Raw genomic sequence first — 56012 nt, forward strand, 5'->3', positions numbered from 1 at the left:
TGTCCAGGAACGGCGAGGCGATCGCGGTGATGATCATCAGCATGACCATCAGCCGGTAGGGCCGGCCCCTGGACTTCTTGGCCGCCCAGATGGCGAGGTAGTCGAAGACTCCCGTGTGCTTGACGACGCCGACGATGATCATCATGCCGAACAACAGGAAGATGACGTTCCAGTCGATTCCGGCTGTTTCGGAGAAGAACACCTCGTCGCCGGGGATGAGCCCGAGGACGGCCATCGCTCCGGCGGCGACGAGGACCACCTTGACCTTGTGCACCTTCTCCGCCGCGATGAAGGCGAAGGCCACCACGAAGATCGCGAAGGAGACGGCCGCGCTCACGTGCGGCGCCCCGGTGGCCCGGCGGTGAGCGCACGGCGGACGGGGTTCCGGCACGGTGTCCCGGCAGGCGGGCGCCGTGACGACGACGGCATGGCGAAGCGGTGAATGATCGGAACCTCCGGATCGTGGAAACGCCGCACGGCGCGACGCGTACGGACGCGAGACGGTGAGTCTGCGACCGGAAAGGGCGCGGGGCGGCCCGCCGCCGGCACTGGGGAGATCACTCAGCCGGTGGCACGAGCGCCAGGCTGGTGAGCAGCCGCTCCAGGGTGATCGCGCCGGCCAGGGTGCCGTCGGAGTCGACGACCGCGGTGATGGGGCTGCGCATCCGCGTCATGAGGGCGGCCACTTCGAGCAGGGTCGCGTCGAGGGGCACCGTGACCGGCCTGGGCGGCTGGGGCGGCAGGCACTCGCCCACCGTGATGCCGTCCAGCTCCTGCCAGAAGCGGTCGGCGTGGGCCTCGTCGATCGCCCGGGCGAGCGCCGGGTCCTCCTGATAGGCCCCGGGCACCGTGAGACGCAGGACCTGCGTGCCGGGAAGCACCCATCCCGGCCGTCCCCTGCCGTCCACCACGATCAACCCGGGCATCCGGTTCAGCACCATGATCCGTACGGCCCGGGCGACAGGGTCGTGGACGGTCACCGTCGGCAGGTTCACAACGACATCGCGTGCTTGCATCAGGCCATCACATCGATCGGAGAGGCGGACGGTTCCGGGCGTGGTCATCGGGCCGCCTCCACGAACTCGGCGAAGCGGCGTTCCAGATGGGCGAGCCGATCGAGGACCGGCCTGCTGTGCAGGATGTCGGCGAGCTGGTCGGCCTCGCGCTGGTCCAGGGTGATCACCTGGAACGGCGTGTCGGGCTCCCCGGAGCCGTAGAGGAGAAGCCTCCGGCCGCCGGCCTTGTCCACGAGCACGCCGAAGCGCTGTCCGTCGCGGGTGACGCACTGGTGCACCACGGTCGCGACGCCGGGCAGGGTGGCGCGGGTCACGTCCATCTCGGCTACCTCCCATCGGTGGCGGATCCTCACCACGGGGCCGGGGTCGGGACCCTCTCTCGCCCGCACGGGCCGCTCGACCGGTGCCGGGCCGCGACCGCCCCCGCGGTGCCCGGACGTGCGGTGCCCGGACACTCGGCCTGCCGGCGGCGTCGCGTCTCCCTCTCCGCCCGTCGGCACCAGTCTTCGAGACGGCGCGGGCGACCACCATCGGGTGCGTCACCCATATCGGGAGAGGTATGACATGTAGGAAGGCCGCACGATGGGGGGCAGCCCGCATGGACACCGGCGCACGCGTACGAGCAGGCTGTGAGCCGTGAACGAGCGCACCGAGCCGAGCATCGAGCCGCGCATCGACCCCCGCTCCGGCCCGGGGAGCGACACGGGGACCGGCACAGGGAGCCACGCGGGGAGCGGCGGAGCGGCGGCGACCCGGTCGCGGCCGCGGCACCCTGCCCGCGCCCTGTTCTGGCGGCTGTTCGCGATCAACGGGCTGGTCTTCACCGCCGGGACGTTCGTGCTCGCGCTCTCCCCCGCCACGGTGTCCTCACCGGTCCTGCTCACCGAGATACCGGTCCTGATCGTGGGGCTGGCCCTGATCATCACGGCCAACGCGCTGCTGATCCGCAAGAGCCTCGCCCCGCTGGACGCGCTCACGACGCTCATGCGGCGGGTCGACCTGCTGAGGGCGGGCGACCGGCTCACCGACAGCGGCAACGGCGATCTCGCCCAGCTGATCGGCACGTTCAACGAGATGCTCGACCGGCTCGAAGCCGAGCGCAGCGCCAGCAGCGCGCACGCGCTGGCCGCGCAGGAGGGGGAACGGCAGCGGATCGCGCGCGAGCTGCACGACGAGATCGGCCAGAGCCTCACGGTGGCGCTGCTGTCGCTCAAGCGCGTCGCCGACCGGGCGCCCGAGGAGCTCCGGGAGGAGCTGAGATCCGTCCAGGAGACGGTCCGAGCCAGCCTGGACGAGGTGCGGCGGGTCGCCAGACGGCTGCGGCCCGGGGTCTTGGAGGACCTCGGGCTGCACAGTGCGCTGAGCGCGCTGGGCAGCGATTTCGCGCAGGCGAGCGGGATCGCGATCACGCGTGAGATCGACCCCGGCCTGCCCCCGCTCAGCGGCGAGGTCGAACTCGTCCTCTATCGGATCGCGCAGGAGGGGCTGACGAACGTCGCCAGGCACTCCCGCGCCCGCCACGTGGAGCTGTCGCTCAGGCAGGAGCAGGGACGGCTCACGCTGCGCATCGCCGACGACGGGCGCGGGGGCGTCGACAAGGAAGGCGCCGGGATCCGCGGCATGCGCGAGCGCGCCCTTCTCATCGGCGCCCGGCTGACCGTCGGCTCCCCGCCCGGCGGCGGCACGGACGTGCGTCTGGTCGTCCCCCCGCACGCGGTTCAGGGGGTTCCCCCGGTTCTGGGGGATCACGACAGTTCTCGCGGATCAGGCGGTTCAGACGGTTCACCCGGTTCAGGCTGATGGCGAGGATCACGCGGTTCACCCGGTGAAGGAGAGCTGATCGGTGGAGAGCGCCAAGACCCGCATCCTGCTGGCCGACGACCACGCGCTGGTCCGGCGCGGACTGCGGCTGATCCTCGACGCGGAGCCCGATCTCGTGGTGGTCGCCGAAGCCGCCGACGGCGCCGAGGCGGTCGAGGCCGCCCGATCCGAGGAGATCGACCTCGCCATCCTCGACATCGCGATGCCCCGCATGACGGGGATCCAGGCGGCGCGCGAGATCTCACGGCAGGCGCCCCACGTCCGGATCCTGATCCTGTCGATGTACGACAACGAGCAGTATTTCTTCGAGGCGCTCAAGGCCGGCGCCTCGGGCTACGTGCTCAAGTCGGTCGCCGACCAGGACCTTCTGGAGGCGTGCCGGGCGGCGATGCGAGGGGAGCCCTTCCTCTATCCGGGCGCGGTCACCGCCCTCATCCGCGACTACCTGCGGCGCGCCCGGCAGGGCGAGCGCGTGCCGGACAGCATCCTGACGCCCCGGGAGGAGGAGATCGTCAAGCTGATCGCCGAGGGCAACTCGGCCAAGGAGATCGCGGAGACGCTCTTCATCAGCGTGAAGACCGTTGACCGGCACCGCGCGAACATCCTGCAGAAGCTCGGCATGCGCGACCGGCTCGAACTGACCCGTTACGCCATCCGCGCCGGCCTCGTCGAACCCTGACCGCGGCCTCCCGCGACGTCAGAGGTTGACCACGACCGTGCCGCTCGCGCGGTCGTGCAGGCCGCGCCGGTCGCGGTCCCAGATGAGCGCGGGCACGGCGAGGCACAGCAGCAGCGTGCGCACCAGCACGCCGGGGAATTGCGGCCGTCCGCCGTCGAGCCGGGCCACGCGGATGCCGAACAGCCGCATCCCCAGCGTCATGCCGATCGTGCTGACCAGCAGGACGTACTCCGCGGCGAAGACGCCGAGGCCGACCACGCCGACGTCGTTGCCCTGGACACGCAGCAGGCCTCCGGCGATGGCCCAGGTGCACAGCAGCCAGTCGACGGCGACGGCGCCGATCCTGCGTCCCCACCCCGCGACCGCCCCGGGGCCCTGCTCGGGCAGGCCGAGGCGCTCCCCCGGATAGCCCAGGTTCGCCCCGGCGGCCCGCGGGCCGTCCATCCAGGTCTGCGTCCAACGCGGCTGCCGGTCACTCATGGTTTCCCAGCGTATAGGGGACCGGCGCCGGTCCGGTGTCCGGGCGCGAAGCCGTCCATCATGGGCGGGCTTTTCCCATTAAATGCCGGTATCGTGAATCGTTTCCGACCTCAGCGCTTGGAGGGAACCGTGCGACCGGCGGACCCCGATGACATCGACGCGCGCTTCGAGGCGCTGGTCGCGCAGTTCGACGAGGACGAGATCCGGCGGATGACCGCGGCGGCCGAGACGGACGTGTTTCCGCCGGAACGACGGCGCCGCCCGGCCGCGCTGCTGGTGATCGCGGGCCTGGTCGTGCTCGTGGGGCTCATCGTCGTCCTGCGGCCGGACGTCCTGGAGCGGCTCGGCATCGTCCGCCCGGCCGCCGGCGGCGAGGAACTGATGATCTCCGGTCCGGTGGTCGCCCGGCCCGGGCCCGTGCTGACGCCGCTTCCCGACGGCGAGGAGGGCCTGTTCGACCACGGCCCCGTCCCGGCGCCGTCCGACGCCCCGTTCGCCGGCACTCCTGCCGTCGACTACGCCGACGGCGAGCAGGGGCTGGTCATGCCCGCGGCACGCGCGCTCGGCGGGCTCACCGAGCAGGAGGTCGGCCAGGCCCTGCGGCGCGTACGGCGACTGCTGTCGGCCGCGCACCTCGACCCGGCGACCGTACGGGGCGGGCGCCCGGAGGAGCTCATCGGCCTGCTGCATCCCCGGCAGCGCGAGGCGTTCCTCCGCCACCTGGACGACAAGGGCCCTTCCGGCACCCGATCATGGCTGTTCAGTCTCGCGCCGGACGCCGCCGAGCCGGTCGGGAACGTCGTGAAGGTCTCCGGCGAGGCGACGATCTCCGAAAGGGCCGGCGGAGGCGTCGAAATCAAGACGGACTATCTGTTCGTCCACCCGGTCAGCCGTCCCGGCGCGCCCCTGATCGTGACGAGGGTCGTCGAACATCACAGAAGCGAATTCTCCGCCTACCGCGAGGACGGGAAGCTCGTCGTCTGGTGGAACACGGACGGATCCGCCCTCTTTGGCGTGAATTGCGCACTGGACGATGGATTCATCCGTCCGAGATTCCCCGGTGATCCGCAGGGAGCACGGCCCTCGGGCGAGCCCGTCGACCCCTACGACCGCGTGCCCGGCGTTTCCGGCAAGCCGCGCTGCCCGGCCGCGTTGGGCACCTGACCTGCGGAAAGGTCGTACGATGGAACCCGGGGAACGGCGGGCCGACGTTATCGCCGCGGCCTCCCGGGCAGCGCATTCCCTTAACACGCGCGAAACAATCGAGACATGGGGCGGAAACGGCATCGGCCTATTTTCGGGTTGCTAGCCCATGCCCCTGGGAGGTTCGAGAGTGTTCAACTCCGCCGATGACGTCCTCAAGTTCATCCGGGACGAGGGTGTGCAGTTCGTCGACGTCAGGTTCACGGACCTGCCGGGGACGACGCACCACTTCACCTTCCCGGCCGAGAACTTCGGGGCGAACGTCTTCACCGACGGCCTCATGTTCGACGGCTCGTCGATTCGCGGGTTCCAGGCCATCCACGAGTCGGACATGCTCCTGCTGCCCGACCCCTCCACGGCCGTGCTCGACCCGTTCCGTCAGCACAAGACGCTGAACATCAACTTCTTCGTGCACGACCCGCTGACCGGTGAGGCCTACAGCCGCGACCCCCGCAACGTCGCGCGCAAGGCCGAGGAGTACCTCAAGGGCACCGGCATCGCGGACACCGTTTACTTCGGCCCGGAGGCCGAGTTCTACATCTTCGACGACGTCCGCTTCGAGACGAAGCAGAACGCCGGCTACTACTACATCGACTCCATCGAGGGCGCCTGGAACACCGGCAAGGCCTCCGAGGGCGGCAACCTGGGTTACAAGCCCCGCTACAAGGGCGGCTACTTCCCGGTCCCGCCGATGGACCACTTCACCGACCTGCGCTCGCAGATGGTGCGCAACCTCATCGACGCCGGCATCGAGACCGAGATGCAGCACCACGAGGTGGGCACCGCCGGCCAGGCCGAGATCGACTTCAGGTTCGGCACGCTGCTCGAGACGGCCGACAAGCTGATGCTGTACAAGTACATCATCAAGAGCACGGCCATCCAGGCGGGCCGTACGGTCACGTTCATGCCCAAGCCGATCTTCGGTGACAACGGCTCCGGCATGCACTGCCACCAGTCCCTCTGGAAGGACGGCGAGCCGCTGTTCTACGACGAGGTCGGCTACGCCGGTCTGTCGGACACCGCGCGCTACTACATCGGCGGCCTGCTCAAGCACGCCCCGTCGCTGCTGGCCTTCACCAACCCGACGGTGAACTCCTACCACCGCCTGGTGCCCGGTTATGAGGCCCCGGTCAACCTGGTCTACTCGCAGCGCAACCGCTCGGCCTGCGTCCGCATCCCGATCACGGGCTCGAACCCGAAGGCCAAGCGCATCGAGTTCCGCGTGCCGGACCCGTCCTGCAACCCGTACTTCGCCTTCGCCGCCATGCTCATGGCCGGCATCGACGGCATCCGCAACAAGATCGAGCCGCCGGAGCCGGTCGACAAGGACCTGTACGAGCTGCCGCCGGAGGAGGCCCGCAACATCCCGCAGGTGCCGGGCTCTCTGGAGAAGGTGCTCGACGCGCTCGAGGCCGACCACGACTACCTGCTGGAGGGCGGCGTGTTCACGCCGGACCTCATCGAGACGTGGATCTCCTACAAGCGCGAGAACGAGGTCGACCCGATCCGTCTCCGCCCGCACCCGCACGAGTTCGAGCTCTACTACGACGTGTGACCGGTGACCGCGCGGTGACGTGCATGGTCATCGCGCGGTGATCCGGCCGGTTCTGCCTCGGTTCCGTCCGAGCGGCGAGCACCACATCGAGGGCGGCGTTCGGCGCCCGAAGAGGTCAGGAGCGACGCGAGGCAGTGCCGCGAGTCGTGGAGTCGGAAAGCCCGTGACAAGGTCCCGCACCGTGCCACGGGCTTTCCGCATTGCGCATAGCAAGGCGACACTCCCCCGGCTTGCGTGCGTTCATGATCGCCGGGACGACCGCCGAGAGCTCAGGTCCTTTGGGCCACGTCGAAGGGCGGCAGCTCCGCCAGGCCCAGAATGGCCGCCGGCGGGAAGTCCGGCCACGAGCCCGGGGGGTCCTGGTTCAGATTGCGCAGGTGCTTATCAATGAAGCGCTGCGTGTCGCGCAGCACCCTGACCGCGGTGGCGGCATCGATGGCACCGTCCTCCAGCGCGTCGGCGAACTCGTCGAGATCCAGCACCTCGTAGCGCCGGCCGAGCGGGGGCACGAGGATGTCCACGTAGAGGTCGTGGACAGCCAACTCCTTCGGGCCCGCTTCCTCCAGGTCGATGAGGTCGATATACCAGCCGCCTTCGAGCGCGTCGACGAAGGTGACCGGCTTTCTGATCTGTACTCCTTCGTCGGCGATGACGAAGCAGCGATCAGCCTGATCGCTCCCGGTTGCGCTCAAGGATCACGGCCAATGGGACGGCTGCCGCGGGGTAATGTCCTCTCGTGACAACTACGGACGACATCCGGCGCTGGGCCACGGCACTGCCCGAGGTCGAAGAGGTCGGTCACTTCCGGTTCCACGTTCCCGTGTTCAAGGTCCGGGGCCGGACCTTCCTCGGCATGGGCAGGGACGAGACGACGGCCGTGTTCTGCGTCGCCGAGCAGCAGGCCGTCGACGCGGCGCAGACCGACCCATCTGTCTACGAGGCCGTACGCCGCCCGGATGCGCGGAAGAGCTTCCTCGGGCTGCAGGTCGAGCTCGGCAGGGTCCCGGCGGAGCGCGTCAGGAGTCTCGTGGAAGAGGCATGGCGTCAGCAGGCGCCCAAGCGCCTGGTGACCGAGCACGACCGGCACAGACCGGCCTGAGATCACACGAAGACGGGCGAGGCGCAGGAAGGTGGGTGGAGGCGGAGTTCGTCTTCGAGACGGGACGCGTGATCGCGCAAGCCTTCGGGGGCGACCTGCGCCTATCTCACGCCTCCCGGTGACGACGGTCACTTCCCCAGGGCGGGGGTACGGCGCAGCAGGAGGGTGAGAGCTCCGGTGGCGGTGAGCAGGAGCACGGCGAGGACGACCACGCCCGGCCACCCGGCGTCCGTCCAGGCGCGGCCCGCGAGACTGCCGAAGACGGAGGACCCGAGGTAGTAGGTGAACAGGTAGAGCGAGGCGGCCTGGCCGGTGGACACCCCGCCGGCGTGCGCCCGGGCCGGGACCCAGCCACTGGCCACGCCGTGGACGGCGAAGAACCCCACGGTGAGGAGCGCGAGCCCGACGACCACGACCGGCAGCGAGGACGGCAGCGTGACCAGCGCCCCGCCGACGGCCAGCAGGCAGCCCAGCGGAGTCACGGTCCTGCGTCCGTAGCCGTCCGCCAGCCGGCCGAACACCGCGGAGCTGACCGAGCCGATGGGATAGACGAGGAACATCAGGCCGGCCGCTCCGACACCGAGGTGGAACGGCGCGCCCGCGAGCCGGAAGCCCAGGGTGTTGAACACCGCGACCAGGGCTCCCATCGAGCAGCCGCCGATGCCGTACAACGCGAGCAGCCCGCGGTCCGACACCGCGCGCAGGCTCCCGCGGAGCAGGGCGCGTACGCCCGCCGGGGCCGCGGTGAAGCGCCGGGAGGCCGGAAGCAGCACGCGTACCGTCAGGGCGCACAGCAGGCCGAGTGCGGCGACCGCGGCGAGGGCCCAGCGCCAGCCGCCGGCCTGGGCGACGGAGCCGGTCAGGAGGCGGCCGGCCATGCCGCCCAGGGCAGTGCCGCCGACGTACAGACCGGCGGCGCGGGCGTGCGTGGACGGGTGCAGTTCCTCGCGTAGGTAGGCGGTGGCCACCGCGGGGAGCCCGGCCAGCGTGATGCCCTGGAGCGACCGGAGGACCATGAGCGCCGGCCAGCCGGGGGCCAGCGCGCACGCGGCCGCGACGACGGCGGACGCCGTCAGCGACAGGTGGATCAGCCGCGTACGGCCGACGACGTCGGACAGGGGGCCGGCCACCAGCAGTGCGACGCCGAGCCCGAGCGTGGTGAGCGACACGCTCAGCGTGCTCTCCGCGGTGGACACCCCGAACTGCACGGCGAGCTCGGGCAGGATCGCCTGGGTGCTGTACAGCAGCGCGAAGGTGGCGACCCCGGCCGCGAACAGCGCGACGACGACCCTTCGATATCCGGCGGTCCCCGGCAGGTGTCCTGTCACGGCGGAGGTCTCGAGAACAGCGGTCACCCGAACGACTGTGCGCTTCCTGCCGCCATGCGTCCAATGCGATGAAAAGTGGCTTTCGATACGCGATGCGTATGATGGCGGCATGCTGCTCCGGGACCTGTCCTGGCTGGTCGCCCTCGCCGACCACCAGCACGTGACCGACACCGCCGCCATCCTCCGCACCAGCCAGCCGACGCTCTCACGCGCCCTCGCCCGCGTGGAGGCCGAACTCGGCACCCGTGTGTTCGAGCGCGCGCCGGACGGCGTCCACCTGACTCCCAGCGGGAGACTCGTGGTGGCGGCCGCGCGCGACCTCACCGCGCGCTACGAGCAGTTGCTGGCCGACCTGCGGACCCTGCTCGACCCCGACACCGGCGTGGTGCGCCTGGCCTTCCTCGACTCCATCGCCACCTCCCTCGTCCCGCGGCTGCTGCGCTCCTTCCACGAGCACGCTCCCCGGATGCGCATCCTGCTGCGCCAGGAACCGGCGCACGAGATCGTGCACGACCTGCGCACCGGGGCCGCCGACCTCGCGATCACCTCCCCACGCCCACCGGGAGACTTCGGCTGGCACCCCCTGCAGGAGGAGCGGCTGGTGCTCGTCGTGCCGCCGAGCCACCGGCTGCGCGACCGGGAGCAGGTGGCCCTCCGCGAGCTGGCGGACGAGGAGCTCGTCACGACGCCGGTCGGCTTCGGCTACCGGGCCCTGGTCGACGCGCTGCTGCGCGACGCCGGGGTGTCCCCCGCCGTCTCGTTCGAGAGCCAGGACCTCGCGACCATCGAGGGCCTGGTCGCGGCCGGGCTCGGCGTGGCCGTCGTCCCGGAGCCCTTCGCGGGCCTGTCGGGCACCGTCGGCGTCAGGATCGCGGCGGAGGCCGCCCGCCGGACCATCGGCCTCACCTGGCGGACCGACCACGCCCCGGCCGCCCCCGCCACCCGTTTCCGCGACTTCGTCATGACGCCCGCCGTACGATGACCCGATGCGCCAGGCCGACCCGGATCCGTACTGGAACACCAACGTCGCCCGGCACCCCGGCATCCTCCGCGCCGTCCCAGAAGGGTGCGGTGACGCGCTGGACGTCGGCTGCGGAGACGGGCTGCTCGCGCGGAAGCTGACCGGCCGGGCCAAGCGCGTGACCGGCGTCGACAGATCGGCGGGGATGATCACACGTGCCCGCGAGCTGGCGGCCGGCCGGCCCGGGCTCACCTTCGTCGAAGGTGACTTCCTCACCGCCGCCCTGCCCGCCGGGGAGTACGACTTCGTCTGCTCGGTGTCCGCGATCCACCACATGGACTTCGACGCCGCCCTCACCCGGATGCGCGAGCTGCTGCGCCCCGGCGGCACGCTGGTGGTGGTCGGCCTGGCCCGCGAGGCGTCCGTCGCGGAGTGGGCGGCGATGATCGCGGCCGCTCCCGTCGTGCGGGTCACGAAGGTGCTGCGCGGCGCACAGGAGCCCGAGGGGATGCCGGTGGCCGCGCCGCGGATGAGCTACGGGCAGGTGCGGGCCGCGGCGCGCCGCCTGCTGCCGGGCGTGCGCTATCGCCGGCACGTGCTCCGCCGATACTCCCTGACCTGGACGAAGCCCGGCCGCTAGCGCTCGGTGGTCAACGCCCCAGGGCCCGGCGGTAGCGGACCTCGGTCAGCGGGAAGCCGTCCGACTCGTCGTGCAGTGTGGCACCGTCGGGGCGCCAGCCGCCGCGCTCGTAGAACCGCCGCGCGCGGGTGTTCCCGTCGACGACCCAGAGGACGGCCTGCTCATATCCGGCGGCGGCGAGGCTGTCGAGCGCGGCGGCCATGAGCCGCCCGCCGACCCCGGCGCCCCACGCCTCGGGCATCAGGTAGATCGCCGAGATCTCCGCCAGCGAGGCGGGATCGACGTCGTCGTCCCGCCCGGGGCCGAACGAGGCGAACCCGGCGACGGAGCCGTCCGTCTCCGCCACGAGGACCTCCGTACGCGGCGGGGCGGACTCCCCCAGCAGCCGCTCCCAGACCGGCAGGCGCATGGCCGGGGTGAGCCCGTCGAGGTGGGCCTGGGGCATGAGCCCCGGATAGGCGGCCTGCCACGAACGGACGTGCACGACGGCGATCGCCTCCGCGTCCGCCGGTCCGGCGCGTCTGATGACCATGCCCGCTCCATATCCGCTCTCTGCCGCCGCCCCGTTATACACCTCGCTGCCGCGCGCGAAACAATCGGTTGATATCCATAAAAAGGCTGCCGAGAGTCTTTTGTGTGGCCTAATCTCGTCGTCCGTGAAACTCGCCAAGATCGCGCTCGTCGGCACGATGGCGCTGGGGCTCGTCCCGGCCGTCACCGGCACGGCCGCCGCCCACCCGGTCAAGAGCAGGACCCTCACCGACAACGGCCTGTACGGCGCGGGACCGCTGCCGGCCACCACGTGCCGGGAAAGGCGGGTGAAGAAGGGGGACGCGAGGTCCGCGAAGCTCTATCTGAACGAGGTGCTGCGGTGCCTCAGCCGCACCTGGGGCACCGAACTGCGCCGGGCGAATCTGAAGCCGTCGCCGGTGAAGCTCACGTACGCCACCGAGGTGCCGGCGAAGTATTGCGGCGACACGTGGCGCAAGGACGATTGGGACGGCTTCTACTGCGAGACCTCGCACACCATCCTGATCGTGCTCTCCAAGGAGCTCTTGCAGCAGCCGGGGGATCTCTACCTGTTCAACCTGGTGGCGACGTATTACGGGGAGCACCTGCAGAACGTCGCCGGCATGTATCGCGCCTGGTACAAGCTCGACTATCGAAACAAGGCCGAGCTCACCGAGCAGACCCGGCGATACAGCCTGCAGACCTACTGCTTCGCCGGAGTCTCCCTGCGAAGCGTCTGGAAGTCCTTCCGGCGTCCCCGCGAGGACTGGGACGATCTGCTCTTCTACCTGCGCGGCTGGGCGGGCAAGCACAGCGGAGGCCGGAAGTCGATCACCTACTGGGCCGGCGAGGGATTCAAGACCGGCGACCCCGCATCCTGCAACACCTGGACCGCCCCGTCCTCGAAGGTGGCCTGACGTCGCCGCGGCCCTGCGTACGGCGGCCGGGACGCAGGGCATCGAAGACCCGCCGACGAGCCGGCCGCGGGTGAGCGTGCCCGTCAGCCGGTCGTCCACGGGTGGAGCTTGTCGGGGTTGCGTACGGCCCAGATGCGCTTGATCCGGTCGCCCGCGATCTCGAACGCGAACACCGACACGGTGACACCGTCCTGCTGGGCGATCAGGCCGGGCTGGCCGTTGACCGTACGCTCCAGGAGCGTCAGGCCGGACGCCCTGGCGGCGAGGGCGGCGAAGTAGCGTGCGATCTGCTCGCCGCCCTCGATCGGGCGGAGCAGTGCGGGGGCGATGCCGCCGCCGTCGGCGATTCCCGTTGCGGCGGGGTCGAGGAGCCCGATGAGCGCGTTGATGTCCTGGGCCTCCCACGCCTGCTTGAACTCCCTGACGACCGCGGCCTGCCGGGATGCCGGCGCCGTGGCGGCCCGCGAATCGCGGATGCGGCGGCGGGCCGAGGAGGCGAGCTGGCGGCAGGCCGCCGGGGTCCGGCCGACGATCTCCGCCACTTCGGCGAAGGAGTAGCGGAAGACGTCGTGCAGGACGAACGCCACGCGCTCGGCCGGGGTCATCGCGTCGAGCACGACGAGGAACGCCATGCCGACCGACTCGTCCAGGGTGACCCGGTCGGCCGGGTCGGCGCCGATGCCGTCCGGCCGCCCGGTGGCCCAGTCCGCGGGGTCGGGCAGCGGCTCGGGGATCCACTCGCCCACGTAGGTCTCCCGCCGGGCCCGCGCCGAGGAGAGCAGGTTGAGGCAGATGCGCCCGGCGACCCTGGTCAGCCAGGCGCCGGGGGACGCGATGGCGTCCCGCTCCTGCGGTGACATGGCATACCAGCGGGCGTAGGTCTCCTGGACGACGTCCTCGGCCTCGGCCAGGGAGCCGAGCAGGCGGTAGCCGAGATTGATGAGCTGGCGCCGCTCGCTGATGATCGCGCGCAGGCCCGCGTCGGACCGGTCGTGTCCTGGTCCGGGGTGGTCGGTCATGGTTCCGGAAGCTCCCTGGGTCGTGTGCTGCCCTCACCGGTCCGACAAGACAGCGCGGTGAACTGTGAGGCCGGTCCGCCGCCTCACATTCCGGGGCGCCTCACATTCCGGGGCGCCTCACATTCCGGGGCGCCGCGTTGTCGTACTGCTCGAAGCATCGGCATCAGAAGCATCGGCATCAGCAGTGGAGCAGGAGAACGATGACGAAGATCGGGATCATACTCGGCAGCACCCGCCCCGGCCGCAGGGGCGAGCAGGTCGCCAGGTGGGTGCACGAGAGGGCCTCGCACCGCACCGACGCCGAGTTCGCGGTGGTCGACCTGCTCGACCACCCGTTGCCGCACCTCGACGAGCCGGCGTCGGCGATGCTGTCAGCGGGCCGGTATCAGCACGAGCACACCAGGGCCTGGGCGGACACCATCGCCTCGTTCGACGGGTTCGTCATCGTCACTCCCGAATACAACCATTCCGCCCCCGGCGTGCTCAAGGACGCCCTCGACTACCTGTACGCCGAGTGGAACAACAAGGCGGCCGGGTTCGTCTCGTACGGCATCGCGGGCGGCGCCCGAGCGGTCGAGCAGTTGCGGCTGGTCTGCGGGGCGTTGCAGATGGCGGACGTGGCCCCGCAGGTCGCACTGCCGCTGCAGACCGAGTTCGAGGACTACACCGTCTTCAGGCCGGGCCCCCACAGCGCCGGCGCACTCGACACGCTGCTGGACCATGTCGTCGCCTGGAGCACCGCCCTCGCGCCGCTGCGCGCCGCCACCCCGGTCACCGCCGCCGCGACCTGACGTTTCCCGGCGCTGTCCGGTCGTACCAGTGAGAACCGAATGAAGGGACGTACAGCGATGCCTACGCGACGCGAAGAAGACGAGGCCACGATCAGGCGGCACATCGGCAGGGTCGTCGAAGGGATCCGGGCCAAGGATCTCGACGCCCTGAGGCGGCTCTACGCGACGGACGTCGTGTCCTTCGACGTCGAGCCGCCACTGCAGCACGCCGGGATCGACGCGAAGCTGAAGAACTGGGCGAAGGTGTTCGCGGTCTTCCAGGAGGTCGATTACGAGGTGCGCGACCTGACCCTCGCGGTGGGCGACGACGTGGCGTTCGGTCACTGCTTCGGCCGGCTCAGCGGCACGCTGGGGAACGGGACGGCGACGAGCGGCATCTGGGTCCGGGGCACCTTCTGCTTCCGGAAGACCGGCGGCGACTGGCTGATCGCGCACGACCAGGCCTCCGTGCCGCTCGACATCGCCAGCGGGCGGGGAGTGACCGACCTCGAACCCTGATGTGGGCGGGACTGGAAGGTGACACCCCGGTCCGTAACGGCCGGGGCCGTCACCGGAGCCGAAGCCCCCTCGGCCGCCATCCGAAAGGGCAGCCCGCTCTGGCAGAGGAAGCGCAGTGCGCGCTCAGGAGGGGGTGGAGCCGGAGGTACGGCTGCGCAGGCCGCTCAAGCGGCGCAGGATGTCCCACCAGAACGGCGCGCCGAACAGCAGGGAGACCAGCGTGATGAGGAACCCCGGCCAGTGGCCCGGCGACGTGAGGCGCTGCCACCAGTCCCCGCCACGCCAGGCCCACGCCGGGCCGTCGGCCTCGTCCATCGTGACGCTCACCGGCGCGTACGTGAAGATCTTCACGAACGCCGGGGTGCTCAGCACGTCGGTGACGCACGCGTACGGGTCCTGGCCGGGCGCGCACTGCCCACGCAGCGGTTCGAGCGCCTGGGGGCCCGTCTCGCCGAAGGCCGTCACCGCGCTGCGGTAGGCGTTGTCGCGCAGCAGCGTCTTGCCGTACTCCAGGGAGTCCAGGCTGAACACCAGCGTCACGACGAGGCCGAGCGCGACGATGACCCAGCGGACGTAGCGGCGGTAGAGCAGGCTGAGACGCTCCATCTCGCCGTCGAACCAGTCCTCGATACCCCGCCGGAACGCCTCCAGGTCGTGGCTGGCCCTGTCCCACACGGCCTTCAGGGGGCGGGAGAAGGGGCTCTTCAGCGCCTCGAGGTCCCGCATGAGGGCGTCCACGCCGCCGTGCTCGGTGGCGATCTCCATCACGGCGACGGCGAAGCGCGCGGGCGGGATGTCGGCGATGCTCGTCTTTCCGCGCTTGGCGTGGTCGATCTCCTGCAGCCGCTCGTGCAGCAGCTCGGCCATCGACTTGCCCTGGCCCGGCGGCAGCACGCCGCCCGCCGCACCGGCTCCTGCCCCCGGCTCTGCGTCGGCACCTGCGTCGGCACCTGCGTCGACCGCTGCCCCGACCTGCGCGCCGCCCTCCCCACCGGCTCCCGCGCCGGCCGCCGCCGGCTCCACCGTGAGGACGGCGATCTCCTCGGGGTCGGCCTGCCCGGCGGTGTGCGCGGGGTCCACGCTCTCCCCGGCCGCCTGCGCGGTCGCCACCTGCGCGGTCGCCGCTTGCTCGGTCGCCGCCTGCACGGTCGCCGGCTGTCCGGCCGTCATCTGCGCGGTCGTCATCTGTTCCGCTGCCACGGAGCCGGCGGCGGCGGCGAGCGGCGGGCTCTGCACGGGGGCCGGCTGCCGGCTGAACGCGGGCCGCGGGTCCCGGCCGAACGGCAGCCGCGCGAACACGCCCAGCACGCTGGCGGGCAGGCGTGAGCGGCCCTCCTCGGACGACGCCGCCCGCACCGCCTGCGCCGACGCCGTGCGCGCCGTACGACCCAACCTCTTGAGCGCGGCCAGGATCCGGTCGAGCCGGGAGGTCCCGTCCGCCGTCTCCGCGCCGTCGAGAGTGTCGCGCAGGTATGCCCACAGGAATTTGCTGCGGATTCCGAGCAGCCTGACGATGCCCTCGTTGATGCCGCTGACGAGAAGCGACAACAGCAGGAAGGCCAGGATCAGCCCGATGGCCAGGTCTGCGTAATACGAGATCAAAGAGATCACCCGTACCGTTGATACAACGTCGCCTCGGTAAGGGCAACGAATTCCGCGATTCCGGATTTCGATCAGACGACCGGGACGGGGGCGCGCACGGATAAGATCAGGAAAACCCCGTCCCCCCGGAGCATGTGATGGCCGACGAAACACCCGCTGCCGCGAAGCTCAACACCTTGGTGCCGCATCCCGCCCGGGTGTACGACTACTGGCTGGGCGGCAAGGACAACTTCGAAGCGGACCGCGCGGTCGCCGAAGCGGTCAAGGCCGCCTCCCCCGGGGTCGTCCAGGGCGCCCGGGACAACCGGGCGTTCCTGGGCCGGGCCGTACGGTTCCTGGCGGAGCAGGGGATCACCCAGTTCCTCGACATCGGCACCGGCATTCCGACCCAGGGCAACACTCACGAGGTCGCCCAGGCCGTGAATCCGGCGGCCAGGGTCGTCTACGTCGACAACGACCCGATCGTGATGGTCCACGCCCGCGCGCTGCTGCGCAGCACGCCGGAGGGCAGGACCGCCTACATCGAGGCCGATCTGCGTGACCCCGACGCCATCCTCAAGCACCCGGACACGCTGGCGACGCTCGACTTCGACCAGCCGATCGCCGTGGTGATCGTGGGCACGCTCATGTTCGTCAAGGACGAGGACGACCCGTTCGGCGTCGTCAAGCGCTACACCGACGCGGTGGTGCCCGGCAGTTACCTCGCCGTCACCCACGTCACCGGCGACTTCGCCCCCGAGAGCCTGGAGGCCTTCGCCGAGGCGTACAACACCGGTCCCGTCCCGCTCACCTTGCGTACCGGCACGGAGATCGGCCGGTTCTTCGACGGATTCGAGCTCGTGGAGCCCGGCCTGGTGGCGGTCGGCGAATGGCGCCCGGACCCGGACGAGGTCCCCTTCCTGGCCGGCCGCGTGCACGGCGGGTACGGGGCCGTGGGCAGGAAGCTCTGACCGTCCCCCACCCTGACCAGGGCCAGGGCCGGAGTCAGTCCTCGTAGAAGACGCGCTCCACCACGGACCGGGCCCGCCGGGTGGCGCGCCGGTAGTCCTCGACGAAGTCCTCGGTGCCCTCGGGCGGATAGCCGAGCGCCCGCGCGAGCAGCACGCGCTCCTTGACCGGGGTCGGGATGCTGTCGGACGCACGCCCGCGCACCAGCATGAGGGCGTCGCGGATGCGCGAGGCGAACAGCCACGCCTGCGCGAGCACCTCCTCGTCGGCCGGGTCGAGCAGGCCCTCCCCCGCCGCCGCGCGCAGCGCGTCGAGGGTGCGCGTCGTACGCAGCGCGGGTGTGGCTCCCGCGTGCCGCAGCTGGATGAGCTGGGCCACCCACTCCACGTCGCTCAGCCCGCCCCTGCCGAGCTTGGTGTGCAGGGCAGGATCGGCCCCGCGCGGCAGCCGCTCGGCCTCCATGCGCGCCTTGAGCTTGCGGATCTCGCGTACGGCGTCCGCGGAGATGCCCCCGGCCGGGTAGCGCAGCGGATCGACGAGCGCGATGAACTCCCGGCCGAGCTCGGGGTCGCCCGCGCAGAACCGCGCCCGCAGCAGCGCCTGGGCCTCCCAGTGCGAGGCCCAGCGGTCGTAGTAGGCCCGATAGGAGGCGATCGTGCGGACGAGCGGCCCCTGCCGCCCCTCCGGCCGCAGGCCCGCGTCGATCTGCAGCGGCGGGTCGGGGGCGGGCAGCGCGAGCAGCCTGCGCGTCTCCTCGGCCACGGCGTGGGCGGCGTCGGTCGCGTCCCGGTCGGCCACGCCCGGCAGCGGCGCGTGCACGAACATGACGTCGGCGTCGCTGGCGTAGGAGCTCTCCAGGCCGCCGAGGCGGCCCATGGCGATGACGGCCATCCGTGTCGGGAACGGGGCCCGGCGTTCCAGCGTGACCTTGTTGATCGCCGTGTCCAGCGCCGCCTGGATCGTGACGTCGTTCAACGACGAGAGGGCCTGGCCGACCTCCTCGATGTCGATCAGCCCCGACAGGTCGGCGCAGGCCGTGCGGAGCAGCTCCCTGCGGCGCAGCGCCCGCACGGCGGCGACGGCGGTCTCGGCGTCCTCCGCGTGGCGGCTCACCGCGGCGGCGGCCTCGGCGGCGAGCGTCGCGGCGGGCCGTACGGCCAGCTCGGCGGGCGAGCCCAGCATCGCGACGGCCTCGGGGGCGTGCAGCAGTAAACCGGTGACGTACTTGCTGGTGCCGAGCAGGTGGGCGAGGCGCTCGGCGGCGGCGGTCTCGTCGCGCAGCAGGCGCAGATACCACGGCGTGGTGCCGAGCTTGTCGCTCACCTGGCGGAAGCCGAGCAGGCCGGCGTCGGGGTCGGGGGCGTCGGCGAACCAGCCGAGCATGACCGGCAGCAGCGTCCGCTGTATGGCCGCCCGGCGGGAGACCCCGCTGGTGAGCGCGGCGATGTGCCGCAGCGCGCCCTCGGGGTCGGCGTAACCGAGCGCCTCCAGCCGCGCGGTGGCGGCGGCCGTGGACAGGCGGGCCTCGGTCTCCGGCAGCCGGGCCACGGCCTGCAGCAGCGGGCGGTAGAACAGCTTCTCGTGAAGCCGCCGCACCTCCAGCGCGTGCCGCTTCCACGTGGTGGTGAACTCCCCCACCGGGTCGGTCGTCATGCCCAGCCCCCGGCCGAGCCGCCGCAGGTCGGCGGTGTCCGACGGCACCACGTGGGTGCGGCGCAGCCGGTGGAGCTGGAGCATGTGCTCGACCTGGCGCAGGAAGGTGTAGGCCTCGGCGAGCGCCTTGGCGTCGTCGCGCCCGACGTAGCCGCCCCTGGAGAGCGCGGCGAGGGCCGACAGCGTGGCCCGGCGGCGCAGCAGCGGGTCGGAGCGGCCGTGCACGAGCTGGAGGAGCTGGACGGCGAACTCGATGTCCCGCAGCCCGCCCGGCCCGAGCTTGATCTGCCGGTCGGCCTCGCCCGCGGGCACGTGCGCCTCCACGCGGCGGCGCATGGCCTGCACGTCCTCCACGAAATGGGGCCGGGCGGCGGCCTGCCAGACCAGCTCGTTGACCGCGGCGACGTACTGCTGGCCGAGCTCCAGGTCGCCCGCGACCGGGCGCGCCTTGAGCAGCGCCTGGAACTCCCAGGTCTTGGCCCACCGCCGGTAATAGGTCAGGTGGCTTTCCATGCTGCGCACGAGCGGGCCCATCTTGCCCTCCGGGCGCAGGTTGGCGTCCACCTCCCACAGCGCGCCCTCGGGGGTGCTCGCCGAGCAGGCGCGCATCATGCCCTGCGCGAGGCGCGTGGCGGTCTGCAGCGCCTTGGTCTCGTCGACGCCCTCCTTGGGCTCGGCCACGAAGACGACGTCGACGTCGGAGATGTAGTTCAGCTCGCGGGCCCCGCACTTGCCCATGCCGATGACGGCCAGCCGTACGTCGCCCGCGTCGGCCACCTCGGCCCTGGCGATGGCGAGGGCGGCCTCCAGCGCGGCCGAGGCGAGGTCGGCCAGCGCGGCGGCGACCTCGGCGAGCGTGCACTCGCCGGTCACGTCCCGGCTCGCCAGGTGCAGCAGGCGGCTGCGGTAGGCGACGCGCAGCGCGTCCATCGCCGGCGTTCCCTGCCCGGCGGTGACCCCGCCGGCCATGAGTTCGGCCACGGGCTCGGACGTGTCCGGGTCGGCCCCGACCGCGAGCAGCATCTCCTCGCGCAGGTCGCCGGGCGTGGGCCAGCGCGTCCACTGGATGGACGGCAGGCACTCCGGGTGCCGCACGACGTGCTCGCCGAGCGCCGCGCTGAGCCCGAAGACGCCGAGCAGCCTGCGGCGCAGGCCGGGGTCGGCGCGGAACGCCCCGAGCACGCTCGCGTCCCGCTCGACCAGGCGGCTGAGCGTGGTCAGCGCCAGATCCGGGTCCGCGGCCCTGACGAGGTCGTCGAGCAGCGCGAGATCGCCGACCGCCTCGGGGCCGAGCTCGTCGAGCAGCCGTTCGGCCCGCGCGCCGTCGGCGAATCCGAGCGCCGCCAGGCGCCCTGCCGTCGTCTGTATCCGAGGCGCGGCGTTCACCGTTCCTTCCTCCACCCCGACGTCGATCACGTCGGCCCCCCGAGACGAACCTTCCCAGTAACGGTACACATGGGACGGAAGCCTCCTCGCAGAGATCGGCCCCCTGCCGCGGAGCCGACCTCGGACATCACCGCCCGGCGCCCGCCGGGCTCAGCGCACACGCTAACGCTCCGCGTTGTGCGCGTCCTTAGCGGTTTCTCTGCGTAATCGGCCCATCACGCGTTTTCGCCGCGCGCTCCTCCCGCCCGGGCCGGCCCCTTGTCAGGGCAGGTCAGGGCAGGTCAGGGCAGGTCAGGGCAGGTCAGCGCCCGGTGATCTGGGCCGCGAACGCCTCGGCGAGCGGCCTCCAGGTGCGCCTCAGCTCGTCCCCGGCCGCCTCGGCCTGCGCGTTCAGCTCCCCGGCCCGCTCGGGCGGCAGCTCCCCTCCCTCGGTCCAGGAGGCGAAGATCTCCGGCGTGGCCTCGGGGTGGAACTGCACGGCCCAGGCCCGGTCGCCCAGCCGGTACGCCTGGTTGGGGTAGCGCGCGCCGGTGGCCAGCCGTACGGCGCCCTCGGGCAGGGTGGTCATGGCGTCGTAGTGATACTGGATCGCCCGGACCGGCCCGGACGGCGGCCCGGACGGCGGCCCGGACGGCAGCGCGGACAGCAGCGCGGACAGCAGCGGGTCGGCGGCGGCCTCGGGCAGCGGCTCGATCTCCCCCAGGCCGATCTCCAGGCCCGCGTCGCCGCGCTCGACGGTCCCGCCGCAGGCCATGGTCATGAGCTGGGCGCCGAGGCAGATGCCGAGCGTCGGCACGCCCTCGTCCACGGCACGGGCGATCAGGGCCCTGGTGGCCGGGAGCCAGGCGTAGCCCTCGTCGTCCCAGGCCGCCGCGGCGCCGCCGAGGACCAGCAGCCCGCCGGCGGCGCGCTCGGGCACCGGCTCCCCCTTGTACGGCCGGACGACCTCGGTCTCGACTCCGGCGGCCTCCAGCCACCCCGCGAAGAAGCCCAGGCCGGCCTCGGCCTCGTGCTCGATGACGGTCAGACGTTCACCCATACGGGAGAGCTTAAAGACACATATCAGGACAGGCGATACCGGAGAGGGTCGTACCGTACAGTCCGAACCATGAACATCGATGAGGTCGCCGTCCCCGGCGGACGGCTGCGGATCGCCAGGTTCGGCGGCGGTCCCCGCCTGATCATCGCGGCGCACGGCATCACCGCCTCCCTCATGGCGTGGCGGGCGGTGGCCGACGCGCTGCCGCCCGGCTGGTCGCTGGTCGCCGTGGACCTGCGCGGGCGCGGCCACAGCGCCGATCTGCCCGGCCCGTACGGCCTGGACCGGCACGCCGACGACCTGGAACGCGTCGCCGAGCACGTGGGCGCGGACGGCACGAGCGTGCTCACCGGGCACTCCATGGGCGCCTACGTCGCGGCGCTGCACGGCGCGCACCGGCGTTACGCCAAGGTCGTGCTCGTGGACGGCGGCCTGCCGCTGCCGCTGCCGCCCGGCGCCGACCCCGACGAGGTGCTGGAGGCGACGCTCGGCCCGGCCATCGCCCGGCTCTCCCAGACCTATCCGAGCGTGGACGCCTACCTCGGCTTCTTCCGCGCCCACCCCGCGCTCGCGAACGACTGGTCCCCCTTGATCGAGGAGTACGTCCGCTACGACGCCGCCGGGCCGGACGACGCCGTCCGCTCCCGCGCCCGCGAGGACGCCGTACGGCAGGACGGCCGCTGGCTGCTCACCGAGCACGAGGCGATCGGGACCGCGCTGAAGGCCGTCGAGCCCGCGCCGCTCCTGCTCCGCGCGCCGCGAGGGCTGCTGAACCAGGACGTCGGGATGCTCCCCGACGACCTGACCGCGCAGTGGACGGCCGGGCTGCCCGGCCTGCGCGACGAGGTCGTGCCGGACTGCAACCACTACACGATCCTGTTCGACCCCCGCTGCGCCGCGGTGGTGGCCGCCCGCCTCACGGCGTGAGCGCCGGCCCTTTCGAGCCCGGCGGCCCTGGACGAGCTCCACCGCCGCCCGGCGTCCACGGCTCGCCCTGATCGGGACGGAGCCGGGTCACTGGCGGGGCAGGATCCAGGTCGCCTTGGCGGCGGCGACGAGCGCGCCGTCCACCTCGTAGACCGCGCTCGTGCCGAACAGCTTGCGGCCGTCGCGGCCCTCCGCCCGGGCGACGACCGAGTATCGGCCCATCGGGTAGACCCGGCGGAACACCTGACCGGTCAGCCGGCCGAGCAGCGGAGGCTCGATGGGCTGCCGGTCGGGGAAGCTGCGGTAGTGCGCCCAGCCGGTGACGCAGTCGAGCGCCGCCCAGACGATCGAGTCGGGCACCACGCCCTGCTCGTCGGTCACGTTGAACGGCACCCGCCAGCCCGCGGCCACGAGCTCGCCGCCGTCGGCGGGGCTCTCGACCGGGCCGGGGAAGATCCGCAGCCCGTCGCCCGGCTCGCGCAATCCGCAGGCGAAGCAGCCCGCGATGGCGTGGCCGTGCCTGCCGGGGAAGCCGGCCTCCGCGCGGGCCGCGTCGGTGAACCGCACGAACGGCGGCGGCGTCAGCGTCTCGGCGACGGGGATCGCCTCCACCAGGTGACTGTCGCCCTGGCTGAGCACGACGGCGTTGCCGACGTGCTCGACGCACAGGGCGGTCTCCAACGGGACCGGTCTGCGAAGGGTGACCTCCACCGGCGAGTCGTGACCGCGCCCGGTCAGCGTGCCGGCGAGGGTGCCCGCTATCCAGCCGCCGTTGGCGGTGCCCTCTGGTCCCCGGAAACGCTTCGGTACGGTCAGAACGGTCTGCAGCCCCGCAGCCGCCGTCATATGGCCACGCCCTCCCTGAGTCACGTCTTGATACGGCTCACCCGTAAAAGTCGTAACAAGTGAACCGATTTTACTGTTCCGGCGTACGGACCAGCCAAACAGACGGGAGTGTCAGAAAGATTTGCAGCCTGTAACGGCGTGGTGACGCGATCTCCGTCAGAGCACGGGCAGGTAGCGGCCCAGCTCGAACTCGGTCACCTGGCGGCGGTAGTCCTGCCACTCCGCGCGCTTGTTGCGCAGGAAGTAGTCGAAGACGTGCTCGCCCAGCGTCTCCGCGACCAGCTCGCTGTGCTCCATCGCCACGATCGCCTCGTCGAGCGACTGGGGCAGCGGCTGGATGCCGAGCGCGCGCCGCTCCGCGCTGGTCAGCGCCCAGACGTCGTCCTCGGCCCCCGGCGGCATCTCGTACCCCTCCTCGATGCCCTTGAGCCCGGCGGCCAGGATGACGGCGAAGGCGAGATAGGGGTTGCAGGAGGAGTCGACCGAGCGGAACTCGATGCGGGTCGAGCCGCCCTTGTGCGGCTTGTACATGGGCACGCGCACGAGCGCGGAGCGGTTGTTGTGCCCCCAGCAGATGTACGCGGGGGCCTCGCCGCCGGCCCCGGCGATCGCCTCGGCGCCGCCCCACAGCCGCTTGTAGGAGTTGACCCACTGGTTGCAGACGGCGGTGATCTCCGCGGCGTGCCGGAGCAGCCCGCCGATGAACGACCGGCCGATCTTGGAGAGCTGATAGTCGGCGCCGGGCTCGTAGAAGGCGTTGCGGTCGCCCTCGAACAGCGACATGTGGGTGTGCATGCCCGACCCGGGGAAGTCGGTGAACGGCTTGGGCATGAACGAGGCCCACACCCCCTGCTCCAGCGCCACCTCCTTCATGACCAGGCGGAACGTCATGATGTTGTCGGCCGTGGTCAGCGCGTCGGCGTAGCGGAGGTCGATCTCCTGCTGGCCCGGCGCGCCCTCGTGGTGGCTGAACTCCACCGAGATGCCCATCGACTCCAGCATCATGATCGCGTTGCGGCGGAAGTCGTGGCCCGCGCTGTGCGGCGTGTGGTCGAAGTAGCCGCCATCGTCGATCGGCTCGGGCTTGTCACCCTTCTCCGGCCGGTTGCGCAGCAGGAAGAACTCCACCTCGGGATGGGTGTAGAACGTGAAGCCCATGTCGGCCGCCTTGGCCAGCGTCCGCTTGAGCACGAAGCGCGGGTCGGCGTGCGACGGCGAGCCGTCCGGCATCAGGATGTCGCAGAACATGCGGGCGGCGCCCGGCGACTCGCTGCGCCACGGCAGGATCTGGAACGTCGCGGGGTCGGGCTTGGCCAGCATGTCCGACTCGTAGACCCGCGAGAAGCCCTCGATCGCCGAGCCGTCGAAGCCGATGCCCTCGGCGAAGGCGCCCTCCAGCTCGGCCGGCGCGATCGCCACCGACTTCAGGAAACCGAGCACGTCGGTGAACCACAGCCGGATGAACCGGATGTCTCGCTCTTCGAGCGTGCGGAGCACGAATTCCTGCTGGCGGTCCAAGGCGTACCTCACGGAGTCACAGGTCTGGTCTCCTACCAGTCTGCCCGGTGAGTGTTTCACAGGGGTTACGGGGGAGTGTGAGCCGGCGGTCCTGCGGCTCACCACGGCCCGGAACGGCGGCGGCGCCCGGCGGCGCGGGCGGAGACGGTGACGAGGATCACACCGAACAAAACCCGCGGCCGGGGCGTCGATGCCGTTGATCCGGTGTTGATCGGGCGTCGACCCGCGCGCACTACCTTCCCGGCATGCCGGTGCACGACCCGAAGGAGCCCCCGTCCGTGGCACGACCGCTGCTCGACTCCGCGGAACCCCGGCTCCGGCGGCTGCGTGCGCTCGACTGGCCGGGGCGGGTGCGGGTGCTCGGGCCCGCCGCCGCGATGGCGATCACGGGCGCGGCGATCTGCCTGGAGCTCGCCGACATCTGGGTGACCGCCCAGTTGCCCGACTCCCCCTACACGCCGCTGCCGTTCGCGCCCGAGGACGTGGCCGGCACCACGCTCCCGATCTTCGGCGTGCTGCTGGTGATCTCGCGGCCCCGGCTGCTGCTCGGCTGGCTGCTGTGCCTGGGCGGCCTGGGCTCGGCCGCCAACATCCTCGCCGCCAACACGGCGGCCCTGCTCGTCCTCCGCGGCGGCCATCCGCTGGTCCACCCGCTCTGGGTGTTCGCCGACGGCGTGTGGAACCTCACGACGTACGCGCTCGGGGTGCTGCTGCCGCTGCTCTATCCCACCGGGCGCATCCTGTCGAAGCGGTGGTGCGTGCCCGGGGGCGTGACCGCCGCGGCCCTCGCCCTCGACTGGCTGTGCTCGCTGATCGCCCCGTCGAGCGTACGCACCGGCGGCAACGCGCTGGAGGTGGCGGCCTTCGCGCCGTACTACGAGGGCACCCGGCAGGTGCTGCACACGGTCGTCGCGGTGGGCATGGCGCTGGCGTTCTCCTCGCTCGTCGTCCGCTTCACCCGGGCCGACGGGATCGAGCGCCGCCAGATCCTGTGGCCGCTGGTGGCCATGGCCGGGGTGGTGATCCCGTGGGTGATCGGCCATCCGGTCTGGTGGACGGCCTCGCTCACGCTCCCGCTGGTGCCGGCCGCGATCGCGGTGGCCGTGCTGCGCTACCGGCTGTACGGCATCGACACGCTGATCAGCAGGGCCCTCGTCGGTGCGGGCCTGGTCGGCGTCGTCGCCGCCGTCTACGTGCTCGTCGGCGCGGGCTCCAGCCTGATCCTCTCCGGCGTCGACCGGTTCGCCGGCCTGGCCGCGGCCCTGTTCGCCGGGGCGTTCTTCCATCCGATCCGGAGCGGCCTGCAACGCCTCGTCGACCGCGCGCTCTACGGCAGGGGCGGCGACCCGCTCGCGCTCGCCGCCGGGCTGCGGCGGCGCCTGCAGCACGCCGATCCCGCGCACGCGCTGCTGGCCGCCCTGGAGGTGCTGCGCGAGGGCCTGTCGGTCACCGGCATCGCGGTGGAGATCGACGGGAACGTCACGACGAGCGGGCGGCCCGGTCCCGTGACGCGGGAGATACCGCTGGTCTGGCACGGCGAGCCGGTCGGCCGCCTGCTCATCGGCCCGCCGGGCGGGCGTCGTTTCCCCGCCGCCCACGACGAGCGCGTGATCGCGGTGCTGGCGCCGTACGTCGCCGACGCCGCGCACACAGTGGCGCTGACCACCGCGCTGCAGCGCTCACGCGAGCGCATCCTGACGGCCCGGGAGGAGGAACGGCGGCGGCTGCGCCGCGACCTGCACGACGGGCTCGGGCAGACGCTGGCCTCGATGGCGATGACGATCAACATGGCCCGCCACAGCCTGGAACGGTCCCCGGAGACGGCCGACGCCCTGCTGCGGGACCTGCGCGAGGGCATGAACAGCGTCACCGCCGACGTCCGCCAGCTCGTGTACGGCCTGCGTCCCCCGGCGCTCGACGACCTCGGGCTGGCGGGAGCCGTACGCGCCCTGGCGGAGGAGGCGCGCCCCGGCCTGGCGGCCGGCGAGGAGTCGGTCGCGGAGGTCGAGGTGACCGGGGACATGACCGGGCTGCCCGCCGCCGTGGAGGTGGCGGCCTACCGCATCGTGCAGGAGGCGCTGACCAACGCGCGCAAGCACGCGCAGGCCCGGCGGGTGCGGGTGGTCCTGCACAGGAACGGCGAGCTGCGGGTCGTCGTGGCCGACGACGGCGTGGGGCTGCCGCCGGGCCGCCGGTCGGGCGTGGGCATGAGCTCGATGGCCGAGCGGGCGGCCGAGCTGGGCGGCACCTGCGCCGTCGGCTCCGAACCCGGCCACGGCACCACGGTCACCGCCCGGCTGCCCGCCGTGCCCGCCCTGCCGGCCCTGCAGTGACTAGGAGTGATCCCGAGTGACCCGGAGCGGCCCGGAGCGGCCCGGAGCCGCACGGGGTGATCCAGGAGTGAGCAGGACCGATCCGGGGTGGATCAGGAGACGTCGGCGAGCGACTCGCCGGCCGGGGTCCGCCGGTAGAGCACCTCGCGGCCGAGCCGCCGCCGCGCCACCAGGCCCGCGTCGGACAGCACGGCGAGGTGCTGGCTGACCGCGCCCGGCGTGAGGCCGAGCCGCCGGGCGAGGCCGCTGGTCGAGCCCGGCTCGGCCAGCGCGGTGAGCACCTGCGCCCGGGTGCGGCCGATGAGCGCGGCCAGCGCCTCCGGCGTGCAGGGAGGCGAGCCGTCCGTCCACAGCGTCCCGACGCCCCGCGCCGGATAGCACAGCATCGGCAGGTAGGGCTCGTACATCACCCAGACATCGGGCCAGGAGAAGGCGCTCGGCACGAGGACGAGGCCGTCCCCGCCGAGGTCGCCGTCATAGTCGCAGTTCTTGGCCGTGACGAGCCGGTCGCCGTGCCAGGCGACGCCCGGGTGCAGGTCGGCGAACAGCTCGCGCACTCCCCCGGCCGCCAGCATGCGGGCCCGCCCCATGACGTCGCCCTCCAGCAACGCGCGGATCCGCGGCCAGAACTCCTCGATGGCGACCGTCCAGTACGCCAGCAACTGGTCGGTCACCCGCCGCACGCCCTCCGCCGGGTCGTCGGCGAACCGCCGCAGCGCCGCGGGATCGGACGTCTGCACCCAGACCATCTCCTCGTACGCGGTGGTGGGCGGCGTGGCGCGCACCCGCTCCAGCTCGGCGGCGAAGTCCGGCAGCGGGGTGTCGGGCGGCGGGGTGAGGAAATCGGGCACGTAGCCGCGCACCGGGACCAACGCGAACAGATCTGTGAGATCCACCTCACGCAGGCGCGGCCGTACGGCCCGCAGCCACGGCAGGTGCAGCGAGTGGCGGCCGGGGGCCCGCAGCACCCGGAGGCTGGCGACCAGCTCCCACATGGGAGAGAACGCGAACCGCAGCCGCGCCACGTCGTCAGGCGTGAACCGCCACTCCACCGGCATGATCGCCCCCAATGTTTCAGCCAGGGCTAAAAGATTGGCACGGCGCGGCCCCGGTGTCCAAGGGTGGACGACGTGACCACAGTGATCAGCAGGACCGGCTTCATCCAGTCGAAGGTCGGCGGCCTGCCCCGCCCGTTCTGGGTGCTGTTCGGCGGAACGTTCGTCAACCGGCTCGGCACGATGGTGGAGCCGTTCATCGGCATCTACCTCACGCAGGCACGCGGTGTCTCGCTCGCCACCACCGGGCTGGTCATGACGATGTTCGGCCTGGGGTCCCTGCTGTCGCAGCCGGTCGCCGGGTGGCTGACCGACCGCCTCGGGCGCCGGATCACGCTGACGGGCGGCATGGTCGCCACGGCCGTCACCATGGTCGCGCTCGGCTACACCACCAGCGTGCCGGGGCTCGTCGTGGGCATGCTGCTGCTGGGCATCGTGGTGGACGCCTACCGCCCGGCCTCGCAGGCGATCGTCGCCGACCTGGTGTCGCCGGAGGACCGGCCGCGGGCGTTCGGGCTGCTGTTCTGGGCCATCAACCTGGGCTTCTCGGTCGCCATGGTCGCGGGCGGCTGGCTCGCCCACTCGGGCTTCACCGTGCTGTTCTGGGTGGACGCCGTGACCTGCCTGATCTTCGGTCTCCTCGTGTGGCGGGCGATCCCGGAGACCCGCCCGGCCCGCGAGGACGCGCAGCCCGGCCGGTTCGCCGACGTGCTGCGCGACCGGCTCATGCTGGCCTTCGTCGTGGGCAACCTGGTGTACGCGCTGGTCTACCTGCAGGGCTTCACCACGCTGCCGCTCGCCATGACCGGTCAGGGGCTGCCCACGAGCGCGTACGGCATGGCGATGGCGGTCAACGGCCTGCTGATCGTGGTCGTCCAGCCGCTCACCAACGCGTGGCTGGCCCGGTTCGACTCGTCCAGGGTGCTCGCGGCGGGGTTCGCGCTCGTCGGCGTCGGGTTCGCGGTGACCTCCCTGGCGTCGTCGGCGGCCGGGCACGCGGCGGCCGTGGCCGTCTGGACGCTCGGCGAGGTGCTCACGGCCGGGATCCCGGGGGCGATCGTCGCGGCGCTCGCCCCGCCCCACCTGCGCGGGCGCTACTCGGGCCTGTACGGCCTGTCCTGGTCGGCCGGCACCCTGCTCTCGCCCCTCGTGGGCACCCGGCTGCTGGCCGCCGCCCCCGGGCTGGTGTGGCCGCTGTTCGGCGCCCTCGGCCTGCTCGCGGCGGCGGGACAGCTCCTCATCGGCCGCGCCATACGCCGCCGCGCCGCCCGGACGGCGTAACCGGGCGTCGCGCCGGACGGGGGTGCCCGCCCTTCTGCCCGCACCGCCCGCGCAGGCCCGCGAGGACCGGCACACCACCGCGCGGGGCGGGGGCGCCGGTCCGCTCCTCTCGACTTTCCTGGTCGAACTGGAACGGGACAGGACATAATCCATCGCAGCATGGACGAGAATCCCCCTGCCTTTCCCGTGCGGGCGGTCGCCTGGGCCATGGCGGCCCTGGCACTGGTCCTGACCCTCGCGGGGGTGCTGGTCCAGGTCCGGATCCCCGCGGAGTGGCGGCCGCACCCCCCGTTGACGCCGGACTTCGGCGTCGCGCTCACGTTCCCGCTCACGGGAGCGTTCCTGGTGTCCCAGCGGCCCCGGCTCAGCATGGCCTGGCTGATCTGGGCGGGCGGTCTGCTGGGCTCGGGCAACGTGGCCTTCACGGCGCTGATGTTCCACTGGGCCTCGCAGGGCGACATGGGGGCGGCCGTCACGGCCCGCGCGGTCCAGGTGATCTGCTGGGCGGTGTCGGGCCTGCTGCTGGCGGTCCTGGTTCCGCTCTACTCCCCCACCGGGACGCTCCCCTCCCGCCGCTGGCGCGTGGTCGTCGCCGCCGGCGCCGTCGCCACCGCCGCCGAGATCGTCCTGGGCCTGCTGCGGCCCGATCCCGATCCCGCCGATTACCCCTGGCCGGCGGTGATCCACAACCCGCTGCAGGTCAGGGCCCTCATCCCCTACTACGTCACGGTGTGGGACGTCCTGCAGTACGCGATCCAGGCCTGCGTGGTGGCGGCGCTGGCCTCGCTCGTGCTCCGGCTGCGGCGCGCCGATCCGGTGACGCGGCGGCAGATCGCCTGGCCGCTGTCCGTCTTCGCGGTGTACGTGGTGTTCTACCTGCTCGGCCCCGCGATGTGGCTGCCCGCGACGCTGTGGACGGCGCTCATCCCGTTCGCGATCCTCTTCGCGGCGCTGCGCTACCGGTTGTACGGCATCGACACGGTGATCAGCCGGACGTTCGTCACCGCCGGGCTCCTCGGCGCGATCGGCGTCGTCTACTTCGCGGCCGGGGCGGTCTCCAGCCTGGTCGTGTCCGGATATCACCAGGTGGGCGGCCTCGTGGCGGCGCTGTTCGCCGGCGCGTTCTTCCAGCCGCTGCGCCGCGTCCTGCAGCGCGTGGTCGATCGCGCCCTCTACGGCAGGGTGGGCGATCCGGCACTGCTCGCCGAACGGCTGACGCAGGAGGTGCGGCGGGCCGACCCCGCCGACGCGCTGGCGTCGGTGGTGACGGTCGTGCGCGAGGGCCTGGCCGTGGACGGCGTCGCCGTTGAGATCGACGACGGCAGGCCGCGTTATGTCGAGAGCGGCCAGGTCGGGCCGTCGCCGCGCGAGGTGCCGCTGGTCTGGCACGGCGAGCCGGTCGGCCGGCTGCTCGTCGGGCCACCGGGCGCCCGCCGGTTCGCCGCCGCTCACGACGAGCGGGTGCTGTCCACGCTGCTCCCCTACGTGGCCGACGTCGCGCACGCCGTACGGATGGCCGCCGACCTCCAGCGCTCGCGTGAGCGCATCCTCGCCGCCCGCGAGGAGGAGCGGCGGCGGCTGCGCCGCGACCTCCACGACGGGCTCGGCCAGACGCTCGGGGCGATGGCGATGACGATCAACATGGCCAGGATCAGCCTGGCCAAGTCGCCGGACACCGCCGACGATCTGCTGCGCGACCTGCGGGTCGGCATGGACGCGGTGGCCGGCGACATCCGCGAGCTCGTGTACGGCCTGCGGCCCCCTGCCCTCGACGACCTGGGGCTTGAGGGAGCCGTACGCGCGCTGGCGGAGGAGACGCTGCCCGCGGGGACGGACGGCGTCGAGGACGTCGCGGTGCGGGTGGACGGCGACCTCGCGGGGCTGCCCGCCGCAGTGGAGGTCGCGGTCTACCGCATCGTGCAGGAGGCGCTCAACAACGTGCGCCGCCACGCGCGGGCCACCCGCGCCGAGGTGGTCGTCGCGCGTCACCCGGCGGGGGACGGCGGCGGCGAACTGCGGGTGACGGTCGCCGACGACGGCGCCGGCCCGCCCGCCCGGCCGCGCGCGGGAGTCGGCATGTCCTCGATGCGCGAGCGCGCCGCCGAGCTGGGCGGAAGCTGCGTGGTCACCGCCCCCGAGACCGGCGGCACGGTCGTCGAGGCCAGGTTCCCGCTCACCGCCTGAGCACCCGCCGTCCGCCTCGTGACCCAACCGAGAGCCGCTCGGCACGACCGCGATCTCCACTGCCTCTACGCTTACCGTGCGATGGTGACTTTTCGTGCTCTTGGACCGTTCGAAGCGGTTTCCGACGGCGAGACGCTCGACCTGGGCGGCCAGCGGCAACAGGCCGTGCTCGCCCGGCTGATCGTGGCCGGAGGACGCGCCGTGCCGGTGAGCGTGCTGATCGACGAGCTGTGGCCCGGCGAGCCGCCCGCCCAGGCGCTGTCCACGATCCAGGGGTACGTGTCCCGGCTGCGGCGGGCGCTCGAACCGAACCGCGCACCGCGTGAGGAGGCCGGCGTCCTGGTGTCGGCCCCGCCCGGCTACGCGCTGCGCGCGGACGTCGAGGACGTGGACTGCTGGCACTTCGAGCACCTGGTCAAGAGCGACCACGAGGGCCCGGCCGCGACGCTGCAGCGGATGGAGACGGCCCTCGCCCTGTGGCGCGGGCCCGCGCTCGCCGGGTTCCAGGAGCTGACCTGGGCGCAGACCGAGGCCACGCGGCTCGACCAGCTTCGCCTGCTCGCCGTGGAGCGCCGCGCGGACGCCGCCCTGCGGCTGGGCCGTACGGGCCCGATGATCCCCGACCTGGAGGCGCACGCGTCGGCCCACCCGCTGCGGGAGGAGGCCTGGCGGCTGCTGGCGCTCGCGCTCTACCGCGCCGGGCGGCAGGGTGACGCGCTCGGCGCGCTGCGCCGGGCCCGGGTCGCGCTGCGCGACGAGCTCGGGCTCGACCTCGGCCCGGCCCTGCAGCGGCTGGAGCAGGACATCCTCGTCCAGGCGGAGCATCTGGACGCCCCCGGCCCGGCCGCCGACGCGCCGCCGGACGGGCCGTCCGGGCCGGTGACGACGGCGGGGGCCACCTCCGTCGTGGCGGCTCTGCGCGTGCTGATCGCCGACGACCAGGCGCTGGTGCGCACCGGTCTCAAGGTGATCCTCGACAGCGAGCCGGGGCTCGACCTCGTCGGCGAGGCGGAGAACGGCGAGCAGGCGATCGCGCTCGTCCAGTCGGTGCGGCCCGACGTGGTGCTCATGGACATCCAGATGCCGCGCCTGGACGGCCTGGCGGCGGCCCGGCGGATCCTCGCGGCGGAGGCGCCGCCGAAGGTGATCATGATGACCACCTTCGGCACCGACGAGAACCTCTACGCCGCGCTGCGGGCCGGGGTGAGCGGCTTCGTGCTGAAGACATCGGCGCCCGAGCAGCTCATCGCGGCGGTCCGGGCGGCCGTGGCGGGCGACGCGCTGCTCGACCCGGCGGTCACCACCCACCTCATCGCGGCGTTCGCGGGCCGGCGCGACCCGGCGGCGCCGGAAGGGCTGTCCGACTCCGACATCGACCTGATCAAGCTCGTCGCCCGGGGCTTCACCAACCGGCAGATCGCGATGACGCTGGCCGTTCCGGAGCAGGAGGTCGCCGACGAGGTCAGGGCGCTGCTGCGCGGCCTCGGCCTGGTCGACCGCGCCCAGCTCGTGGTCCTCGCGTACGAAAGAGGGCTGGTCAGCCCCGGCTCGCCCGGCGCCTGACCCTTATCGTCGCTTTGACGACAAAGAATCGGACACTTTAGGGTGGGACCGTGGCTCAACTGCGTATCGCCCTTGCCCAGACCAATCCGATCGTCGGTGACATCGCCGGCAACGCCGACATGCTCGTCGAGTGGACCCGCAGGGCCGCCGGGCGCGGCGCGCACCTCGTGGTGTTCCCCGAGATGTTCCTGACCGGCTACCCCGCCGAGGATCTGGTGCTCCGCTCGTCGTTCGTGGAGGCGTCGATCACGACGCTGTCGAAGACGGCCGCGCGGCTCGCCGACGAGGGGCTCGGCGATCTCCCCGTCGTGGTGGGCTACCTCGACCGGGCCGACCTCGCCCCGCGCGTGGGCCAGCCCAAGGGCGCCCCGCTCGACGCGGTCGCCCTGCTCCACGAGGGCCGGGTGGTGACGAAGTCGGCCAAGCACCACCTGCCGAACTACGGGGTGTTCGACGAGTATCGCTACTTCGTGCGCGGTGACCGCCTGCCGATCTTCCGCCTGCACGGCGTGGACGTCGCCGTGGCCGTGTGCGAGGACCTGTGGCAGGACGGCGGGCCCGTGTCGGTGGTCGCCGAGGCCGGCGCCGGCCTGCTCGTCGTCCCCAACGGCTCGCCGTACGAGACGAACAAGGACGACGTGCGGCTGGAGCTGTGCGCGCGGCGGGCCCGCGAGGCGGGCTGCGCGCTCGCGTACGTGAACATGCTCGGCGGGCAGGACGAGCTGGTCTTCGACGGCGACTCGCTCATCGTGGACGCCTCCGGGGAGCTGGTCGCCCGCGCGCCGCAGTTCGAGGAGGACCTGTTCGTCACCGACCTGGAGCTTCCGGAGGGCACGGGCGAGCTCGGCGAGTCGCGCCACGACGCGCACGACGGCACCGTCATCACCGTCGAGCGGGTGCTGCTGTCGGCCGCGCCGGTCGAGCCGTACGAGCCGGAGACGCCGGTCGTCGCCGAGCGGCTGGACGACCTGGCCGAGATCTACCAGGCGCTCGTGCTCGGCGTGCGCGACTACGTGCGCAAGAACGAATTCCGCTCGGTCATCCTCGGCCTGTCCGGCGGCATCGACTCCGCCCTCGTCGCCACGATCGCCGCCGACGCGATCGGGCCCGAGCGGGTGCACGTCGTGCTGATGCCCTCGCGTTACTCCTCGGACCACTCGATCACCGACGCGGAGGAGCTGGTGCGCCGCCAGGGGCTCCACTCCCGGATGGTGCCGATCGCCGACATCGTCGCGGCGTTCGAGAAGGAGATCGAGCTGCACGGCCTGGCGGCCGAGAACCTCCAGGCCCGCGTGCGCGGCATGCTGCTGATGAGCCTGTCGAACGAGCACGGCCACCTGGTGCTGACCACCGGCAACAAGAGCGAGCTGGCCACCGGCTACTCCACCCTGTACGGCGACTCGGCGGGCGGGTTCGCCCCGATCAAGGACGTGCTCAAGAGCCTGGTCTGGAAGCTCGCGGAGTGGCGCAACGCCCAGCCGGGGCAGCCTCCGATCCCGGAGAACTCGATCACCAAGGAGCCGAGCGCCGAGCTGCGGCCCGGCCAGCGCGACACCGACTCGCTCCCGCCCTACGACGTGCTCGACCGGCTGCTGCGCGACTACGTGGAGCGCGACATGGGCCGCGACGAGCTGATCGCGGCCGGCCACGACCCCGAGCTGGTCACGAAGATCATCCGCCTGGTCGACTCGGCCGAATACAAGCGCCGGCAATACCCCCCGGGCCCGAAGATCACGCCCAAGAACTTCGGCCGCGACCGCCGCCTGCCCATCACCACCCGCTGGCGCGAGGGCCTCTAGCTAGGCCCGCACGTCACGCGTACGGACCAGCAGCCAGGCGCCGAGCAACGCCGCGGCGGCCCAGGCGGCCGTCACGCCGAGGCCCTCCCACGGGCCGAGCGGAAGGTCGTCCAGGTGCGTGGTCGTCTGGACCGCGAGCCCGGCGTTCGCCGGTGTGGCCTGCCAGAGCAGCCGCCGCCAGCCCGGGTCGGCGGCCATGTGCGGGACGAGCGGCAGCACGTACAGCAGGCCGCACACCACGCCGGCCGCGGTCGCGGAGTCCCGCACGGCGGTGGCGATCCCGAGGCTGAGCAGGGCGATCAGCGCGAGCTGGAGCACCGTGCCCGCCGCCGCCCGCAGCGTCGGGCCGTCCGCCAGGGACAGCGGCGGGTGGCCGTTGGCGGCCGTGAACCCGTTGCCCGGCAGGATGAGCCGCGCCGCCAGCACGGACGCGAGCACCGCGACCGTCCCGGCGGCCAGCGTCAGGCCGGTGAGGACGGCGGCCTTCGCGGCCAGGACCCGGCCCCGGTGCGGCATCGCCGCGAACGTCGTCGCGATCATGCCGGTGCCGTACTCGCCGGTGACCGCGAACACGGCCAGGACGGCCACGGCCGCCTGGCCCGCCTGGATCCCGGCGAGGCCGAGCCGGGGGACGTCCTGGTCGCAGCCCGCCGCCGGGCAGGACACGGTCGCGGCCACGGCGGCGCTCGCGGCGGCGGTGAGCACGACGACGGCGGCGGTCAGCCACGCCGTGCCCGGTGCGGTGCGCGTCTTGGTCCACTCCGCGCGAAGCTCCCGTCTCACGCGTCCCCCTTACTCACCGTGTGTCCCTTGCTCTGACGTCCGCCCTGCTCATGTGCCGGCCCTGCTCATGCGTCGGCCCTGCTCATGCGTACGGCGGCCAGGACGGCGGCGAGCGCGGCGTAGCCGCAGAGAACGGCGAGCCCGGCGAGGGGCGGCAGCGGATAGTAGCCGCCCTGGGGGCTGTAGTAGCCGAGCACCTGCGCGTACTCCGGGACACTCTGCTGCACCGCGAACCCGGCCGCCGGAGTGAGCCGCAGCAGCCACCGCGCCACGCCCAGGGGCAGGACGGAGGCGGTGGCGAGAATGTGCGGCACCACGACGAGCCCGGCCACCACGGTGACCGCCGCCGCGCCGCGCCGCACCAGGGCGCCGCAGGCGAGGGCGAGGACCGCGACGGCGGCCGTCAGCGCCGCGACACCGGCCACGACCCGCAGCTCGGTGAACGTGCTCACCGGGAGGACGGCGTTGCCGTTCGCCCGGAGGATGCGCGCGCCGAGGGGCACGGTGAGGGCGGCGGCGGTCAGGCCGGCGGCGAAGGCCACCGCGCCGATGACCACCGTCTTGGCGGCGAACGCCCGGCCCCGCCGTGGCGCGGCCAGCAGGGTGGTGCGGAACAGGCCCCGCCGGTGTTCCGCGGTGACGAACAGCACCGCCACCACCATCACCGCGACCAGCCCGGCGGCCTGGCCGGAGAGCGTGCTCTCGATCCGCATGCCCTCCGTGCTCGGGGCGACGTCGCCGACCCCGGTGATCGTGAACGTTCCGCCGGACTCGGTGAAGCGGCCCGGGTGGTGGGGTGTCCTGCCGCCGGGCTCGTACGCCACGCCGACGTCGTCGTGACTCCACGTGCCGCCCGTCCGGCCCTCCACCCGTCCCTCCAGCCGGACCTGGTCGAAGACGGCGGTCGCCTCGGTGAACCGCACCTGGACGGAGGCGCCGCCCAGGTTCCCTCTGCTCACCGTCAGGTCGCCCGGGGAGGCCACGAACATCCCGGCCTCCACCGTGGCCGGCAGCCGGGCCGGGCGGGCCGTGCCGACCACGATCCACCGCCTGCCGTCGTCGGACTCGTAGCCGGTCAGAGTGCCGCCCGACCGCGTCAGCCGCAGCCAGCGCGGTGACCCCGGCGAAACGCCGCCGGGCCCGCCCGCGACGTCCTCGGTGAAGTCGTGCTGCATCCGCACGCCGTGCCGGGCGGTGACCATGACCGCGGCGTACGACGCGCCCTCCCGGACGCCGTCCTTGACCATGATCCCGGCCTTCGCCCACGGCACGACTCCGGCCACGACGTTGCGCACCCCCGGGGTGGCGTCGGGAAGCCGGATCTGCCCGGTCATGGAGTCGACCCGCACGGTGATCGAGCCGTCGCCGTCCAGCCGGCGGTGGACGAAGAAGAAGCGGTCGCTCACCGCCTCACCGCCCGGCCCGGTCGTGAGCGTGCAGGCGGTCTCGACGTCGCCCATGCCGCAGGAGGCGTGGCTGCCCGCCGCGGACATCAGCCCCAGCGCCACGACGAGCGCCACGCCGACGGCCATGCCGGCCACCCAGCCGCGTACGGTCCTGAACTTGGTCCATTCGGCGTGCACGAGGTGCCGGAAGCCGTCGCGCCCGTTCGCCCCGTGGCCAGTCACGACAGTCGTGGAGTCCGTCATGAGGTCGCCGTCCCGTCTCCGGGGGTCGTGGCGCGGAACTCGACCGCGTCCCGGCTCAGCTCCATGTACGCCTCCTCCAGCGACGCGCGGTGCGCGGCCACCTCGGAGAACGGCACGTCGTTCGCGCCGAGAAGGGCGACGATCCGCCCGGCCTCCAGCCCGGAGACGGTGAGCGTGTCGCGGTCCTGGACGGCCACCCTGGCCCCGGCGCGGGCCAGCACCTCCATCGCCTCCGGACGCGCGGTCGTGCGCAGCGTGACCCGCCCGTCGGAGGCGGCGGCGATCAGGTCGGCGACGCTCGTGTCCGCCACCACCCGTCCCCGGCCCGCGACCACGAGGTGGTCGGCCATGTCCTGCATCTCGCTCATCAGGTGGCTGGACACCAGCACCGCGCGCCCCTCGGCGGCCAAGGACCGCAGCAGGCCGCGGATCCACACGATGCCCACCGGGTCGAGGCCGTTGACCGGCTCGTCCAGCATGAGGACGGGCGGATCCCCGAGCAGCGCGGCGGCGATGCCGAGGCGCTGCCGCATGCCGAGCGAGAACCCGCCCGCCCTGCGCCGCGCCACCGCCCCCAGCCCGACCTGCTCGATCACCTCGTCGACCCGTCGCGCACCCAGTCCCTGGGAGTGGGCCAGCCACAGCAGGTGGTTGCGTGCCGTACGGGAAGGCTGCAGCGCGGCGGCGTCCAGCAGGGCGCCGACCTGGCACAGAGGAGCCCGCAGGCTCCGGTAGGGCCGGCCGCCGACCAGCGCGGAGCCCTCGTCGGCCGTGTCCAGGCCGAGGATCACCCGCATCGTGGTGGACTTGCCCGCGCCGTTGGGCCCGACGAAACCCGTGACCCGGCCCGGCAGCACGGTGAAGGACATCCCGTCCAGCGCCACGGTGGGGCCGTAGCGCTTACGCAGTCCGATTACTTCGATGGCGGCTCGCATGCCCGGCAGGTTAGGCGGCGGCGGGAACGCTCGGCGTCACGGCGGGGAGCGATCTTCGCCCTCCCCGGCGTGAGGGACCTTCCATCCCTCCTGTGAGGGATGTCCGAAAAGGGATTGCCTGGGACAATCACCTCCCGTGGAGCGAGCGGACGACCGGAGAGACAGGCGGGGGTGGCCTCCTCGCGCGTGGACATCCGCCCTCCGCGGCCGCGTGCGAGCCGGGACCTCCGCCCGCTCCGCGCAAGGCGGGACCTCCGCTCTCCCCGTGCAAGGCGAGGTGTCCGTCCTCCGTGCTTTTTTCTTCCGTGCCTTGTTCCTCCGTGCCTTCTTCTTCCGTGCTTCGTACTCGCCCATCGCGCTGGGTGTGCTCGCTGCCCTGCTCGCCCTGGCGGAAGCGGTCGCACACGCCCGCGGCGCGACGCCGCTCTTGTTCGGACATGCCGCGACGGCGCCACCCTTGTTCGAGCACGGCGTGACCGCACCGGTGAGCATGGCCGCGAGCACTGCGGGCACCCCAGTGGATACGGGCATGGGCACGATGGTCATGCCGGTCACCGGCCCGGGGACCGATCCCGGCGGGGCGTCACTGCGTCTGGTCGCGTTCGGCCTGCTCGCCCTGGCCACCACGGTGCCGGTCGTGTTCCTGCGGACCCAGCCGACCGCCGCCGCCCTGGTCGTCGGCGCGGCGGGCGTGCTGTCGTTCACGGCCTTCCGGACGCTCACCGTCGCGGGCGCCGTCGTTGTGGCGGTCGGCCTCTATCGGCTCGGTCTCATCGGAGCGCGGCGGCTTGGCCTCTTGCTCGCCGCGCCGTACGTCGTGGCGGCGCTGCTCGGCCTGCCCGCCTGGACCCTGCCCAGAGGGGTTGCGATGCTCGTTCCCGCGGAGGGCGAGACGCGCGTCCTCGTCCTGCTGCTCGCGTGCATCGCCCCGGCGGCGGCTTTGGCCGGAGTCGCCCGGCGGGCCACCGGTGAGGCCGCGGACAGCCTGGCCGCCCGGCAGGTCATCGCCGGCACCCTCCTGGAGCACACCGCCCGCGGCGAGCGGGCGCGCATCGCCCGGGAACTGCACGACGTGGTCGCCCACCACATCTCCATGGTGGCCGTGCAGGCGGAGACGGCCCGTGTCGCCGTGCCGGGCATGCCGTCCGCCGGGGCGGAGCGGCTGCGGGCGATCGGCGACACCGCCCGCGCGGCGCTGACCGAGATGCGGCGCCTGCTCGGCGTGCTGCGCGAGGACGACCGGGAAGGGGCGGCGGATCTGCGCCCGCAGCCCGGCCTGCGGCCGGCCGAGCTGAACGCGCTGCTCGACGAGGCGCGCGACGCCTCGGGAACGGCCGTGCGCCTCGTTCTCAGCGGCTCCCCCGCCGTGCTCGATCCCGGCGTCGAGCTCGCCGCCCACCGCATCATCCAGGAGGCGCTCACCAACGCCCGGCGGCACGCACCGGGCGCCGCCGTGGACGTGGAGCTGCACTACACCCGCGACGCTCTCCGGCTGCACGTACGGGACAACGGCCCAGGCATTCCGCTCTCCTCGGGCACGGCGACCGGCACCGGCGGGTCCGACGGCCTGCGCGGGCCGGGCGGCGCCGTGATGCCCGTCGCAGCCGTCCCATCCGAAGCCGTGCACCTGCCCGGCGGCATGGCCGGTCACGAACTCGCCGGACAGCAATCGGCCGAACATGAATCGGCCGGTCACGGATTCGCCCGACACGAGTGGGCGCGACACGGATCGGCCGGTCACGGGTTGGCCGGTCACGGGTTGGCCGGGATGCGGGAACGGGCCGCCGCCGTCGGTGGCGAACTGCGCATCGGCTCCGCGGCCGGCGGCGGATTCGTCGTGGAGGCGTGTCTCCCCCGCCTTCCGGATGCCGATGACTTCCAGGCCTCCGGCGCTCCCGGCGGTCCTGACCGCTGGTGGGGCCCTGCCGCACCCGCCGGCCCTGCGGGAGGACGTCCGTGACCGACGGGACGCCGATCCGTGTCGTGGTGGCCGACGACCATCCGGTCGTCCGCACCGGCTTCGCCGAACTGCTGGGCAGCCGGCCGGACTTCGCCGTGGTCGCGACCGCGCCCGACGGGGCGCAGGCCGTCCGGATGTGCCGGGAACTACGCCCGGACGTCGTCGTCATGGACATCCGCATGCCGGTCATGGACGGCATCGAGGCCACCCGGCGGCTCGCCGGCTCCGGAACGCGAGTCCTCATCCTGACGACCTTCGACCTGGACGAGTACGTCTACGACGCGCTGCGTGCCGGGGCGGGCGGCTTCCTGCTCAAGGACGTCACCGCCGAGCGCCTCTTCGAGGCGGTCCGCGTCGTGGCGGCGGGCGATGCGCTGCTGGCCCCCTCGATCACCCGCCGCCTCATCGCCGAGTTCGCCCGCCTGCGGCCGGCGCCCGAGCCCGCCGTCCCGGCCGCGCTCACCCCGAGGGAGACGCAGGTGCTGCGGCTGGTGGCCGAAGGGCTGTCCAACTCCGAGATAGCCGACCGGTTGACCGTCAGCGAGGAGACGGTCAAGACGCACGTGAGCCGGGTGCTGGGCAAGCTCGGCCTGCGCGACCGGACCCAGGCCGTCGTCATGGCGTACGAGACGGGACTGGTCGTGCCGCGCTCCGCCGGTGACCGGTTCAACCCGGCCGGGCCGACCTGACAATGCCACCCGATGGCCGTCGGCACCCGGCGGTATGGCGGCGCGGCGGGCTTGAGACAAGAAAACCGTGACCGATGCCGGGCAGGCGTCCGGCATCGGTCACGGGGTCATCGGAGATGTTGATAAGAGACGGCGTCGCCGGCAGACGACCGCCCGCCCTCGCGTCCATTTCCCGCCAGTGGTACCCGGCATCCCACGAGGATGCCCAGCGCGGCGCTCGGTCTGCATGCCGTTCCGCGCACCGCTCCGTCGTGCCGTTCGATGCGCCGCTCCCGTACGTGGGGCACGAGGGTGACGGCGGCGCACGACGGTGACCGGCGCGGTCCGTACGGCCGTCCGCCGCACGGACCTAGTCACCGCTCAGAGATGGAGGGCCGCATCACGGCGCGGGGCTGGGGAGCCGGGTCACAGCTCGGGGGTCGAGGGACGGGGTTACAGCTCGCGGGTGGATGGACGGGTCACTGCTCGGAGTTGCGGGGGCGGAAGCCCTTGAGCGCCTCGTCGACGATCCGCTCGGGGAGGCCGGCATCGGACTCGCCGGAGTGGGACCACTTCGTGGACCAGATCATGGCCCCGCTGAGCAGCGCCAGCGCCATGTCGATGTCGAGGTCCGCACGCAGCTCCCCGGTCTCCATGCCGCGCCGCAGAACCGCCGCCACCACCGCCCTGCGCGGCTCCACGGCCAGCTCGCGGAACCGCTCCGCCAGCCGGGGATGCCGCTCCGAGTCGCTCATGGCGATGTTCATGATGCAGCGCGTGCGATGGTGACGGGTCTCCTCCTGAATCACCCGGAGGTAGGTCACCAGGTCGTCTCGCACCGTTCCGCCCTGCGGCAGCGGGATCGGCGGCTTGAGCGTCGCGAGTGCGTCCACCACCAGGTCTTCCTTGTTGGACCACCTGCGGTAGATCGTGGTCTTCCCCACACCGGCGCGACCCGCGATCGACTCGATGGACAGCTCCGACACGCCGATGCCCTCGCCGAGCAGTTCGAGGGTGGCCTCGATGATCGACCGTTCCGCCTTCTCGCTGCGCGGGCGGCCCGCCGGGCGGGCCACCCCCTCAGCCGTCTGCTGCGTCTTCATGACAAGTTCACACTACCGCCGCTTCCTTTTCGATCTCAGCCTTGTCGATCGCGGCGTTGACCGAAGACTTGCCCGGCATCCAGCGGGCCACCACGAGGGTGCCGATGAGGGCGACGAGGGCCGACCCGAGGGCCGCCCAGTGAACGCCCGCGACGAACGCGGTGTTCGCGGCGTCGAGCAGCTTCGCGCCCTGCGGGCCCAGGTTCTCCGCGACACCGGCCGCGCCGGAGATGGACTCGGTCACGACGTGGCGGAGCTGCTCCGGCAGGGCCGTGACCTTGTCCTCCATGTCGCTGCGGTAGCTCGCGGACAGGACCGCGCCCAGGATGGCGATGCCCAGCGTGCCGCCGACCTGCCGGACGACGTTGCTCATCGAGGAGCCCACGCCGGCCTTCTCACGCGGCAGCGCGTTCATGATGGCCGTGGTCGCGGGGGGCATGATGTTGGCCATCGCGGCGCCCTGGATGAAGCCGAGAGCCAGCAGGATCCAGATCGGGGTGTCCACCTGCACGAAGGCGTAGCACGCCAGGGCCAGCGTGATGACGAGCATGGCCACCGTGCCGACGGCGCGGGCGCCGTACTTCTGCACCATGCGCGCGCTCTGCGGCGCGAAGATCAGCTGAGCGGCCGCGAAGGGCAGCACGAGCGCCCCCGACTGCAGCGGCGAGTAGTTCCGGACGATCTGCCAGTAGAAGGCCAGGAAGAACATCACGCCCATGGCCGCGAAGAACACGAGGCCGACGGTGGCGATCGCGGTGGAGAAGCCGGCGTTGCGGAAGTTGCGCACGTCGAAGGCGGGGTGGTCGATCCGGCTCTCGTACCAGACGAACGCGGCGAGGATCGCGAGACCCAGCAGCGACGGCACGATGACCGAAACGTCGGCGACGGTGCCGAGGTCGCTGATCCGGACGATGCCGTAGACAAGGGCGATCAGGCCGATGATGGAAAGCAGCACACCGATCGGGTCGAGACCGGACTTGTTCGGGTCCTTGGAGTCGGGCACGATCCCGGCGATCAGCGCGAGGCCGATGATCACGATGGGCACGTTGACGAGGAAGACCGAGCCCCACCAGAAGTGCTCAAGCAGCACGCCCCCCGTGATCGGGCCGATCGCCACGGCGATGCCGACGCCGCCGGCCCAGATGCCGATCGCCTTGCCCCGCTCGTGGATCGGGAAGACGTTCGAGATGATCGCCAGCGTGGCCGGCATGATCGCGGCCCCGCCGAGGCCCATCAGGGCCCTCGCCGCGATGAGCTGCATCGGGTCCTGCGCGTACGCGCTGGCCAGGGAGGCCAGGCCGAACAGGACCATGCCCGCCATGAGCATCCGCTTACGCCCGTAGCGGTCGCCCAGCACCCCGAAGGTGAACAGCAGGCCGGCGAACACCAGCGTGTAGGAGTTCATCGCCCATTCGAGCTCGCTCTGGGTCGCGCCCAGCCCGTGGACGGGATCGGCGATCGTCTTGATCGCCACGTTGAGGATGGTGTTGTCGAGGACGACGGCCAGCAGGCTGAACACCATCACGCCGAGGACCTGCCACCGGCGTGGGTGACCTGTATGAGCTTCTGCGGAAGCTTCCACGGATTCCCCCATGATTTCGATACGACTGAGTTTCGCAACGCAAGCGTAGCGTTGGTCATTCCGATACGCAACGGGACCGTTTCATAATCCGGGACGGTGCCGCCATATCCGCTGGTCAGTTGGGTTAGAGGGACTCGGCCGAGGCGCCGGCCCCCGTCTCGCGCGTCCCCGGCATCCGCGCCTTCCGGAGTGCCCGGAGGCGCGGCGGCGTCTCCCGCGGCCGCCCCCGAGCAGGCGTACGCCACCCGGAGCGGACCGCCGACAACCACCCGGAGCGGGCGGCGGACGCCTTCGCGCGGCGGCCCCGAGGGACAACCGCGGCCCCCTGTAAATCCACGTGGGGGCCGGTTCTATTCCCACTCCGGGGCGTATTTCAATCCCCCGATCCGCCCTGGTCCTGCGCCACGGCGAGGGCGGGCACCCGGTCTCGCTCTCGCGCTGGGGTGCCCACCACTCCTACTCCCGCGCGGGAGCAGGCACCGCTCCTACTCCGGCACGGGGGCGGGCAGGGGCGTCGCGACGTCCGGCCCGGCCGCGATGTCCGCTCCGGCCACCACTCCGAGACCGCTCACATGATCCGGCCCGGCCGCGTCGCTCGATCCGCCCGGTGCGAGGACGGCGGCCGGGGCGTCGCGCCTGACGAGGGCGGTGAGCAGGGCCAGCGCCACGCCGACCGCTCCCGACACGGCGAAGGCCCAGGCCGGGCCATGGGCGTCCAGGAGCCCGCCCGCGAGGGGCCCGGCCAGGGCTCCTCCTATCGTCAGCGACGTGCCGTGCAGGCCCATGGCCTCACCCCGGGCCGCCGCCGGGACGCGCCGGTTGACGGCGTCCACGGTGGCCGACAGCGCCGGGGCGCACAGCAGCCCGGCCGGTGCCAGCGCCAGGCACAGCCAGCCCCAGCCCCCGCCGACCAGGCCCACGGGCGTGGTCAGCAGCGCCAGGCCGCCCGCGAGCAGCCCGGGCGACAGCCCCCGGGAGAGCCCGCCGTACACGAACCCGCCGATGAGCGAGTACGCGCACCACAGGGCGAGCACCAGCCCGGTCCAGGCGGTCGCGCCGTCCGCCTTGAGCATCGCCACCACGCTCAGCTCGGTGGTGGTGAGCACGAAGGTGAGCCCGGACACCAGGCAGAGCATCGCGAGCAGGCCGGGGCGCAGCCACTGCCGCCTCGGGACGTGAACCTCGTGCCCCGCGGCCTCCTCCGCCGACCGGGTGGGCGGGTTGAGCAGATACAGCGCCACACCCGAGCCCGCCAGTCCGGCGGCCACGCCGTACATCGTCGCGGCGCTGCCGAACGCCGTCACGCTCGCGACGGCGAGGGCGGGCCCGACCATGTACGACAACTCCACGCCCATGGAGTCGAGGGCGAAGCCGGTCTGGTGGTTCTCCTTCGGCACCATCGCGGCCACGCACTGCCGGATCGTCCCGAACACCGGCTGGCTGAACAGGCCGCCGATCAGCGCGCCCGGCAGCAGCACGGCGTACGGCAACGACGGCGCGACGCACCACAGGCACAGTTGCACGAGGGTCGTCACGGCCATGACCGGCCGCAGCCCGCGCCGGTCGACGAACCGGCCGACGAGCGGCGAGCCGATCGCGGCGCCCGCCATCGAGGCGGTGCCGACCAGACCCGCCTGGAGGAACCCGAGCTTCTGGTCGTTCACCACGTGCAGGGTCAGCGTCATGCCGGTGCCGGTGAGGGGAATTCGCGCGATCATGCCGACCAGCAGCAACGCCCGCACACCCGGCAGGGCGAGCACCTGCCTGTAACGGTCAAAAGCCATCGTGGTTCCTTACCTCCGGATGGCATTGTGCCGGGTGCCCCGGACATTTCTGTCGCCGGGTCGCCTCTTTCGTCCCTTTAGTCCCACTGGCTGCCGGCCCGGATTACGGCGCCCGTATGGGGGTGTTCCAGCCCATGGCGGCATGCAATGATCTGACTGTCCGGGGACGCCACAGGGGCGCCACGAGGCCTGGAGGTAGCCATGTCCTCTGTTTCCGTTGTGTCCAAGCCCGCCCTCTACGGCGGGGCCGCGGGACGCAGGGTCACCGTCCGCGACATCGCGGCGGCCAAGGAACGCCACGAGAAGTGGCCGATGGTGACCGCGTACGACGCCATGACGGCGCGAGTGTTCGACGAGGCGGGCATCCCGGTGATGCTCGTGGGCGACTCGGCCGCCATGGTCGTCTACGGCTACGACTCGACCCTGCCCGTCACGGTCGACGACCTCATCCCGCTCACCGCCGCGGTCGTACGCGGCTCGTCGCGGGCGATGGTCGTGGCCGACCTGCCGTTCGGCTCCTACCAGGCCTCACCCCAGCAGGCCCTGGAGACCGCGGCCCGCTTCATCAAGGAAGCCGGCGCGCACGCCGTCAAGCTCGAGGGCGGCCGCCGGGTCCTCCCTCAGGTGGAGATGCTCGTGTCGGCCGGAATCCCGGTCGTGGCCCACCTCGGCCTGACCCCCCAGTCGGTCAACGCCTTCGGCGGCTACCGGGTGCAGGGCCGCGGGCAGGCGGGTGACGAGATCATGGCCGACGCCAAGGCGCTGGAGCACGCGGGCGCCTTCGCCGTCGTGCTCGAATGCGTTCCCGCCGACCTCGCCCAGCGGGTCACCACGTCGCTGAGCGTCCCCACGATCGGCATCGGGGCGGGGCCCGACACCGACGCGCAGGTCCTCGTCTGGCAGGACCTCATGGGGCTCACCCCGCAGCCCGCGAAGTTCGTGAAGAAGTACTTCGACCTGGCCGGAGAGATGGACCGGGCGATCCGCGCGTACGCCGACGAGGTCGTCTCCGGCGCCTTCCCCCGGCCCGAGCACACCTATCGCTGACACCGCGAAGGGCGGCCGCGCACGCCGCGGCCGCCCTTTCCCGTGAAACCCCTCAGATCGCGTCGAGCGCCTGGGCGAAGTCGGCCCACAGGTCCTCGGCGTGCTCGATGCCCACGGCCACCCGGACCGTCCCCTCGCCGATGCCCGCCGCGGCCAGGCCCTCGGCGCTCACCGTACGGTGCGACGTCGTGGCCGGGTGGAGGATCAGGGTCTCCACGCCGCCGAGCGAGGGCGCGAGCAGCGCGAGCCGCACGTTGCGCATGAACGCCTCTCCGGCGGAACGCCCTCCGGCGAGGTCGAAGGAGAACACGCCGCCGAAGTCCGGCAGGAGCTTCGTCGCGAGCTCGTGCGACGGGTGGGACGACAGGCCCGGCCAGTGGACCGCGGCCACGGCGGGGTGCTCGGTGAGCCGCGTCGCGAGCACGCGGGCGTTGGCGCAGTGGCGCTCCATGCGCAGCGGCAGCGTCTGCATCCCCCGCAGGGTCAGCCACGCGGCGAACGGGTCGGTCGTCGCGCCGAGCTCCACCGCGTACGACCACACCCGGCGATACACGTCATCGGAGGCGAACACGGCGATCCCGCCGACGACGTCGGTGTGCCCGGACAGGTATTTGGTCACGGAGTGCACGACGATGTCCGCGCCGTGCTCGATGGGGCGGCACAGGACCGGCGACGCGAAGGTGTTGTCGACCACGGTGAGGATCCCGGCCTCGCGCGCCGCCGCGCACATCCCCGGCAGGTCGGCCACCTGCGTCATCGGGTTGGCGATGGTCTCCAGATACAGCAGCTTCGTCGTGGGCCGCACGGCGGCGCGTACGGCCGCGGGGTCGTCCTCCGGCACGCGGGTGACCTCGACGCCGAAGCGCTCCGCGAGGTCGGCCAGCGTCTGGGCCGTGGCGCCGTACAGCGCCGACTGGGCGATCACGTGGTCGCCCGACTTCAGCAGGCCGAGCAGCACGGCGTTGATCGCCCCCATGCCCGAGCCGGTGGCCACGGCGGCCACGCCGCCCTCCAGACCGGCGACCGCCTCCTCCAGCGCCCGCACGGTGGGGTTGGAGAGGCGGCCGTAGACGTACGCCCCGTCGGGCCGTCCCATGCCGTCGGCGAATATGGCCGGGTCGTCGAAGACGAATCCCGAGGTCTGATAGATCGGCATGGAGATCGGCGTGCTGGCCTCCGGCGTGGGCCGGGGCAGATGGACGACGCGCGTTTCCGGATGCAAGGAGCTCATGGCGTCCACAATTACCTAGAAAAGGCTTCCTTGTCAGGTTAGACACCCGGCGACCGGTTACGCGGCGAGCGGAGAAGGCGCCCACCGCCGTCGCCCACGGCGAGGATGAGGGGATGGACGTCGACTTCCTCCTCGTGCACAGTCCCTCCGTCGGCCCCTCGACCTGGGCCCCCGTCGCCGAGACCCTGCGGGCGCGCGGGCACACCGCCGTGGTGCCGCGGCTGACCGACGTGACGGCCGGTCCGCCGCCCTACTGGCCGCGGGTGGTGAGCGAGGTGACGGCGAGCGCGCCGCGCGGGCCGCTCGCCGTCGTGGCGCACAGCAACGCCGGGCTGTTCGTGCCGCTGATCGCGCAGGCCCTCGCCGGGCAGGTCGCCGCGTGCCTGTTCGTCGACGCCGCCCTGCCGCCGCACCAGGGCGTGTGCCAGGCGGCGGAGCCGGAGGACCTCCCCTTCCTGCGCTCCCTCGCCGACGACGCGGGCGTCCTGCCCCGATGGACCGACTGGTGGCCCGAGGACGACGTCGCCGCCCTCCTGCCCGACCCCGTGATCCGCCAGGTGGTCGTGGCCGAGCAGGCGCGGCTGCCCCTCGCGTACTACCAGGAGGAGATCCCGGTGCCGGCGCGCTGGGACCACCTCAGGAGCGGCTACCTGTGGTTCGCGGACGCGTTCGCCGCCTTTGCCCACGAGGCCGGGGAGCGCGGCTGGCCGGTCGCCCGCATCCCCGGCGAGCACCTGCACCAGCTCGTCGCGCCGGAGGCGGTGGCCGACTGGCTGCTCGCCACCGCCACGTGACACCCCGCCGGGCGTACGCCAGGCCGGAGATCTTCATCTCGCTCTGGTCGCCGTCCACCTTCGGGTCGAAGTCCTGGGGTCCTCGAACCGGTACGGATACTCGCGGGTCACCGCGGATGGCTACACGTCGGTGACCCGGATGCCGGCGTGGGCCTTGTATCGGCGGTTGATCGAGATCAGGTTCGCGGTGAGCGCCTCGACCTGGTGGGCGTTGCGCAGCCGGCCCGCGTAGATCCCGCGCGCGCCGGGGATTTGCCCGGCGAGCGCGCGTACGACGTCGGTGGCCTCGCGGTCGTCGCCGAGCACGAGCACGTCGAGGTCGATCTCGGCCACCGCGGGGTCGAGCAGCAGCACCGCCGACACGTGGTGGAAGGCCGCGACCACCCGGCTGCCGGTCAGCACCGCGGCCGCCTGCTGCGCCGCGCTGCCCTCCTCGACGGGCAGCGCGTACGCCCCCTGCTTGTCGAAGCCGAGCGGGTTGACGCAGTCCACCACGATCTTCCCGGCGAGCGGTTCGCGCAGGGACTCCAGCAGTGCCTTGTGCCCCTCCCAGGGCACCGCGACGATCACGACGTCCGCCTCGGCGGCCACCTCGGCGTTCGCGGCCCCGCGCACGCCGACCTCGCGGGCCGCCTCCTGGGCGCGCTCGGTGCTGCGCGAGCCGATCAGGACGGTGTGCCCGGCCAGCGAGAACCGGCGGGCCAGTCCCTTGCCCTGGTCGCCGGTGCCGCCCAGGATGCCGATGGTCAGCGCGGAGACGTCGGGCAGGTCTACGGTGGTGTGCTCAACCATGCCTCCGATCATGCCAGGTCACCGTCGAGAGCCGCCCCGGGGAGTCCCTCAGAGGACGCGAACCGTCACTCGACGGCGTCGACCGGCCATCTGACCAATGGGTCCGGGGACTGCGCTTCACATATCCCAACGGCGATACCCGATCAGGACGAAGACGATCAGGGCGACAGTCCAAGCCGTGAGGAGGAGGGCGCCTTGCGCCGGTGTCACCGCGCTCGCGTCGTCCGCCGCCGGAAACCACATGGCGAATCCGGCACCGTCCGGGAGGTACTTCGCCACAGCGGTGTGATCGCGCAGGAGCGGTCCGGCGATGAAGAAGTACCCCAGCAGGACGACGACTGCCGCAAGAGTCCGGCGCACGAGCGCACCGACGGCGGCGCTGATCAATGATGTGAGTGCGAGATACGCGGTCACACCGCCCAGCGCCCCCGCGACACGACCTGAGGTCACCGGCGCAGCGGTGTCGCCGAGCACACCGGCCGTGAGCACGACTCCGGACGCAGCGGTGATCGCCGCCGCGGGAAACACGACCATCGCCAGCGCGAGGTGCTTGGCGGTGAACTGAAGGGCGCGGCGGGGCATCGCGGTCAGCGTGGTGCGGATCTGCCCGCCGACGTGCTCGGAGCAGGCCGTCAGGACGCCGAGGACGACGAAGCCGGCTTGCGCGTAGCCGATCGAAGCCAGTCCGATGTCGACGGCGCTCCTGGTGCCGGTGGAACCCTGGAGGCCGGCGATCGTGAACGCGATCGCGAGGATCAGATTCACCACCAGAGTGCCTCCGAGCGTCAGCCAGGTCCCTGGAAGAGATGCGAGTTTCGACATTTCCGCCGCGAGCGCCTGAGCGGCTTCCCGGCCATGGCTGCGAGTCGCCGTCATAGGGGCCGTCATGCGTCCCTCCGCGTGAACGCGACGGCGGCGATCACGAGCAGCACCGCCACCCAGGCGGTCATCACCAGTCCTCCGGTGAGCGGGCTGATCTCGACGGTGTCGTCGGGGAGCCTCCGGACGAACATGCGGACCCCGGCCATGTCGGGCAGGTAATTCGCCAGCGGTGTGATCTTGGTCAGCAGATAGGTGACGGTGACGACCGAGGTGTTCGCGATGAGCACCGCGAGCGGAATCACCGCGTGGCGGGTGAGCACGGTGATCCCGAAGGCGAGGAGCGCGGTGTACACCCAGTAGCAGACCACACCGCCCAGCCGCGGAACGTCGTCCACTCCCATCGCCGGGGCGTGCTCGCCGAGGACCACGTGGACGACCCCCATGGTGGTCCCCGACGCGATGATCGCGAGTACCGCGCAGGCGATCGCGACCGCGGAGATTTTCGCGAGCAGGAACCGAAGGCGGCTGGGAACGGCGGTCAGGCTGGTGGTGATCTGACGCCCGCCTCCGGATTCCGCGCTCTCGGTGAAGTACTCGCTGCTGATGGCGACGACGCCGAGGATGATCGCACCGACCACGCCGAACGCCAGTTCCTGATATCCGGCGTCGGCCCCGGCGACGGTCGCGGCGCCGCGGGTGACCGTGCTGCGGGTCGACGACGCGGTGATCGCGGCGATCACGCTCGGCACGAGCACCCCGGCGGCCATCGCGATCCACACCGCCGGCAACGAGGCGAGCTTCGAGGCCTCGGCCGCGAGCGCCCTCATGGCGCATTCCCCGTGGTGAGGGCGAAGAACGCGTCCTCGAGAGTGCGGTGAGAGCCGGTGATCTCGTCGAGGGTGCCATCCGCCACGACCTTGCCCTCGTGGATGACCACGACGTCATCCACGGTTTCCGCGAGCTCCCCCATGAGGTGGCTGGAGAGCAGCACCGTACGGCCGGACGCGGCGTGTTCGCGGAGGAAGGTCCTGATCCAGCGGATGCCGTCCGGGTCCAGCCCGTTCACCGGCTCGTCCAGGATCAGGATCTCGGGGTCTCCGAGCAGCGCCGCCGCCAGCCCGAGACGACGCGCCATGCCCAGGGAGTAGCTGCCGACCCGCCTCGATGCGGCGCTCGTCAGGCCCACCATGTCAAGGACCTCGTCGACGCGCCCACGCGGCAGCCCCGCGGAGCGAGCCACCCATCGCAGGTGTGCCCGGCCCGTCCGCGCCCGATGCGCGCCGGAGCCGTCCAGCATGGCCCCGACCGTGGCGAGTGGATCACGAAGCTGCACGAACGGGACAGAACCAATGAGTGCCGTGCCGGAAGTCGCTCGATCGAGGCCCAGCAGAATGCGCAGCGTGGAGCTTTTGCCCGCTCCGTTCGGGCCGAGAAAACCCGTCACTCTTCCCGGACGGGCCTGGAAACCGATGCCGCTCAGGATCTCCGTGGAACCCCGCCGCTTGACGAGGTCGTCGATCGTAATCATGGTCACATGTGAACCCGGAGCATGGCCCCCAGCCATCGGACCGAGGACCGGACATGGTCGCGCGGCTCGGACTCTGGCCTCTCGGACCCAGGACCGATGTCTCATCCACGAGGGAGTCCTTAGAATTCGGGGATGGGGCCGGGTCGGGCACTTCCGAAACGCAGCCGGCGAGCCTGGCCATCGGCCGTCGCCGTCCACGTCGTGCTCCTGCTCGCTCTTCTCGCGGTCGGCCGCGGGGGTGCCGCCTCGGTCGTCCTCCCGGTGGTCATCGCCGCGCTGGCGTTGACGGTCACCGTGTGGGCGCTGTTTCACGCACGCCGGCAGCGGATCGCGTACGAAGCGCGCCTGACGGCATGGGCCGGCGAACGCGCGGCACAGGCCGAACGACTCCGCATCGCTCGCGAGTTGCACGACATCGTCTCTCACGGCCTGGGTCTGATCACTGTCCGCGCGAGCGCGGCACGCTATCCCGGCGCGGGGGATGACAGCCCCGCGGCGCTGTCGGACATCGAGCGCATCGGACGGCAGACCACGACGGAGCTACGCCGGATGCTCAACGTGCTGCGCGACTCGACCGGCACGACCGCACCTCTGCTGCCCGCGGAATCCCTTCACGACCTGCCGGCCATCATCGCGAGTGCCGAGAGGGCGGGTCCAACCGTCACTCTCAGGCTCGGCGAGATCGATGACATCAGCTCCGGGGCGCAACTCATGGTCTGCTCCATCGTGCGTGAGGCCCTCACGAACACCGCCCGGCATGCCGGGCCCACGGGCGCGGACGTCCACGTGCGTCGCGACGGCGACTGGGTGGTCGCGAGCGTATGGGACGAAGGCCCTGTGGACGGATGGACACCTCACCCGGGAGCCGGGCATGGGATCGAGGGGCTCACGGAGCGCGTCGCCGCCATCGGCGGGACCTTTCGAGCCGAGCACGTCGACAACGGGTTTCGCGTCACCGCCCGCATTCCCGAGGCTCGGACGTCATGAGTGACCGCGAGACTCGGATTCGCGTCGTCATCGCCGATGACCAGCCGTTGCTGCGTCACAGCCTGGCCGCCGTCATCAACGCCAATCACGACATGACGGTGGTCGGCGAGGCGGGCACAGGCGATGAGGTGGTCGAGTGCACCGCTGAGCTCCATCCCGACGTCGTGCTGATGGACATCCGCATGCCGGGCACAGACGGAATCGCAGCCACCCGCCGCATAACGGCCGACGAGTATGTCCGCGCCGCCCTGCAAGCCGGTGCCGGCGGCTTTCTCCTCAAGGACGCCCACCCGGACGAACTCCTCGACGCGATCCGCCGAACGCATCGGGGCGAGTCGCTGTTCGCCCCGACAGTCCTTGCACGCCTTATCGAGGCCTACATCGCCCAGCCGGCACTCGCGAAGCCGGGGAGCCTGGACGGTCTCACCGAACGGGAGACCGAGGTCCTCACCCTGGTCGGCCGCGGGCTTTCCAACGACGAGATCGCGACGAGGCTCACTATCTCGATCAAAACCGTCAAGACCCACATCGGCAACCTGCTGAGCAAGCTCCAGGCACGAGATCGCGCGCACCTCGTCATCGCGGCCTACGAGAGCAACCTCGTCCGGCCGACACGTTGAGTGCGTGCCCAGGCGTCTTGCGATCGAACACGTGCGGCCATCCGCGAACCGGCGCACGCGTTCACTCGACGGTCAGCAGTTCGGGATCGCCGGGAGACCGGCGACGCGGGTGGCCAGCCACGCGACCGCCAGCGGGCCGCCCTCGACCGCGCCGAGCACGTGGCTGCCGGCCGGCAGGCCGGTCCACAGGACGTTCCCGCCCTGGGCGCAGTATTCCTTCCGCAGGGTCCTGCCCACGTCGTACGGGATGATCTCGTCGCCCTTGGCGTGGTAGAGGAACAGCGGCACCCGAGGCGCGGACGCGCCGAGACGGTTCTCGGTGAGGCGGGCCCGCCAGTCCGGGAGGTTCATGACGTCGGCGGTGGTGAGCTCCGCGAGCCGCCGCCCGCCGAGTTTGGCCCGCAGGTCCCCCACGCAGTCGTCGCGGGCGTCGCCGAACAGGGCCGCGCCCTCGGGGGTCAGGTAACTGTCCAGGCGCAGCTCGGGATAGGCGGCGTCCAGACCGATGCCGGCCGCCGCGGCGAGCCCGAAGTCGCCGGTGCCGTCCAGGTGGTCGGCCACGGCCCGCAGGTCGGCCGGCACCCCGCCCGCCGCGACGCCCTTGAGCCGCAGCTCGGGCGCGTACGACGGCTGGAGCTGGGCGGCCCAGGCCGCCGACGATCCGCCCTGTGAGTAGCCCATGACGACGACGGGAGCGCTGCCGGACAGGTTCGCGCCGGCCACCCGCGTCGCCGCCCTGATCGAGTCGAGCACGGCGTGCCCCTGCGACAGGCCCGCCATGTACGTGTGGTCGCCCGGCGTGCCGAGCCCCTCGTAGTCGGTCACCGCGACGGCCCAGCCCTTGAGCAGCATCAGGCTCACGATGGCGAGCTCGGCCTCGGTGCCGCGCGCCATGGCGGCCGACGGGGCGCACTGGTCGCCCATGCCGTGCGTGCCGACGGCATATCCGGCGATGGGCCGCTTGCCGAGGAGGTATGGGGCGTCGGGGACGAGGAGGGTGCCCGAGACGACGTTGGGCTCTCCCGTCGCCGAGGTGGACCGATAGCGGAGGTGCCAGGCCTTCACCGGCATCTCCAGCAGCTTGCCGGGCACGAGGTAGACGGTCGTGCGGCTCGCCTCGACGACCTCCCCGGCGGAGGTCGCGCGTGCGGTGCCGCCCAGTGCGGGCAGCAGGAGAAGAGCCCCGATCATGGACAGGGTGGCACGAACGCGAAGGTTCATGAAGCCGCCTTCCGGCTGTTGGATCCCATTCCAAAATCGGCGCCGCGGGGCGATCGTTACCCGGCGGTAACGGCGTGTCAAGGGCCCAATTGGCGGGACTTCACGCGTTCATGTCAGGCACCATAACGGTCATGGACGCCGCATCGGTGAACCTGCTGCGCGAGGTGCTCGCCTCCACCGGATGGCTCGAACGCACCCGGGAGCTCGGCCTGGCCCTGCGGGCCACCCGGTCGCCCGGAGGGCTTCTCGTGGTCGGCACCCCCGAGGACGAGCCGTGGCACGTCACCGCCCACCTGTCCGACGAGGCCCGGCTGTCGGGGCTCGCACAGCTCTCCCCCACGCTGGTCCGCTGGGCGCCGCCGCCCGGCGCGCCCGCCCACCTGCGGGTCGGGATGGAGCGGCTGGGGAGCGCCGGCAGGGGCGAGACGCTGTTCGTGGTCGCCGAGCAGCGGGCGCCGGTGCCCCTGCTCGAACGCGTGGACGACGCGCGCCGCACCGGCGCCACGATCCTCGCCATCGACGGCGGCGACCCCGAGCTGGAGTCCCTGGCCCACGACGCGATCTCCGTACCGGCCGAAGGGGCCGTCCTGAGCTTCGACGCGGCGCAGCACCTCGTGAGCAGCGCGGCCGGGGAGCTGCGGCGGCCCGGCCTGCGCGAGCGCCTCGCCCGCCTGGCCGAACGGATCACTGGCCCCCACGTGAGCGACTGAGACGTCCGGCGACCGGCCGGCCCCCGGCAGATCGGTCAGGACGCGGGCGACGAGCCGAGCGGGGCGCGGCTGAGCTCGTGCACGCGCCGGTCCACCGCCTCGGCCGCCTCGCGCAGCATAGCGATCACCACGGCCTGCATGGGGTCGGGCTCCCCCGACGTCGTACGGCTCACCCTGGTCAGCGCCTCGATCCTGCGGGTGCCCACGCCGCGGATGCCGGTGACCACCACCTCGCCCGGCGGCACGTCGAGCAGCGCCAGCGACGGCACGATCGCCACCCCGTGCCCCGCCGACACCAGCCCGAGCACGGGCGGGAACTCCGCGATCAGGTGCACGCGGCGCGGGACGAACCCGTGGAGCTGGGCGAGCCGTTCGAGCGCCTGCCCGCACGCCTGGTCGGGCACTCCCGCCACCCACGGCAGGTCCACCAGGTCGGCGACGGTGGCCGGCACCTCGTCCCACGACGGCGGGGCGACGATGCGGTATTCGTCGTCGTAGAGGGGGTGCCGCGACATCGACGGCAGCGACGCGGCCGGCTGGCTCATGTCCCGTTCGGTCACGACCAGGTCCACGCCGCCGAGGCGCAGCTCCTGCACCGCGCCCGGCCCGAACAGCTCCCGGATCACCGGCGTGATCCGCGGGTGCCGTACGGCCAGCTCGCGCAGCGCGGGGACGAGCAGATGCCGGATCACGGTGGGGAACGCCGCGATCGTCACCGGCCCGGACAGCCGCTCGGCGAAGCGGTTGAGCTCGTGCCTCGCCTCGGCGAGCTGCTCCTCGATGCGCTCGGCGTACGCGGCGAGCACCCGCCCCGCCGGGGTCAGCGTGACCCTGCGCTGCGATCGGTCGAACAACGCGAGGCCGACCTCCCGTTCGAGCTGGGCGAGCTGCTGGGAGACGGCCGAAGGCGTGAGATGCAGCGCCTCTGCGGCCTTCATGACGCCGCCTCTGCGGGACACCTCGTGCAGGATCCGCAGCCGCCGCGGGTCGATATCCATGCAGCAGATCTTATGTTCGGATTAAGAATCCTTCACTTGCCCTTCACTCTCCGCGGGCAGGATCATCGGGTCATGACCATGTGCGTGGACGGCCGACCGTCCTGATGTCCACCTTCATCACGATCATCGGCACCGTGGGCGCCGTCG

At 72.2% G+C, this 56012-nt stretch carries 52 protein-coding genes (2 of these 52 cut by a window edge); 25 read left to right on the forward strand and 27 right to left on the reverse strand.

Annotation, left to right across the window (positions count from 1 at the left end; translation table 11 throughout):
- The 3 genes from FLX08_RS04010 to FLX08_RS04020 form a co-directional block, all read right to left on the reverse strand.
- Positions 1–337, reverse strand: partial view of an ArsB/NhaD family transporter gene (locus tag FLX08_RS04010; RefSeq protein ID WP_142616806.1) — the beginning only. It extends 950 nt beyond the left edge of the window; only the first 337 of its 1287 coding nucleotides appear in the window; its start codon is at positions 335–337; its stop codon lies off the left edge, out of view.
- A gap of 220 nt (positions 338–557) precedes the next feature.
- Positions 558–1016, reverse strand: coding sequence for a CBS domain-containing protein (locus FLX08_RS04015; protein WP_142616807.1), 459 nt, complete (start codon positions 1014–1016; stop codon positions 558–560).
- A gap of 44 nt (positions 1017–1060) precedes the next feature.
- Complete coding sequence (locus FLX08_RS04020; RefSeq protein WP_142616808.1) at positions 1061–1336, reverse strand: cation:proton antiporter regulatory subunit; 276 nt, start codon at positions 1334–1336, stop codon at positions 1061–1063.
- 316 nt (positions 1337–1652) lie between these two features.
- Between FLX08_RS04020 and FLX08_RS04025 the strand changes: the two genes are divergently transcribed.
- On the forward strand, positions 1653–2816 hold the full coding sequence (locus tag FLX08_RS04025; RefSeq protein WP_341874307.1) for a HAMP domain-containing sensor histidine kinase: 1164 nt from the start codon (positions 1653–1655) through the stop codon (positions 2814–2816).
- 43 nt (positions 2817–2859) lie between these two features.
- Positions 2860–3516, forward strand: a complete 657-nt coding sequence (locus FLX08_RS04030) for a response regulator (RefSeq protein WP_142616809.1) — start codon at positions 2860–2862, stop codon at positions 3514–3516.
- A gap of 18 nt (positions 3517–3534) precedes the next feature.
- On the opposite strand, the gene FLX08_RS04035 is transcribed toward FLX08_RS04030, so the two are convergent.
- Entirely contained in the window at positions 3535–3996 is a 462-nt protein-coding gene (locus tag FLX08_RS04035; protein WP_142616810.1) for an RDD family protein, read from the reverse strand.
- 129 nt (positions 3997–4125) lie between these two features.
- On the opposite strand from FLX08_RS04035, the gene FLX08_RS04040 reads away from it, so the two are divergent.
- Complete coding sequence (locus FLX08_RS04040) at positions 4126–5160, forward strand: hypothetical protein (RefSeq protein WP_142616811.1); 1035 nt, start codon at positions 4126–4128, stop codon at positions 5158–5160.
- Between the two features lie 169 nt (positions 5161–5329).
- Positions 5330–6754 carry a type I glutamate--ammonia ligase gene (glnA, locus tag FLX08_RS04045; RefSeq protein WP_142616812.1) on the forward strand — a complete coding sequence of 475 codons (1425 nt, stop codon included), beginning with the start codon at positions 5330–5332 and terminating at the stop codon, positions 6752–6754.
- Between the two features lie 269 nt (positions 6755–7023).
- Here glnA (FLX08_RS04045) and FLX08_RS04050 read toward each other — a convergent pair whose 3' ends face one another.
- A complete protein-coding gene (locus FLX08_RS04050; protein ID WP_142616813.1) occupies positions 7024–7446 on the reverse strand; it encodes a ribonuclease FAU-1 family protein in 423 nt (140 codons plus the stop codon).
- A gap of 44 nt (positions 7447–7490) precedes the next feature.
- Between FLX08_RS04050 and FLX08_RS04055 the strand changes: the two genes are divergently transcribed.
- Positions 7491–7853: an MmcQ/YjbR family DNA-binding protein gene (locus FLX08_RS04055; RefSeq protein WP_142616814.1), complete on the forward strand. Its 363-nt coding sequence runs from the start codon at positions 7491–7493 to the stop codon at positions 7851–7853.
- Between the two features lie 128 nt (positions 7854–7981).
- Here the strand turns inward: FLX08_RS04055 and FLX08_RS04060 are convergent, their stop codons facing one another.
- The gene (locus FLX08_RS04060) at positions 7982–9208 is read right to left on the reverse strand and encodes an MFS transporter (RefSeq protein ID WP_208761243.1); all 1227 of its coding nucleotides are present in this window, start codon (positions 9206–9208) and stop codon (positions 7982–7984) included.
- An 82-nt stretch (positions 9209–9290) separates the two neighbouring features.
- Between FLX08_RS04060 and FLX08_RS04065 the strand changes: the two genes are divergently transcribed.
- A complete protein-coding gene (locus FLX08_RS04065; protein ID WP_142616816.1) occupies positions 9291–10163 on the forward strand; it encodes a LysR family transcriptional regulator in 873 nt (290 codons plus the stop codon).
- Between the two features lie 4 nt (positions 10164–10167).
- Positions 10168–10782 (forward strand): class I SAM-dependent methyltransferase, encoded by a 615-nt coding sequence (locus tag FLX08_RS04070; protein WP_142616817.1) that lies wholly within the window; start codon positions 10168–10170, stop codon positions 10780–10782.
- A gap of 10 nt (positions 10783–10792) precedes the next feature.
- Here the strand turns inward: FLX08_RS04070 and FLX08_RS04075 are convergent, their stop codons facing one another.
- A complete protein-coding gene (locus FLX08_RS04075) occupies positions 10793–11314 on the reverse strand; it encodes a GNAT family N-acetyltransferase (protein WP_142616818.1) in 522 nt (173 codons plus the stop codon).
- 124 nt (positions 11315–11438) lie between these two features.
- Here FLX08_RS04075 and FLX08_RS04080 point away from each other — a divergent pair, with 124 nt between their 5' ends.
- A complete protein-coding gene (locus tag FLX08_RS04080; RefSeq protein WP_142616819.1) occupies positions 11439–12209 on the forward strand; it encodes a neutral zinc metallopeptidase in 771 nt (256 codons plus the stop codon).
- Positions 12210–12292: 83 nt separating this feature from the next.
- Here FLX08_RS04080 and sigJ read toward each other — a convergent pair whose 3' ends face one another.
- On the reverse strand, positions 12293–13228 hold the full coding sequence (gene sigJ, locus FLX08_RS04085) for an RNA polymerase sigma factor SigJ (protein ID WP_142616820.1): 936 nt from the start codon (positions 13226–13228) through the stop codon (positions 12293–12295).
- A 200-nt stretch (positions 13229–13428) separates the two neighbouring features.
- On the opposite strand from sigJ, the gene FLX08_RS04090 reads away from it, so the two are divergent.
- A complete protein-coding gene (locus FLX08_RS04090) occupies positions 13429–14019 on the forward strand; it encodes an NADPH-dependent FMN reductase (protein ID WP_142616821.1) in 591 nt (196 codons plus the stop codon).
- A 57-nt stretch (positions 14020–14076) separates the two neighbouring features.
- A complete protein-coding gene (locus FLX08_RS04095) occupies positions 14077–14517 on the forward strand; it encodes a YybH family protein (protein ID WP_142616822.1) in 441 nt (146 codons plus the stop codon).
- Positions 14518–14640: 123 nt separating this feature from the next.
- Here the strand turns inward: FLX08_RS04095 and FLX08_RS40390 are convergent, their stop codons facing one another.
- Complete coding sequence (locus FLX08_RS40390; RefSeq protein ID WP_167530254.1) at positions 14641–16128, reverse strand: hypothetical protein; 1488 nt, start codon at positions 16126–16128, stop codon at positions 14641–14643.
- Between the two features lie 128 nt (positions 16129–16256).
- On the opposite strand from FLX08_RS40390, the gene FLX08_RS04105 reads away from it, so the two are divergent.
- Positions 16257–17069: an SAM-dependent methyltransferase gene (locus tag FLX08_RS04105; protein ID WP_142616823.1), complete on the forward strand. Its 813-nt coding sequence runs from the start codon at positions 16257–16259 to the stop codon at positions 17067–17069.
- A 34-nt stretch (positions 17070–17103) separates the two neighbouring features.
- Here FLX08_RS04105 and FLX08_RS04110 read toward each other — a convergent pair whose 3' ends face one another.
- Both FLX08_RS04110 and FLX08_RS04115 read right to left on the reverse strand, forming a co-directional pair.
- Entirely contained in the window at positions 17104–20106 is a 3003-nt protein-coding gene (locus FLX08_RS04110) for a bifunctional [glutamine synthetase] adenylyltransferase/[glutamine synthetase]-adenylyl-L-tyrosine phosphorylase (protein ID WP_142616824.1), read from the reverse strand.
- A gap of 301 nt (positions 20107–20407) precedes the next feature.
- The gene (locus FLX08_RS04115; RefSeq protein ID WP_142616825.1) at positions 20408–21145 is read right to left on the reverse strand and encodes a type 1 glutamine amidotransferase; all 738 of its coding nucleotides are present in this window, start codon (positions 21143–21145) and stop codon (positions 20408–20410) included.
- 69 nt (positions 21146–21214) lie between these two features.
- Between FLX08_RS04115 and FLX08_RS04120 the strand changes: the two genes are divergently transcribed.
- Entirely contained in the window at positions 21215–22072 is an 858-nt protein-coding gene (locus FLX08_RS04120; protein WP_142616826.1) for an alpha/beta hydrolase, read from the forward strand.
- 87 nt (positions 22073–22159) lie between these two features.
- On the opposite strand, the gene FLX08_RS04125 is transcribed toward FLX08_RS04120, so the two are convergent.
- Both FLX08_RS04125 and glnA (FLX08_RS04130) read right to left on the reverse strand, forming a co-directional pair.
- On the reverse strand, positions 22160–22918 hold the full coding sequence (locus FLX08_RS04125; protein ID WP_142616827.1) for a hypothetical protein: 759 nt from the start codon (positions 22916–22918) through the stop codon (positions 22160–22162).
- 156 nt (positions 22919–23074) lie between these two features.
- On the reverse strand, positions 23075–24436 hold the full coding sequence (gene glnA, locus FLX08_RS04130) for a type I glutamate--ammonia ligase (RefSeq protein ID WP_142616884.1): 1362 nt from the start codon (positions 24434–24436) through the stop codon (positions 23075–23077).
- 245 nt (positions 24437–24681) lie between these two features.
- On the opposite strand from glnA (FLX08_RS04130), the gene FLX08_RS04135 reads away from it, so the two are divergent.
- On the forward strand, positions 24682–26769 hold the full coding sequence (locus FLX08_RS04135) for a sensor histidine kinase (RefSeq protein WP_142616828.1): 2088 nt from the start codon (positions 24682–24684) through the stop codon (positions 26767–26769).
- A gap of 92 nt (positions 26770–26861) precedes the next feature.
- On the opposite strand, the gene FLX08_RS04140 is transcribed toward FLX08_RS04135, so the two are convergent.
- Positions 26862–27827 (reverse strand): ArsR/SmtB family transcription factor, encoded by a 966-nt coding sequence (locus tag FLX08_RS04140; RefSeq protein WP_142616829.1) that lies wholly within the window; start codon positions 27825–27827, stop codon positions 26862–26864.
- 72 nt (positions 27828–27899) lie between these two features.
- On the opposite strand from FLX08_RS04140, the gene FLX08_RS04145 reads away from it, so the two are divergent.
- The 4 genes from FLX08_RS04145 (at position 27900) to FLX08_RS04160 (ending at position 34651) form a co-directional block, all read left to right on the forward strand.
- The gene (locus FLX08_RS04145) at positions 27900–29105 is read left to right on the forward strand and encodes an MDR family MFS transporter (protein WP_208761244.1); all 1206 of its coding nucleotides are present in this window, start codon (positions 27900–27902) and stop codon (positions 29103–29105) included.
- Between the two features lie 159 nt (positions 29106–29264).
- Positions 29265–31289, forward strand: coding sequence for a sensor histidine kinase (locus FLX08_RS04150; protein ID WP_142616830.1), 2025 nt, complete (start codon positions 29265–29267; stop codon positions 31287–31289).
- An 81-nt stretch (positions 31290–31370) separates the two neighbouring features.
- Complete coding sequence (locus tag FLX08_RS43205; protein ID WP_142616831.1) at positions 31371–32852, forward strand: BTAD domain-containing putative transcriptional regulator; 1482 nt, start codon at positions 31371–31373, stop codon at positions 32850–32852.
- Positions 32853–32902: 50 nt separating this feature from the next.
- Positions 32903–34651 (forward strand): NAD+ synthase, encoded by a 1749-nt coding sequence (locus FLX08_RS04160; protein WP_142616832.1) that lies wholly within the window; start codon positions 32903–32905, stop codon positions 34649–34651.
- On the opposite strand, the gene FLX08_RS04165 is transcribed toward FLX08_RS04160, so the two are convergent.
- The 3 genes from FLX08_RS04165 to FLX08_RS04175 all read right to left on the reverse strand — a co-directional run bounded on the left by FLX08_RS04165 (position 34652) and on the right by FLX08_RS04175 (position 38018).
- Positions 34652–35434 carry an ABC transporter permease subunit gene (locus FLX08_RS04165; RefSeq protein WP_142616833.1) on the reverse strand — a complete coding sequence of 261 codons (783 nt, stop codon included), beginning with the start codon at positions 35432–35434 and terminating at the stop codon, positions 34652–34654.
- A 65-nt stretch (positions 35435–35499) separates the two neighbouring features.
- A complete protein-coding gene (locus FLX08_RS04170) occupies positions 35500–37083 on the reverse strand; it encodes a DUF1349 domain-containing protein (RefSeq protein WP_244312391.1) in 1584 nt (527 codons plus the stop codon).
- Complete coding sequence (locus tag FLX08_RS04175) at positions 37080–38018, reverse strand: ABC transporter ATP-binding protein (protein ID WP_142616834.1); 939 nt, start codon at positions 38016–38018, stop codon at positions 37080–37082. The genes FLX08_RS04170 and FLX08_RS04175 overlap by 4 nt, the downstream gene beginning before the upstream one ends.
- A 310-nt stretch (positions 38019–38328) precedes the next feature.
- On the opposite strand from FLX08_RS04175, the gene FLX08_RS04180 reads away from it, so the two are divergent.
- Positions 38329–39978 carry a sensor histidine kinase gene (locus FLX08_RS04180; RefSeq protein WP_142616835.1) on the forward strand — a complete coding sequence of 550 codons (1650 nt, stop codon included), beginning with the start codon at positions 38329–38331 and terminating at the stop codon, positions 39976–39978.
- Positions 39975–40667, forward strand: coding sequence for a response regulator (locus FLX08_RS04185; protein WP_142616836.1), 693 nt, complete (start codon positions 39975–39977; stop codon positions 40665–40667). The genes FLX08_RS04180 and FLX08_RS04185 overlap by 4 nt, the downstream gene beginning before the upstream one ends.
- Before the next feature lie 458 nt (positions 40668–41125).
- On the opposite strand, the gene FLX08_RS04190 is transcribed toward FLX08_RS04185, so the two are convergent.
- From FLX08_RS04190 to FLX08_RS04200, 3 genes are all read right to left on the reverse strand, one after another.
- Positions 41126–41749, reverse strand: coding sequence for a TetR/AcrR family transcriptional regulator (locus tag FLX08_RS04190; RefSeq protein WP_142616837.1), 624 nt, complete (start codon positions 41747–41749; stop codon positions 41126–41128).
- A 7-nt stretch (positions 41750–41756) separates the two neighbouring features.
- Positions 41757–43271: an MFS transporter gene (locus FLX08_RS04195; RefSeq protein ID WP_142616887.1), complete on the reverse strand. Its 1515-nt coding sequence runs from the start codon at positions 43269–43271 to the stop codon at positions 41757–41759.
- 545 nt (positions 43272–43816) lie between these two features.
- On the reverse strand, positions 43817–45115 hold the full coding sequence (locus FLX08_RS04200) for an MFS transporter (RefSeq protein WP_142616838.1): 1299 nt from the start codon (positions 45113–45115) through the stop codon (positions 43817–43819).
- A 201-nt stretch (positions 45116–45316) separates the two neighbouring features.
- On the opposite strand from FLX08_RS04200, the gene panB reads away from it, so the two are divergent.
- The gene (panB, locus tag FLX08_RS04205; protein ID WP_142616839.1) at positions 45317–46162 is read left to right on the forward strand and encodes a 3-methyl-2-oxobutanoate hydroxymethyltransferase; all 846 of its coding nucleotides are present in this window, start codon (positions 45317–45319) and stop codon (positions 46160–46162) included.
- 52 nt (positions 46163–46214) lie between these two features.
- Here panB and FLX08_RS04210 read toward each other — a convergent pair whose 3' ends face one another.
- Positions 46215–47393 (reverse strand): trans-sulfuration enzyme family protein, encoded by a 1179-nt coding sequence (locus tag FLX08_RS04210; RefSeq protein ID WP_142616840.1) that lies wholly within the window; start codon positions 47391–47393, stop codon positions 46215–46217.
- 113 nt (positions 47394–47506) lie between these two features.
- On the opposite strand from FLX08_RS04210, the gene FLX08_RS04215 reads away from it, so the two are divergent.
- Positions 47507–48187 carry an alpha/beta hydrolase gene (locus FLX08_RS04215; protein ID WP_142616841.1) on the forward strand — a complete coding sequence of 227 codons (681 nt, stop codon included), beginning with the start codon at positions 47507–47509 and terminating at the stop codon, positions 48185–48187.
- Between the two features lie 120 nt (positions 48188–48307).
- On the opposite strand, the gene npdG is transcribed toward FLX08_RS04215, so the two are convergent.
- The 4 genes from npdG to FLX08_RS04235 all read right to left on the reverse strand — a co-directional run bounded on the left by npdG (position 48308) and on the right by FLX08_RS04235 (position 51329).
- On the reverse strand, positions 48308–48979 hold the full coding sequence (gene npdG / locus FLX08_RS04220) for an NADPH-dependent F420 reductase (protein ID WP_142616842.1): 672 nt from the start codon (positions 48977–48979) through the stop codon (positions 48308–48310).
- A gap of 117 nt (positions 48980–49096) precedes the next feature.
- Entirely contained in the window at positions 49097–49855 is a 759-nt protein-coding gene (locus FLX08_RS04225; protein WP_142616843.1) for an ABC transporter permease, read from the reverse strand.
- 8 nt (positions 49856–49863) lie between these two features.
- Complete coding sequence (locus FLX08_RS04230; protein ID WP_142616844.1) at positions 49864–50628, reverse strand: ABC transporter permease; 765 nt, start codon at positions 50626–50628, stop codon at positions 49864–49866.
- On the reverse strand, positions 50625–51329 hold the full coding sequence (locus FLX08_RS04235; RefSeq protein ID WP_142616845.1) for an ABC transporter ATP-binding protein: 705 nt from the start codon (positions 51327–51329) through the stop codon (positions 50625–50627). The genes FLX08_RS04230 and FLX08_RS04235 overlap by 4 nt, the downstream gene beginning before the upstream one ends.
- 201 nt (positions 51330–51530) lie before the next feature.
- On the opposite strand from FLX08_RS04235, the gene FLX08_RS04240 reads away from it, so the two are divergent.
- On the forward strand, positions 51531–52316 hold the full coding sequence (locus FLX08_RS04240) for a sensor histidine kinase (protein ID WP_208761245.1): 786 nt from the start codon (positions 51531–51533) through the stop codon (positions 52314–52316).
- Entirely contained in the window at positions 52313–52936 is a 624-nt protein-coding gene (locus FLX08_RS04245; protein WP_142616847.1) for a response regulator transcription factor, read from the forward strand. The genes FLX08_RS04240 and FLX08_RS04245 overlap by 4 nt, the downstream gene beginning before the upstream one ends.
- Positions 52937–53008: 72 nt before the next feature.
- Here the strand turns inward: FLX08_RS04245 and FLX08_RS04250 are convergent, their stop codons facing one another.
- On the reverse strand, positions 53009–54157 hold the full coding sequence (locus tag FLX08_RS04250) for a lipase family protein (RefSeq protein WP_208761246.1): 1149 nt from the start codon (positions 54155–54157) through the stop codon (positions 53009–53011).
- A 131-nt stretch (positions 54158–54288) separates the two neighbouring features.
- Here FLX08_RS04250 and FLX08_RS04255 point away from each other — a divergent pair, with 131 nt between their 5' ends.
- Positions 54289–54867, forward strand: coding sequence for a hypothetical protein (locus FLX08_RS04255; protein ID WP_208761247.1), 579 nt, complete (start codon positions 54289–54291; stop codon positions 54865–54867).
- 35 nt (positions 54868–54902) lie between these two features.
- On the opposite strand, the gene FLX08_RS04260 is transcribed toward FLX08_RS04255, so the two are convergent.
- A complete protein-coding gene (locus tag FLX08_RS04260; protein WP_142616848.1) occupies positions 54903–55865 on the reverse strand; it encodes a LysR family transcriptional regulator in 963 nt (320 codons plus the stop codon).
- A gap of 104 nt (positions 55866–55969) precedes the next feature.
- Here FLX08_RS04260 and FLX08_RS04265 point away from each other — a divergent pair, with 104 nt between their 5' ends.
- On the forward strand, positions 55970–56012 hold the 5' portion of the coding sequence (locus FLX08_RS04265) for a CBU_0592 family membrane protein (RefSeq protein WP_142616849.1). Its footprint extends 248 nt past the window's final position; 43 of the gene's 291 nt are visible here — the first part of the coding sequence; it begins with the start codon at positions 55970–55972; its stop codon lies off the right edge, out of view.

The sequence above is a fragment of the Microbispora hainanensis genome (assembly GCF_006874475.1).
GTDB classification, from domain to species: Bacteria; Actinomycetota; Actinomycetes; order Streptosporangiales; family Streptosporangiaceae; genus Microbispora; species Microbispora hainanensis.

Bases quoted from the DNA above. Each gene is read 5' to 3' on its own strand.
- FLX08_RS04015 (WP_142616807.1), bottom strand. From the start codon at position 1,016: ATGCAAGCACGCGATGTCGTTGTGAACCTGCCGACGGTGACCGTCCAC.
- FLX08_RS04020 (WP_142616808.1), bottom strand. From the start codon at position 1,336: ATGGACGTGACCCGCGCCACCCTGCCCGGCGTCGCGACCGTGGTGCAC.
- FLX08_RS04035 (WP_142616810.1), bottom strand. From the start codon at position 3,996: ATGAGTGACCGGCAGCCGCGTTGGACGCAGACCTGGATGGACGGCCCG.
- FLX08_RS04065 (WP_142616816.1), top strand. From the start codon at position 9,291: ATGCTGCTCCGGGACCTGTCCTGGCTGGTCGCCCTCGCCGACCACCAG.
- FLX08_RS04070 (WP_142616817.1), top strand. From the start codon at position 10,168: ATGCGCCAGGCCGACCCGGATCCGTACTGGAACACCAACGTCGCCCGG.
- FLX08_RS04075 (WP_142616818.1), bottom strand. From the start codon at position 11,314: ATGGTCATCAGACGCGCCGGACCGGCGGACGCGGAGGCGATCGCCGTC.
- sigJ (WP_142616820.1), bottom strand. From the start codon at position 13,228: ATGACCGACCACCCCGGACCAGGACACGACCGGTCCGACGCGGGCCTG.
- FLX08_RS04090 (WP_142616821.1), top strand. From the start codon at position 13,429: ATGACGAAGATCGGGATCATACTCGGCAGCACCCGCCCCGGCCGCAGG.
- FLX08_RS04095 (WP_142616822.1), top strand. From the start codon at position 14,077: ATGCCTACGCGACGCGAAGAAGACGAGGCCACGATCAGGCGGCACATC.
- FLX08_RS04105 (WP_142616823.1), top strand. From the start codon at position 16,257: ATGGCCGACGAAACACCCGCTGCCGCGAAGCTCAACACCTTGGTGCCG.
- FLX08_RS04115 (WP_142616825.1), bottom strand. From the start codon at position 21,145: ATGGGTGAACGTCTGACCGTCATCGAGCACGAGGCCGAGGCCGGCCTG.
- FLX08_RS04120 (WP_142616826.1), top strand. From the start codon at position 21,215: ATGAACATCGATGAGGTCGCCGTCCCCGGCGGACGGCTGCGGATCGCC.
- FLX08_RS04125 (WP_142616827.1), bottom strand. From the start codon at position 22,918: ATGACGGCGGCTGCGGGGCTGCAGACCGTTCTGACCGTACCGAAGCGT.
- FLX08_RS04135 (WP_142616828.1), top strand. From the start codon at position 24,682: ATGCCGGTGCACGACCCGAAGGAGCCCCCGTCCGTGGCACGACCGCTG.
- FLX08_RS04140 (WP_142616829.1), bottom strand. From the start codon at position 27,827: ATGCCGGTGGAGTGGCGGTTCACGCCTGACGACGTGGCGCGGCTGCGG.
- FLX08_RS04150 (WP_142616830.1), top strand. From the start codon at position 29,265: ATGGACGAGAATCCCCCTGCCTTTCCCGTGCGGGCGGTCGCCTGGGCC.
- FLX08_RS43205 (WP_142616831.1), top strand. From the start codon at position 31,371: ATGGTGACTTTTCGTGCTCTTGGACCGTTCGAAGCGGTTTCCGACGGC.
- FLX08_RS04170 (WP_244312391.1), bottom strand. From the start codon at position 37,083: ATGACGGACTCCACGACTGTCGTGACTGGCCACGGGGCGAACGGGCGC.
- FLX08_RS04175 (WP_142616834.1), bottom strand. From the start codon at position 38,018: ATGCGAGCCGCCATCGAAGTAATCGGACTGCGTAAGCGCTACGGCCCC.
- FLX08_RS04190 (WP_142616837.1), bottom strand. From the start codon at position 41,749: ATGAAGACGCAGCAGACGGCTGAGGGGGTGGCCCGCCCGGCGGGCCGC.
- FLX08_RS04195 (WP_142616887.1), bottom strand. From the start codon at position 43,271: ATGGTGTTCAGCCTGCTGGCCGTCGTCCTCGACAACACCATCCTCAAC.
- FLX08_RS04200 (WP_142616838.1), bottom strand. From the start codon at position 45,115: ATGGCTTTTGACCGTTACAGGCAGGTGCTCGCCCTGCCGGGTGTGCGG.
- panB (WP_142616839.1), top strand. From the start codon at position 45,317: ATGTCCTCTGTTTCCGTTGTGTCCAAGCCCGCCCTCTACGGCGGGGCC.
- FLX08_RS04210 (WP_142616840.1), bottom strand. From the start codon at position 47,393: ATGAGCTCCTTGCATCCGGAAACGCGCGTCGTCCATCTGCCCCGGCCC.
- FLX08_RS04215 (WP_142616841.1), top strand. From the start codon at position 47,507: ATGGACGTCGACTTCCTCCTCGTGCACAGTCCCTCCGTCGGCCCCTCG.
- npdG (WP_142616842.1), bottom strand. From the start codon at position 48,979: ATGGTTGAGCACACCACCGTAGACCTGCCCGACGTCTCCGCGCTGACC.
- FLX08_RS04225 (WP_142616843.1), bottom strand. From the start codon at position 49,855: ATGACGGCGACTCGCAGCCATGGCCGGGAAGCCGCTCAGGCGCTCGCG.
- FLX08_RS04230 (WP_142616844.1), bottom strand. From the start codon at position 50,628: ATGAGGGCGCTCGCGGCCGAGGCCTCGAAGCTCGCCTCGTTGCCGGCG.
- FLX08_RS04235 (WP_142616845.1), bottom strand. From the start codon at position 51,329: ATGATTACGATCGACGACCTCGTCAAGCGGCGGGGTTCCACGGAGATC.
- FLX08_RS04245 (WP_142616847.1), top strand. From the start codon at position 52,313: ATGAGTGACCGCGAGACTCGGATTCGCGTCGTCATCGCCGATGACCAG.
- FLX08_RS04250 (WP_208761246.1), bottom strand. From the start codon at position 54,157: ATGAACCTTCGCGTTCGTGCCACCCTGTCCATGATCGGGGCTCTTCTC.
- FLX08_RS04255 (WP_208761247.1), top strand. From the start codon at position 54,289: ATGGACGCCGCATCGGTGAACCTGCTGCGCGAGGTGCTCGCCTCCACC.
- FLX08_RS04260 (WP_142616848.1), bottom strand. From the start codon at position 55,865: ATGGATATCGACCCGCGGCGGCTGCGGATCCTGCACGAGGTGTCCCGC.